At 74.1% G+C, this 57,135-nt stretch carries 46 protein-coding genes and 1 riboswitch (2 of these 47 running past the window's edge); of the genes, 27 read left to right on the top strand and 19 right to left on the bottom strand.

Annotated features, from left to right (window positions below; all coding sequences use genetic code 11):
• Window positions 1–1,465 carry the 3' portion of a DNA helicase PcrA gene (gene pcrA, locus AS188_RS06675; protein ID WP_058858198.1) on the top strand. 989 nt of this gene lie to the left of the window's left edge, so only the last 1,465 of its 2,454 coding nucleotides appear in the window; its start codon lies beyond the left edge, outside the window; it ends in the stop codon at window positions 1,463–1,465.
• 203 nt (window positions 1,466–1,668) lie between these two features.
• Here the strand turns inward: pcrA and AS188_RS06680 are convergent, their stop codons facing one another.
• The gene (locus AS188_RS06680) at window positions 1,669–3,117 is read right to left on the bottom strand and encodes a sugar porter family MFS transporter (RefSeq protein ID WP_058858199.1); all 1,449 of its coding nucleotides are present in this window, start codon (window positions 3,115–3,117) and stop codon (window positions 1,669–1,671) included.
• A gap of 369 nt (window positions 3,118–3,486) precedes the next feature.
• Window positions 3,487–4,239, bottom strand: coding sequence for a hypothetical protein (locus AS188_RS06685; RefSeq protein ID WP_058858200.1), 753 nt, complete (start codon window positions 4,237–4,239; stop codon window positions 3,487–3,489).
• 227 nt (window positions 4,240–4,466) lie between these two features.
• Between AS188_RS06685 and sucC the strand changes: the two genes are divergently transcribed.
• Both sucC and sucD read left to right on the top strand, forming a co-directional pair.
• Complete coding sequence (gene sucC, locus AS188_RS06690) at window positions 4,467–5,636, top strand: ADP-forming succinate--CoA ligase subunit beta (RefSeq protein WP_058858201.1); 1,170 nt, start codon at window positions 4,467–4,469, stop codon at window positions 5,634–5,636.
• Window positions 5,637–5,668: 32 nt separating this feature from the next.
• Window positions 5,669–6,586, top strand: coding sequence for a succinate--CoA ligase subunit alpha (gene sucD, locus AS188_RS06695; protein WP_058858202.1), 918 nt, complete (start codon window positions 5,669–5,671; stop codon window positions 6,584–6,586).
• A 95-nt stretch (window positions 6,587–6,681) separates the two neighbouring features.
• On the opposite strand, the gene AS188_RS06700 is transcribed toward sucD, so the two are convergent.
• Window positions 6,682–7,074 (bottom strand): tautomerase family protein, encoded by a 393-nt coding sequence (locus tag AS188_RS06700; RefSeq protein ID WP_058858203.1) that lies wholly within the window; start codon window positions 7,072–7,074, stop codon window positions 6,682–6,684.
• Between the two features lie 312 nt (window positions 7,075–7,386).
• Here AS188_RS06700 and AS188_RS06705 point away from each other — a divergent pair, with 312 nt between their 5' ends.
• The 7 genes from AS188_RS06705 to AS188_RS06735 all read left to right on the top strand — a co-directional run bounded on the left by AS188_RS06705 (window position 7,387) and on the right by AS188_RS06735 (window position 15,876).
• Window positions 7,387–8,346 (top strand): sugar phosphate isomerase/epimerase family protein, encoded by a 960-nt coding sequence (locus tag AS188_RS06705; protein WP_058858204.1) that lies wholly within the window; start codon window positions 7,387–7,389, stop codon window positions 8,344–8,346.
• A 28-nt stretch (window positions 8,347–8,374) separates the two neighbouring features.
• Window positions 8,375–9,292, top strand: coding sequence for a sugar phosphate isomerase/epimerase family protein (locus AS188_RS06710; protein WP_058858205.1), 918 nt, complete (start codon window positions 8,375–8,377; stop codon window positions 9,290–9,292).
• Window positions 9,289–10,275, top strand: a complete 987-nt coding sequence (gene iolC, locus AS188_RS06715) for a 5-dehydro-2-deoxygluconokinase (protein ID WP_058858206.1) — start codon at window positions 9,289–9,291, stop codon at window positions 10,273–10,275. The genes AS188_RS06710 and iolC overlap by 4 nt, the downstream gene beginning before the upstream one ends.
• Window positions 10,272–11,210 carry a Cgl0159 family (beta/alpha)8-fold protein gene (locus AS188_RS06720; protein ID WP_058858207.1) on the top strand — a complete coding sequence of 313 codons (939 nt, stop codon included), beginning with the start codon at window positions 10,272–10,274 and terminating at the stop codon, window positions 11,208–11,210. Before iolC ends, AS188_RS06720 begins: the two co-directional genes overlap by 4 nt.
• The gene (gene iolD / locus AS188_RS06725) at window positions 11,207–13,156 is read left to right on the top strand and encodes a 3D-(3,5/4)-trihydroxycyclohexane-1,2-dione acylhydrolase (decyclizing) (protein WP_058858208.1); all 1,950 of its coding nucleotides are present in this window, start codon (window positions 11,207–11,209) and stop codon (window positions 13,154–13,156) included. The genes AS188_RS06720 and iolD overlap by 4 nt, the downstream gene beginning before the upstream one ends.
• An 11-nt stretch (window positions 13,157–13,167) precedes the next feature.
• Window positions 13,168–14,688, top strand: a complete 1,521-nt coding sequence (locus AS188_RS06730; protein ID WP_058858209.1) for a CoA-acylating methylmalonate-semialdehyde dehydrogenase — start codon at window positions 13,168–13,170, stop codon at window positions 14,686–14,688.
• Between the two features lie 174 nt (window positions 14,689–14,862).
• A complete protein-coding gene (locus AS188_RS06735; RefSeq protein WP_058858210.1) occupies window positions 14,863–15,876 on the top strand; it encodes a Gfo/Idh/MocA family protein in 1,014 nt (337 codons plus the stop codon).
• 85 nt (window positions 15,877–15,961) lie between these two features.
• Here the strand turns inward: AS188_RS06735 and AS188_RS06740 are convergent, their stop codons facing one another.
• Window positions 15,962–17,023 carry a LacI family DNA-binding transcriptional regulator gene (locus AS188_RS06740; protein ID WP_335339146.1) on the bottom strand — a complete coding sequence of 354 codons (1,062 nt, stop codon included), beginning with the start codon at window positions 17,021–17,023 and terminating at the stop codon, window positions 15,962–15,964.
• A gap of 97 nt (window positions 17,024–17,120) precedes the next feature.
• On the opposite strand from AS188_RS06740, the gene AS188_RS06745 reads away from it, so the two are divergent.
• Window positions 17,121–18,299 (top strand): Gfo/Idh/MocA family protein, encoded by a 1,179-nt coding sequence (locus AS188_RS06745; RefSeq protein WP_058858212.1) that lies wholly within the window; start codon window positions 17,121–17,123, stop codon window positions 18,297–18,299.
• The gene (locus AS188_RS06750) at window positions 18,296–19,303 is read left to right on the top strand and encodes a sugar phosphate isomerase/epimerase family protein (RefSeq protein ID WP_058858213.1); all 1,008 of its coding nucleotides are present in this window, start codon (window positions 18,296–18,298) and stop codon (window positions 19,301–19,303) included. The genes AS188_RS06745 and AS188_RS06750 overlap by 4 nt, the downstream gene beginning before the upstream one ends.
• 67 nt (window positions 19,304–19,370) lie before the next feature.
• Here the strand turns inward: AS188_RS06750 and iolB are convergent, their stop codons facing one another.
• On the bottom strand, window positions 19,371–20,288 hold the full coding sequence (gene iolB / locus AS188_RS06755) for a 5-deoxy-glucuronate isomerase (RefSeq protein WP_058858214.1): 918 nt from the start codon (window positions 20,286–20,288) through the stop codon (window positions 19,371–19,373).
• A 59-nt stretch (window positions 20,289–20,347) separates the two neighbouring features.
• Window positions 20,348–21,088, bottom strand: a complete 741-nt coding sequence (locus tag AS188_RS06760; protein WP_058858215.1) for a GntR family transcriptional regulator — start codon at window positions 21,086–21,088, stop codon at window positions 20,348–20,350.
• Window positions 21,089–21,281: 193 nt separating this feature from the next.
• On the opposite strand from AS188_RS06760, the gene AS188_RS06765 reads away from it, so the two are divergent.
• The 3 genes from AS188_RS06765 to AS188_RS06775 are packed head-to-tail and all read left to right on the top strand — an operon-like array spanning window position 21,282 to window position 24,351.
• Window positions 21,282–22,289, top strand: coding sequence for a substrate-binding domain-containing protein (locus AS188_RS06765; protein ID WP_058858216.1), 1,008 nt, complete (start codon window positions 21,282–21,284; stop codon window positions 22,287–22,289).
• Window positions 22,290–22,342: 53 nt separating this feature from the next.
• Window positions 22,343–23,443, top strand: coding sequence for an ABC transporter permease (locus tag AS188_RS06770; RefSeq protein WP_083529298.1), 1,101 nt, complete (start codon window positions 22,343–22,345; stop codon window positions 23,441–23,443).
• Between the two features lie 5 nt (window positions 23,444–23,448).
• Window positions 23,449–24,351, top strand: a complete 903-nt coding sequence (locus AS188_RS06775) for an ATP-binding cassette domain-containing protein (protein ID WP_058859779.1) — start codon at window positions 23,449–23,451, stop codon at window positions 24,349–24,351.
• A 100-nt stretch (window positions 24,352–24,451) separates the two neighbouring features.
• Here the strand turns inward: AS188_RS06775 and AS188_RS06780 are convergent, their stop codons facing one another.
• Complete coding sequence (locus tag AS188_RS06780; protein ID WP_058858217.1) at window positions 24,452–25,474, bottom strand: LacI family DNA-binding transcriptional regulator; 1,023 nt, start codon at window positions 25,472–25,474, stop codon at window positions 24,452–24,454.
• 141 nt (window positions 25,475–25,615) lie between these two features.
• On the opposite strand from AS188_RS06780, the gene AS188_RS06785 reads away from it, so the two are divergent.
• The 4 genes from AS188_RS06785 (at window position 25,616) to AS188_RS06800 (ending at window position 29,678) form a co-directional block, all read left to right on the top strand.
• Complete coding sequence (locus tag AS188_RS06785; RefSeq protein WP_058858218.1) at window positions 25,616–26,680, top strand: Gfo/Idh/MocA family oxidoreductase; 1,065 nt, start codon at window positions 25,616–25,618, stop codon at window positions 26,678–26,680.
• A gap of 87 nt (window positions 26,681–26,767) precedes the next feature.
• Complete coding sequence (locus AS188_RS06790) at window positions 26,768–27,820, top strand: Gfo/Idh/MocA family oxidoreductase (RefSeq protein ID WP_058858219.1); 1,053 nt, start codon at window positions 26,768–26,770, stop codon at window positions 27,818–27,820.
• A complete protein-coding gene (locus tag AS188_RS06795; protein WP_058858220.1) occupies window positions 27,817–28,629 on the top strand; it encodes a TIM barrel protein in 813 nt (270 codons plus the stop codon). Before AS188_RS06790 ends, AS188_RS06795 begins: the two co-directional genes overlap by 4 nt.
• The gene (locus tag AS188_RS06800; RefSeq protein WP_211268319.1) at window positions 28,626–29,678 is read left to right on the top strand and encodes a LacI family DNA-binding transcriptional regulator; all 1,053 of its coding nucleotides are present in this window, start codon (window positions 28,626–28,628) and stop codon (window positions 29,676–29,678) included. The genes AS188_RS06795 and AS188_RS06800 overlap by 4 nt, the downstream gene beginning before the upstream one ends.
• A gap of 25 nt (window positions 29,679–29,703) precedes the next feature.
• On the opposite strand, the gene purU is transcribed toward AS188_RS06800, so the two are convergent.
• The 4 genes from purU to AS188_RS06820 form a co-directional block, all read right to left on the bottom strand.
• Complete coding sequence (gene purU, locus AS188_RS06805; RefSeq protein ID WP_058858221.1) at window positions 29,704–30,576, bottom strand: formyltetrahydrofolate deformylase; 873 nt, start codon at window positions 30,574–30,576, stop codon at window positions 29,704–29,706.
• 651 nt (window positions 30,577–31,227) lie between these two features.
• Window positions 31,228–32,349 (bottom strand): VIT1/CCC1 transporter family protein, encoded by a 1,122-nt coding sequence (locus AS188_RS06810; RefSeq protein ID WP_058858222.1) that lies wholly within the window; start codon window positions 32,347–32,349, stop codon window positions 31,228–31,230.
• Window positions 32,350–32,593: 244 nt separating this feature from the next.
• Window positions 32,594–33,991, bottom strand: coding sequence for a TY-Chap domain-containing protein (locus tag AS188_RS06815; RefSeq protein WP_058858223.1), 1,398 nt, complete (start codon window positions 33,989–33,991; stop codon window positions 32,594–32,596).
• Between the two features lie 177 nt (window positions 33,992–34,168).
• Window positions 34,169–37,486, bottom strand: a complete 3,318-nt coding sequence (locus AS188_RS06820) for a DEAD/DEAH box helicase (protein ID WP_058858224.1) — start codon at window positions 37,484–37,486, stop codon at window positions 34,169–34,171.
• A gap of 125 nt (window positions 37,487–37,611) precedes the next feature.
• On the opposite strand from AS188_RS06820, the gene AS188_RS06825 reads away from it, so the two are divergent.
• A complete protein-coding gene (locus tag AS188_RS06825; protein WP_058858225.1) occupies window positions 37,612–40,737 on the top strand; it encodes a hypothetical protein in 3,126 nt (1,041 codons plus the stop codon).
• A gap of 211 nt (window positions 40,738–40,948) precedes the next feature.
• Window positions 40,949–41,155, top strand: a complete 207-nt coding sequence (gene cspE, locus AS188_RS06830) for a transcription antiterminator/RNA stability regulator CspE (protein WP_047804984.1) — start codon at window positions 40,949–40,951, stop codon at window positions 41,153–41,155.
• A gap of 191 nt (window positions 41,156–41,346) precedes the next feature.
• Here the strand turns inward: cspE and AS188_RS06835 are convergent, their stop codons facing one another.
• On the bottom strand, window positions 41,347–41,643 hold the full coding sequence (locus AS188_RS06835) for a hypothetical protein (RefSeq protein WP_058858226.1): 297 nt from the start codon (window positions 41,641–41,643) through the stop codon (window positions 41,347–41,349).
• A gap of 388 nt (window positions 41,644–42,031) precedes the next feature.
• A riboswitch (SAM riboswitch) is annotated at window positions 42,032–42,158 on the top strand.
• A 15-nt stretch (window positions 42,159–42,173) separates the two neighbouring features.
• Here AS188_RS06835 and AS188_RS16850 point away from each other — a divergent pair.
• Both AS188_RS16850 and AS188_RS06840 read left to right on the top strand, forming a co-directional pair.
• The gene (locus AS188_RS16850; RefSeq protein WP_157570914.1) at window positions 42,174–42,317 is read left to right on the top strand and encodes a hypothetical protein; all 144 of its coding nucleotides are present in this window, start codon (window positions 42,174–42,176) and stop codon (window positions 42,315–42,317) included.
• A gap of 7 nt (window positions 42,318–42,324) precedes the next feature.
• Window positions 42,325–42,705, top strand: coding sequence for a PIN domain-containing protein (locus tag AS188_RS06840; RefSeq protein ID WP_058858227.1), 381 nt, complete (start codon window positions 42,325–42,327; stop codon window positions 42,703–42,705).
• Between the two features lie 123 nt (window positions 42,706–42,828).
• On the opposite strand, the gene AS188_RS06845 is transcribed toward AS188_RS06840, so the two are convergent.
• The gene (locus tag AS188_RS06845) at window positions 42,829–43,980 is read right to left on the bottom strand and encodes a glycosyltransferase family 4 protein (RefSeq protein WP_058858228.1); all 1,152 of its coding nucleotides are present in this window, start codon (window positions 43,978–43,980) and stop codon (window positions 42,829–42,831) included.
• A gap of 114 nt (window positions 43,981–44,094) precedes the next feature.
• On the opposite strand from AS188_RS06845, the gene AS188_RS06850 reads away from it, so the two are divergent.
• Window positions 44,095–45,495: a cell division protein PerM gene (locus AS188_RS06850; RefSeq protein ID WP_236945072.1), complete on the top strand. Its 1,401-nt coding sequence runs from the start codon at window positions 44,095–44,097 to the stop codon at window positions 45,493–45,495.
• Here the strand turns inward: AS188_RS06850 and AS188_RS06855 are convergent.
• Window positions 45,408–45,893 (bottom strand): hypothetical protein, encoded by a 486-nt coding sequence (locus AS188_RS06855; RefSeq protein ID WP_058858229.1) that lies wholly within the window; start codon window positions 45,891–45,893, stop codon window positions 45,408–45,410. The genes AS188_RS06850 and AS188_RS06855 overlap by 88 nt on opposite strands.
• A gap of 78 nt (window positions 45,894–45,971) precedes the next feature.
• Between AS188_RS06855 and purN the strand changes: the two genes are divergently transcribed.
• Both purN and purH read left to right on the top strand, forming a co-directional pair.
• Window positions 45,972–46,547, top strand: coding sequence for a phosphoribosylglycinamide formyltransferase (gene purN / locus AS188_RS06860; protein ID WP_186815342.1), 576 nt, complete (start codon window positions 45,972–45,974; stop codon window positions 46,545–46,547).
• Between the two features lie 93 nt (window positions 46,548–46,640).
• Window positions 46,641–48,251, top strand: coding sequence for a bifunctional phosphoribosylaminoimidazolecarboxamide formyltransferase/IMP cyclohydrolase (purH, locus tag AS188_RS06865; RefSeq protein WP_058858230.1), 1,611 nt, complete (start codon window positions 46,641–46,643; stop codon window positions 48,249–48,251).
• An 85-nt stretch (window positions 48,252–48,336) separates the two neighbouring features.
• Here purH and AS188_RS06870 read toward each other — a convergent pair whose 3' ends face one another.
• The 3 genes from AS188_RS06870 to AS188_RS06880 form a co-directional block, all read right to left on the bottom strand.
• On the bottom strand, window positions 48,337–50,559 hold the full coding sequence (locus tag AS188_RS06870; RefSeq protein ID WP_058858231.1) for an NADP-dependent isocitrate dehydrogenase: 2,223 nt from the start codon (window positions 50,557–50,559) through the stop codon (window positions 48,337–48,339).
• A gap of 143 nt (window positions 50,560–50,702) precedes the next feature.
• Complete coding sequence (locus tag AS188_RS06875) at window positions 50,703–51,206, bottom strand: Hsp20/alpha crystallin family protein (protein WP_058858232.1); 504 nt, start codon at window positions 51,204–51,206, stop codon at window positions 50,703–50,705.
• A gap of 173 nt (window positions 51,207–51,379) precedes the next feature.
• A complete protein-coding gene (locus tag AS188_RS06880) occupies window positions 51,380–52,606 on the bottom strand; it encodes a Gfo/Idh/MocA family protein (RefSeq protein WP_058858233.1) in 1,227 nt (408 codons plus the stop codon).
• Window positions 52,607–52,726: 120 nt separating this feature from the next.
• Here AS188_RS06880 and AS188_RS06885 point away from each other — a divergent pair, with 120 nt between their 5' ends.
• Window positions 52,727–53,329, top strand: coding sequence for a TetR/AcrR family transcriptional regulator (locus AS188_RS06885; protein WP_236945073.1), 603 nt, complete (start codon window positions 52,727–52,729; stop codon window positions 53,327–53,329).
• A gap of 24 nt (window positions 53,330–53,353) precedes the next feature.
• Here the strand turns inward: AS188_RS06885 and AS188_RS06890 are convergent, their stop codons facing one another.
• Together AS188_RS06890 and AS188_RS06895 are read right to left on the bottom strand one after the other, a co-directional pair.
• Complete coding sequence (locus tag AS188_RS06890) at window positions 53,354–53,884, bottom strand: gamma carbonic anhydrase family protein (RefSeq protein WP_058858235.1); 531 nt, start codon at window positions 53,882–53,884, stop codon at window positions 53,354–53,356.
• Window positions 53,885–53,893: 9 nt separating this feature from the next.
• A protein-coding gene (locus AS188_RS06895) for a beta-phosphoglucomutase family hydrolase (protein ID WP_058858236.1) crosses the window boundary here: on the bottom strand, window positions 53,894–57,135 show its 3' portion. 61 nt of this gene lie beyond the right edge of the window; the window shows 3,242 of its 3,303 coding nt (coding positions 62–3,303); the start codon falls outside the window, past its right edge; the stop codon is at window positions 53,894–53,896.

Consider the following 57,135-nt stretch of genomic DNA (forward strand, 5'->3'; position numbering starts at 1 on the left):
CACGGCAGCCAACGCCGTCATCGCCCAGAACAAGGGCCGCCGCGAGAAGCGGCTGTGGACCGCCTCCGGGGACGGGGAGAAGATCGTCGGCTACGCCGCCGAGAACGAGCACGAGGAGGCCCGCTTCATCGCCGAGGAGATCGACCGGCTCCAGGACGAGGACGGCTACCGGCCCGGCGACGTCGCCGTGTTCTACCGCACCAACGCCCAGTCGCGCTCGCTCGAGGAGATCCTCATGCGCGTGGGCCTGCCCTACAAGGTCGTGGGCGGCACCCGCTTCTACGAGCGCAAGGAGATCAAGGACGCCCTGTCCTACCTGCGCGCGGTCGTCAACCCCGACGACGACGTCAACGTCCGCCGCATCGTCAACGAGCCCAAGCGCGGGATCGGCGACCGCGCCGAGGGGGCGGTCGTGGCCCTCGCGGACCGGGAGCGGATCTCCTTCATGGCCGCCCTGCGCCGCGCCGACGAGGCCCCCGGACTGGCCACGCGCTCGCTGAACGCGGTGCGCTCCTTCGCCCAGCTCATGGACGACCTCGCGACCGTGGCCGAGAGCTCGGGCGCGGCGACCGTCCTCGAGGCCGTCCTCGAGCAGTCCGGCTACCTGGCCGCGCTGCGCGGGTCCTCCGACCCCCAGGACGAGTCCCGGGTGGAGAACCTCGCCGAGCTCGTCGCGGTGGTCCGGGAGTTCGAGCGGGACAACCCGGACGCCGGGCTCGCCGAGTTCCTCGAGCACGTCTCCCTCGTGGCCGACGCCGACCAGATCCCCAGCAGGCCGCCGGCGCCGGGGACCGAGGGCGGGCCCAGTGCCGAGCAGATCGCGGCCGAGGTCGCCGAGGCCCGCGCACAGGGGGTCGTGACCCTGATGACCCTGCACACGGCCAAGGGCCTCGAGTTCCCGGTGGTCTTCCTCACCGGCCTGGAGCACGGGCTGTTCCCGCACCAGCGCTCCCTCACCGACGAGAAGGAGATGGAGGAGGAGCGGCGGCTCGCCTACGTGGGCCTGACCCGCGCCCGCGAGCGGCTCTACCTCACCCGCTCCGAGTTCCGCTCGATGTGGGGCCAGTCGCAGTACAACCCGGCCAGCCCGTTCCTCGACGAGATCCCCGCCGGGCTCGTGGACTGGAAGCGCGAGGGCGCCGCGGCCGCGCCGTCGTGGGGCTCGGCGGTCCACGGCGGCCAGCGCCGCGACCCGATGCGCGGGTCCTACTGGGGGGCCGCCGCGTCCGCGAACGCGGCGTTCGAGCGGATGGCCCCGCCCCGGGGCAGCGCCGCCGGGCGGGTCCAGCCCAACAAGGAGATCCCCTCCCTGGCGGTGGGGGACACGGTCGAGCACACCACCTTCGGGAAGGGCACCGTGGTCTCCGTGGAGGGCGCCGGGGACAAGACCGTGGCGAAGGTGCGCTTCGGGGCCGAGGAGAAGCGGCTGCTGCTGCGCTACGCCCCGCTGACCAAGGTCGGCTGACCGAGGCCGGCCCGCGGATGCGGCCCGTCCGACCTGCTCCCGCGCCCCGTCGCGGGAGCACCGCAGCACGGGGGCGCCCCGGTGCGGGCGCGGCCCCGGTGCGGCGCGGCGCGGCCGCGGAGCATCCCGGTCACGGCGCGGCCCCGGCCGGGGTGCTCCGGGAGGAGCGCCCCGGCCGGGGCCGCGCCGGCCGCCGGCGAGGATCAGGAGCGGGCCTTGACCTGGTAGATCGCTCCGGTGGAGACGTCCTCCTCGAGGGCCTCGAGCGTGCGCCCGCGGGTCTCCGGGACCTGCGTGGCCACGAAGACCAGGGCCAGGACGCCGACGCCGGCGAAGAGGAAGAACGTGCCGGTGATGCCCACGGCGTCGACCAGGGACGGGAAGTACAGCGAGAGCACGCCGTTGGCGACCCACAGCGCGAAGATGGAGACCCCGATCCCGAACCCGCGCATGTGCAGCGGGAAGACCTCGGAGAGGTAGACCCACACGGCGACGTTGAGGAAGGTCTGCATCGACCCGACGAAAGCGACCACGAGGGCGAGGATCACGAACGGCCGCAGCGGGTTGCCCTCCTCGAGGACCACGGAGGCGATGCCGATCAGCAGGTGGCAGGTGGTCGTGAGGCTGAAGCCGATGACGAACGTCTTGCGCCGGTCGAGCCGGTCCATCATCGCCAGGGCGATGAAGCCGCCGACCACGGCGATCACGCCGGGGGCGATGTTGGCGATCAGCGCGGCGCTGGCGCTGAAGCCCGACTCGATGAGCACGATCTGCCCGTAGTACATGATGGAGTTGATGCCGGTGAGCTGCTGGGCGATGCCCAGGCCGATGCCGACGAGCATGATGCGGATCAGCCACTTGTTGCGCAGGACGGCGCCCAGGCCGATCCGGTTCTCGGCGCTCTCCTCCTCGGCGACGTGCTCGACCTCGCCGAGCTCGGCGACCGCCCGCTCCTCCGAGCGGACCGACCTGAGCACCTCGAGGGCCTCCTCGTGGCGGCCCTTCTCCACGAGCCAGCGCGGTGACTCGGGCATGCGCAGCATCCCGACGAAGAGCGCCACGGCGGGCAGCGCGGAGATCGCGAACATGTACCGCCAGACGCTCGGATGGTCGATGAAGACGTTGCCGATGACCGCGTTGATCACGAAGGCCGAGAGCTGGCCGATCACGATCGCCACCTCGTTGCGCCCGGCGATCGAGCCGCGGATCTCGTAGGGCGCCAGCTCGGCCAGGAAGACGGGGACCACCGCCGAGGCGCCGCCCACGGCCAGGCCCAGGCAGACACGGCCTGCCACGAGGACCTCGTAGTTGGGCGTGAAGACGACGATCATCGTCCCCACGAAGAACAGGACGGCGAGCAGGAGGATCGTCCGGCGCCGGCCCCACGCGTCGGAGATGCGCCCACCGCTCAGGGCGCCGACGGCCGCGGCGAAGACCAGCGAGCTGGTGACCACGCCCTCGGTGAAGGGGGTGAGGCCCAGCTCTTCCGTCATGGGCCGCAGCGCACCGTTGATGACGCCGGTGTCGTAGCCGAAGAGCAGGCCGCCGAAGCAGGCGACGATCGAGATGAGACCCAGGCGCTTGCGGTACGGGCCGGGCGTCAGGGGCGGAAGCGCGGCGGCTTCCCCGTGGGCTGATGACGTGGTGGCCATCGGGAGCTCCTTCGTTCGTGCGCGGCCGCCCGGGGCGGCTCGGCGCGCTTCACGCCGACGGGATGTCGGCTCGGGACGACGTCGTGGAGGTGACGTGCGTCTCAATAGGCATGTAGCTATGTTAGGACAAATATGTGAGGTGCAACACCCCCGCCGCGTCACGAACCGCGGACACGGCGTCTCCGCGGCGGGAACGGGGGCGGAGCCGGGGGCCGCCCCGGCGGGGCGCCGCGAGCCGGCGCGGGTGCGGGCCGGGACGGTGGTGCGGGGGAGGCGGTGACCCGGACGGGGCCCGGACCGGCCCCGAGCGGGGCCCGCACGGGAGGGTGCACCGCCGGGAGGCCGCGGCGCCCCACCGGGGCGGCCCGCTCAGACGAAGAGGAGCACGGCCACGGTCGCCGGCGCGGTCCAGCGCAGCGAGCGGCCCGTGAGGTTGTGGACGGCCCCCAGCAGGGTGCAGCACACCAGTGCCGTCGCCGCCGAGGCCACCCCGCCCAGCAGCAGGCCCGACAGGGCCAGCAGCACGCCCAGCACGAGCCCGCCGACCGGCGCGCGGCGGACGGTGCGGGAGGGCCACCGCAGCTCCGCGGCCCGCTGCACGCACGTGAGCACGAGCGCGAAGAGCAGGCAGCGGCCCACGTGGTAGGCGGCGAAGCCGACCATCGCCAGCCACGCCCCGGCCCCGTAGGCGGTGTAGAGGTCGAGGTAGAGCTGCACGGGCGGCACCCGCCACTGCCCGACCAGGAAGACCGGCAGGATCACGCCCAGCAGCACGGCCGCGACGAACAGCACCAGCGCCGTGGTCGCCGTGCTCGTCGCCCGCGGGTCGGGCAGGGCGAGCTCGGCGCCGTCCTCCGGCGTCGTGGGGTCCGCCGCCCGGTGGCGCAGCCACGCGACCAGCCCGCGGTGCACGAGCACCCACGCGGCGCCCAGTCCCAGCCACGCCAGGACCTGCCAGGCCAGGGGGTAGACCCACGGGATCTCGCCGGTCAGCGTGAGCACCGTGCCGTCGACCACCGCCTCGAGCGCCGTGGCGAGCAGGGCCAGGGTGGCGATCGAGACGAGGAAGCCGGCGTCGGCCGGCGCGAACGCCCGGTTCTCGGGCTGGTCGGCAGGACTCATGGGTCCAGTCAATCAAGAAACCGGCACCACCACGCGCGCGCCCCGGGTTGGGGGTGCGGAATCGGCATGCACTACAGTCTCGTACGGGAGTGCGGCGGCCCGGGACGCACGTGCCGGGCCCGCCCGGCGGGCCGCCCCGCGCTCTGTTCACCATCCGGTCGGTGCGCATCCGGGTCCCCACCCGGGCCGTGTCCGACGCACGACTTCGACGAAGAAGGACAACACCCGTGGACCTGTTCGAATACCAGGCACGCGACCTGTTCGAGAAGCACGGCGTGCCCGTGCTCCAGGGCATCGTCGCCACCACCCCGGAAGAGGCCAAGGCCGCCGCCGAGAAGATCGGCGGCGTCACGGTCGTCAAGGCGCAGGTCAAGGTCGGCGGCCGCGGCAAGGCCGGTGGCGTCAAGGTCGCCAAGACGGCCGACGAGGCCTACGAGCACGCCCAGCAGATCCTCGGCATGGACATCAAGGGCCACACCGTCCACCGCGTGATGATCGCCCAGGGCGCGGACATCGCCGAGGAGTACTACTTCTCCATCCTGCTCGACCGCGCAAACCGCTCCTACCTGGCCATGTGCTCGGTCGAGGGCGGCATGGAGATCGAGCAGCTCGCCGTCGAGCGCCCCGAGGCCCTCGCCCGGGTCGAGGTCGTCCCCACCGAGGGCATCACCGAGGCCAAGGCCCAGGAGATCGTGCGCGAGGCGAAGTTCGACGACGAGACCGCCGCCAAGGTCGTTCCCGTCCTCGTGAAGCTGTGGGACGTCTTCAAGAAGGAGGACGCGACCCTCGTCGAGGTCAACCCGCTGGTCAAGACCGGCGCCGGCGACATCGTCGCCCTCGACGGCAAGGTCTCCCTCGACGAGAACGCCGAGTTCCGCCAGCCCGACCACGCCGCGCTCGCCGACAAGTCCAGCGCCGACCCGCTGGAGGAGAAGGCCAAGGAGCACGACCTCAACTACGTCAAGCTCGACGGCGAGGTCGGCATCATCGGCAACGGCGCGGGCCTGGTCATGTCCACCCTCGACGTGGTCGCCTACGCCGGCGAGAAGCACGGCGACGTCAAGCCCGCCAACTTCCTCGACATCGGCGGCGGCGCCTCCGCCGAGGTCATGGCCGCGGGCCTGGACGTCATCCTCAACGACCCGCAGGTCAAGTCCGTCTTCGTCAACGTCTTCGGCGGCATCACCGCGTGCGACGCCGTGGCCAACGGCATCGTCAAGGCCCTGGAGATCCTCGGCGACGAGGCGAACAAGCCGCTCGTGGTGCGCCTGGACGGCAACAACGTCGAGGAGGGCCGCCGCATCCTCTCGGAGGCGGCCCACCCGCTGGTCACCCTCGCGGAGACCATGGACCAGGGCGCCGACAAGGCCGCCGAGCTGGCCCAGTCCGCCCAGTAATCCCGCCGACCACAACTGAGGAACGAACAGCAATGGCTATCTTTTTGAACAAGGACTCCAAGGTCATCGTTCAGGGCATCACCGGCGGCGAGGGCACCAAGCACACCGCGCGCATGCTCGCGGCGGGCACCCAGGTCATGGGCGGCGTCAACGCACGCAAGGCCGGGACCACCGTCTCCCACCAGGACAAGGACGGCAACGCCGTCGAGCTGCCCGTCTTCGGCACCGTCGCCGAGGCCGTCGAGAAGACCGGCGCGGACGTCTCCATCGTCTTCGTGCCGCCGGCCTTCACCAAGGACGCCGTCATCGAGGCCGTCGACGCCGGGGTCCCGCTCGTCGTCGTGATCACCGAGGGCATCCCCGTCCAGGACTCCGCCGAGTTCTGGGCCTACGCCAAGTCGCGCACCGACGAGAACGGCAAGCAGGTCACCCGCATCATCGGGCCGAACTGCCCCGGCATCATCACCCCGGGCGAGTCCCTCGTGGGCATCACCCCGGCGAACATCACGGGCAAGGGCAAGATCGGGCTGGTCTCCAAGTCCGGCACCCTGACCTACCAGATGATGTACGAGCTGCGCGACATCGGGTTCTCCACCGCCATCGGCATCGGCGGCGACCCGGTCATCGGCACCACCCACATCGACGCCCTCGAGGCGTTCGAGGCGGACCCCGAGACCGAGGCCATCGTGATGATCGGCGAGATCGGCGGCGACGCCGAGGAGCGCGCCGCGGACTTCATCAAGGCCAACGTCACCAAGCCGGTCGTCGGCTACGTCGCCGGCTTCACCGCCCCGGAGGGCAAGACCATGGGCCACGCCGGCGCCATCGTCTCCGGGTCCTCGGGCACGGCCCAGGCCAAGAAGGAGGCCCTCGAGGCCGTGGGCGTGAAGGTCGGCAAGACCCCGTCCGAGACCGCCCAGCTGATGCGGGAGATCTTCGAGGCCAAGTGACCCCGTGACGCTCCCGCCGGCCCCGTGCCGGCGGGAGCGGCAGCACGAAGGGCCCCGTCCGCGCCGCGGACGGGGCCCTTCCGCGTCCCCGGGCGTCAGAGGCGGCCCTCGAGGAACTGGGCCTGCCCCTCGCCGAAGGACCAGTCGGCGCGGGTGTTCGCGCTCACGGCCACGATCAGGTCCTGCGGGTCCAGCCCGGTGCGCTCGCGCAGCCGCTCGGCCAGGGCCCGGTAGACGGCCCGCTTCTGCGCCTCGTCGCGGCCCTGCTGGAGGATCTGGACGACGACGACGTCCTCGCTGCGGGTGTAGCCCAGCCCGGTGTCCTCGGCGATGATCCGGCCGGGCCGGTGCTCGGTGATGATCTGGTAGCGGTCGCGGGCGGGGGCGGCGAAGGTCTCGAGCATCACGTCCTGCACGGCGTCGGCCAGCTCGCGGAGCTGCTCGGAGGTGCGGCGGTGCTCGATGACGTCGATGCGCACGAGGGGCATGGCGGTCCTTCCGTGAAGGGGAGCGGGGTGCCACCACGGTGGCACCCCGGATACCGACATGTCAATACATCCTGACAATATGCGAAAGACCTTGCGCCCCTTCCCGCGCCGGATCCGCCCGCCGGTGGTCGTGCGCCCCGTCGGTCGGTCCGGCGGGGCGGCGGCCCGGACGCCCCGCTTGGACATAATGTCTTTACAAACTGACGTGGATGCGTATCCTGGTTGTGACGCGGACCACGGTTCCTTCCCGGGCGGTCCGCTCCGCACCCCTCGGGGCGCGGATCCCGCACGACGATCAGGAAGCAGGTCACCATGGCGCAGCAGCACGCGGCCACCGCCACCGCCCCGGCGGGGGAGCAGGCCGAGAACCCCGTCCTCATCGGCACCGCCCCGGACTCCTGGGGCGTCTGGTTCGCCGACGACCCGAAGCAGACCCCGTGGCAGCGCTTCCTCGACGAGGTCGTCGAGGCCGGCTACTCCTGGATCGAGCTGGGCCCCTACGGCTACCTGCCCACCGACCCCGCCCACCTGGCGGACGAGCTCGGTCAGCGCGGGCTGAAGGTCTCCGCCGGGACGGTGTTCACCGCCTTCCACCGCGGCGCCGACCAGTGGGAGGAGGCCTGGGAGCCCGCCCGGCGGGTGGCCGAGCTGACCGCGGCGATGGGCGGTGAGCACATCGTCGTCATCCCCGCCATGTGGCGCGACGACGTCACCGGGGAGGCCGTGGAGGACGAGCACCTGAGCGCCGAGCAGTGGCAGGCCCTGTGCGCGGGCCACGACCGGCTCGGCAAGGTGCTGCGCGAGGAGTACGGGCTGCAGCAGCAGTTCCACTCCCACGCCGACTCCCACGTGTGCGGCCAGCCCGACATCGAGACGTTCCTGCAGCGCACCGACCCCGAGCTGGTCACCCTGTGCCTGGACACCGGGCACGCCGAGTACGGCGGGGCCTCCTCCGTGGACCTGATCCGCACGTACCCCGAGCGCATCGGCTACCTGCACCTGAAGCAGATCGACCCCGTGGTCCTGGAGCGGGTCCGCCGCGAGAACCTCACCTGGGCCGCCGCGAACCTCGCCGGCGTCATGGTCGAGCCGCCCGCGGGCCTGCCCGACCTCGCCGCGGTCGTCGCCGAGGTCGAGAAGCTCGGCCGGCCGGTCTTCGGCATCGTGGAGCAGGACATGTACCCCGTCTCCTCCTTCGACGTCCCGCTGCCCATCGCCACGCGCACCCGCTCCTACCTCACCGGCTGCGGCTCCCGCACCCGCGTCCGCTGAGGCCCCGCCCCGATCCCGGAGGAACGAGATGAAGATCGCCCTCGACCCGACGCCCTTCCACCACACGCACTCCCTGCTGGAGTTCCCGGCGCTGGCCCGCGAGCTCGGCTACGACCACCTGCAGCTGACCCCCCACCCGGACTTCCTGCCCTTCTTCAACCACCCCAAGGCCGACGACCGCCTCGTCGCCGACCTGCGCCGGGCCTGCCGCGACGCCGGGGTGCAGATCGCCTCCGTGCTGCCCGTGCTGCGCTGGTCCGCCCCGGACCCGGACGCCCGCGAGGCCGCCGTGCGCTACTGGAAGCGGGCCATCCGGATGACCGTGGACCTCGGCGTGCAGCAGATGAACACCGAGTTCCAGGGCCGGCCCGAGCTGGCCGAGGAGTCCGAGCGCGCCTTCTACCGCTCGATGGAGGAGCTGCTGCCGATCATCGAGCGCGAGGGCGTCCACATCGCGATCGACCCCCACCCCGACGACTTCGTGGAGCAGGGCCTGGCCGCCTGGCGGGTGATCCGCGGCGTGAACTCCCCGTACCTGGGCTTCGCCTACGTCGCCCCCCACACCTTCCACATGGCCGACGAGCCCCTCGAGATCATGCGCACGGTCGGCGACCGGATCCGCGTGGTGCACGTGGCCGACAGCATGGACCACCGCCGCTCGCACGGGCTGCGCTACATCACCAACCCGCCCGGCAGCCCGGCCCGCGTCCACCAGCACCTGCGGATCGGCGACGGCGACGTCGACTGGGACGAGTTCTTCGGCGGTCTCGCCGAGACCGGCTTCCTCGACCGCGAGGAGACGGTGATGGTCTCCTCGGTCTTCGCCGAGAACGAGAACGCGGTGGCGGTCTCCCGCTACCAGCTCGAGCAGATGACGGAGCGCGCCGAGGCCGCCCGGAGCGCCGTCCGGTCCCGCGGCACGCAGAAGGAGGAGGTGCGGGCATGAGCCACGACGTCGTGACCATGGGGCGCATCAGCGTCGACATCTACCCCAACGAGATCGGGATGGGCCTCGAGGACGTCACCAGCTTCGGGAAGTACCTCGGCGGCTCGCCGGCCAACGTCGCCGTCGCCGCGGCGCGCCACGGCGAGTCGGCGGCGCTGATCAGCCGCACCGGCGAGGACCCCTTCGGCACCTACCTGCACCGGGAGCTCGTGCGCTACGGGGTGGACGACACGTTCGTCACCCCCGTGCCCGGGCTGCAGACCCCGGCGACCTTCTGCGCGATCATGCCGCCGGAGGACTTCCCGCTGTACTTCTACGGCCGCTTCCCCACGGCCCCGGACCTGCAGATCCGGCCCGAGGAGATCGACACCGCGACCGTGCGCGACGCCCGGATCCTGTGGTCGACCGTCACGGGCCTGTGCCAGGAGCCCTCCCGCTCGGCGCAGCTGGCCGCCCACACCGCCCGCCCGCGCGAGCAGCTGCGCCCCGACCAGCACACGGTCCTCGACCTCGACTACCGCCCGATGTTCTGGGCCTCCGAGGAGGAGGCCCGGGAGCAGGTCCACGAGCTGCTCCGGCACGTGAGCATCGCCATCGGCAACGACAAGGAGTGCGCCGTGGCCGTGGGGGAGGGCACCCCCGACGAGCAGGCCGACCGGCTGCTCGAGGCCGGGGTGCGCATCGCCGTGGTCAAGCTCGGCCCCGAGGGCGTCATGGCCAAGACCCGCGAGGAGCGCGTGGTCTCCGCCCCCGTGCCCGTCGAGACCGTCAACGGCCTCGGCGCCGGCGACTCCTTCGGCGGGGCGTTCTGCCACGGCCTCAACCAGGGCTGGCCCCTCGAGCAGGTCCTGGACTACGCCAACGCCGCCGGTGCCATCGTCGCCTCCCGGATCTCCTGCTCGGACGCGATGCCCACCCCCGACGAGGTCTTCCAGCTGCTGCGCGAGCGCGGCCGCGCCGTTCCCGAAGGAGCCACCCGATGAGCACCACCGAGATCGAGGTCGGCACGACCGCCGACCCCCGCCGCTACGAGCACCTCAGCCGCATCCGGCTCGAGGACCCCCGGGCGGTGCAGCGGGCGGCCGACTCCCGGCGCCGCCACCCCGGGCTCGTCTACGGCCGGCAGAACTTCATCGTCGCCGCCGACCACCCCGCCCGCGGGGCCCTCACCGTCCGCGGGGACGAGCGCGCGATGGCCGACCGCCGGGACCTGCTCGACCGGCTGCTCGTCGCGCTGGCCAACCCCCGCGTGGACGGCGTGCTCGCGTCCCCGGACGTGCTGGACGACCTGCTGCTGCTCGGGGCCCTGGACGGCAAGCTCGTCTTCGGGTCCATGAACCGCGGCGGGCTGCCCGGGCTGGTCAACGAGATCGACGACCGCTTCACCGGTCACACCGCCGACGCGCTGGACCGCATCGGCGCCGACGGCGGCAAGATGCTCACCCGCATCTGCTTCGAGGACCCGCACACGACCTCCGTCCTGGAGGCCACCGCCCAGGCCGTGGACGCCCTCTCCCGGCTCGGCCTCGTGGCCATGGTCGAGCCCTTCATCTCCCGGACCACCGACCGCGGGATCGTCAACGACCTCTCCACCGACGCCGTGATCCGCTCCGTGGCCATCGCCCAGGGCCTCGGCGGGTCCTCCGCCCACACGTGGATGAAGCTGCCCGTGGTCGGGGAGATGGAGCGGGTCATGGCCGCCACCACCCTGCCCACGGTGCTGCTGGGCGGCGACCCGTCCGGTGAGCCCGAGGAGGTCTTCGCGACCTGGGCCGCCGCGCTCGCCCTGCCCGGCGTGCAGGGCCTGACGGTCGGGCGGACCCTGCTCTACCCGGAGGACGGCGACGTCGCCGGGGCCGTGGCCACCGCCGCGTCGCTGCTGAAGGGCCACCCGGCCCAGGAAGGAGTCGCTCGATGAGCACCCGCACCCTCTCCGTCTCCCAGGCGCTCGTGGAGTTCCTGGCCAACCAGTGGACGGTCGACCGCGTGGGCGGCACCGAGCACCGGGAACGGACGATCCCCGGGATGTTCGGCATCTTCGGCCACGGCAACGTGGCCGGCGTCGGGCAGGCGCTCAAGCAGTACCAGGCGAGCGACCCCCGGCTGATGCCCTACTACCAGGGCCGCAACGAGCAGGCGCAGGTCCACCAGGCCGTCGGCTGGGCCCGGCACACCCGGCGCCGCTCCACCTTCGCGGTGAGCACCTCGATCGGCCCCGGCGCGACCAACATGGTCACCGGCGCCGCCCTGGCGACCACCAACCGGCTGCCGGCGCTGCTGCTGCCCTCCGACCAGTTCGCGTCCCGCGCCCCCGACCCCGTGCTCCAGCAGCTCGAGCGCCCCGACGCCGGGGACCTGACGGTCAACGACGTCTTCCGCCCGGTCTCCCGGTTCTTCGACCGGGTCTGGCGGCCCGAGCAGCTGTTCTCCGCGCTGCTCAACGGGATGCGCGTGCTCACCGACCCGGCCGAGACCGGTGCGGTGACCATCGCCCTGCCCCAGGACGTGCAGGCCGAGACGCTCGAGGTGCCCGAGGAGTTCCTCGCCCCGCGGGAGTGGCGGATCCGCCGCCCCGCCCCGGAGGAGGAGGACGTCCGCGCGGCCGTCGCCGCGATCCGGGCCGCCGAGCGGCCCGTCGTGATCGCCGGCGGCGGGGTGCACTACGCCTTCGCGACCGAGGCGCTGCGGGAGTTCGCCGAGACCACCGGCATCCCCGTGGCCTACACCCAGGCCGGGGTCGGCGTGCTCGACTGGGACCACCCCCGGTGCCTGGGCGCGGTGGGCTCCACCGGGTCCACCGCCGCGAACGCCGTGGTGGCGGAAGCGGACCTCGTGATCGGCATCGGCACCCGCTACGAGGACTTCACCACCGCCTCCCGCACCGCCTTCCAGCACCCCGGGGTGCGCTTCCTCAACATCAACGTGGCCGCGTTCGACGCCCACAAGCTCGGCACCTCCCTGCCGGTCGTCGCCGACGCCCGCAAGACCCTCGTCGAGCTGACGAAGGCACTCGGCGGGTACCGGGTCGGCGCGGACCTCGCCGAGACCGTCGCGACCGAGAAGCGGCGCTGGGACGGGATCGTCGACGACGCCTTCGGCGACCGGCACGAGCCCCTGCCCAGCCAGAACGAGATCATCGGCGCCGTCAACGGGGCCATGGCCGAGCGCGACGTCGTCATCTGCGCCGCCGGCTCCCTGCCCGGGGACCTGCACAAGATGTGGCGGGTCAAGGACCCGTACGGCTACCACGTCGAGTACGCCTACTCCTGCATGGGCTACGAGATCGCCGGCGGCCTGGGCGTCAAGCGCGCAGCACTGGCCGAGGCCGCCCGCGACGGCCAGGACCCGCGCGACGTCGTCGTCATGGTCGGGGACGGGTCGTACCTGATGATGCACACCGAGCTCGTCACGGCCGTGGCCGAGGGCCTCAAGCTCGTGGTCGTGCTCATCCAGAACCACGGCTACGCCTCGATCGGCGCGCTGTCCGAGCAGCTGGGCTCCCAGCGCTTCGGCACGAAGTACCGCTACCTCGACGAGGACCGGCACAGCTTCGACGACGGCTCGACGCTGCCGATCGACCTGGCCACCAACGCCGAGTCCCTGGGGGTGCGCGTCCTGCGCGTCGAGCCCGGGGAGGGCGTGATCGACCGGCTCGCCGAGGCCGTCGCGCAGGCCAAGGCCGCCCCCGAAGGCTCCGGGCCGGTGCTCGTGCACGTCGAGTCCGACCCGCTGATCGACGCCCCCAGCTCCGAGTCCTGGTGGGACGTGCCCGTCACGGCCACCGCCGAGCTGGACTCCACGAACGAGGCCTACGCGCTCTACCAGCAGCACAAGTCCCGGCAGCGCCCGCTGCTCGGGAACTGAAGGAGGATCCCATGACCCAGCAGATCGAGACGACCCAGCAGATCGAGCACTTCATCGCCGGGGCCCGCACCGCCGGCTCCGGGCAGCGCACCCAGGAGGTGTACAACCCCGCGACCGGGGAGGCCACCGGTGTGCTGCACCTGGCCGACCGCGAGGACCTCGAGCGCGCCGTCTCGGCCGCCCGAGCGGCGGCCGGGACGTGGGGCGAGATGTCCCTGGCCCGGCGCACGGCGGTGCTGTTCCGGTTCCGCGAGCTGGTGGCCGCCCACACGGACGAGCTGGCCGCCCTGATCACCGCCGAGCACGGCAAGGTCCTCTCCGACGCCAAGGGCGAGGTGGGCCGCGGCCTGGAGGTCGTCGAGTTCGCCTGCGGGATCGCCGAGCAGCTCAAGGGCGAGTTCTCCGACCAGTTCTCCACCGGCATCGACGTCTACTCCTTCCGCCAGCCCCTGGGCGTGGTCGCCGGGATCACCCCGTTCAACTTCCCCGTGATGGTGCCGCTGTGGATGGCCCCGGTCGCGATCGCCACCGGCAACGCGTTCATCCTCAAGCCCTCCGAGCGCGACCCCTCCCCGTCGCTGCTGCTCGCCGAGCTGTGGCAGCGGGCCGGACTGCCCGACGGCGTCTTCCAGGTGCTGCACGGGGACAAGGAGACGGTCGACGGGCTGCTCACCCACCCCGAGGTCGACGGCATTTCCTTCGTGGGCTCCACCCCGATCGCCAAGTACGTCCACGAGACCGCCACGAAGCACGGCAAGCGCGTCCAGGCCCTGGGCGGGGCGAAGAACCACGCCGTGGTCCTGCCCGACGCCGACATGGACATCGCCGCCGACAACATCAACGCCGCGGCCTTCGGCTCCGCCGGCGAGCGCTGCATGGCGATCTCCGTGGCCGTGGCCGTGGGCGAGGCGGCCGACCTGCTCGTGGACAAGCTCGCCGAGCGCGCCCGGGGCATCCGCGTCGGCAACGGCATGGAGGCCTCCTCGGAGATGGGCCCGGTGATCACCCCGGCCTCCAAGGAGCGGATCCGCCGGATCGTCACCGCCGCGGAGGAGGACGGCGCGGCCGTGGTCGTCGACGGCCGCGACCTGATCGTCGAGGACCACGAGAACGGCTTCTTCGTGGGCCCGACCGTGATCGACCGGGTGCGCCAGGACATGACGGCCTACGAGGAGGAGATCTTCGGCCCCGTGCTCGCGGTGCTGCGGGTCGACAGCCTCGAGGAGGCCGTCGAGGTCATCAACGCCAACCCCTACGGCAACGGCACGGCGATCTTCACCTCCTCGGGGGCCTACGCCCGCCAGTTCAAGCGGCAGGTCACCGTGGGCATGATCGGGGTCAACGTCCCGATCCCCGTGCCCGTCGCCTGGCACTCCTTCGGCGGCTGGAAGGACTCGCTGTTCGGCGACCACCACATCTACGGCCCGGACGGGGTGCGCTTCTACACCCGCGGCAAGGCCGTGACCGAGCGCTGGCCCGAGCCCCACCACGCCTCCGGCGCCTCGTTCGCCTTCCCCTCGTCCTCCGACTGAGACCCGCGGAGCCCAGGACGTCCCCGTCGCCGTGCGGCGGGGACGTCCTCGTCCCGCAATTGTCTTTACATGAGGACAAGAAACGCTAGGCTGGGGCGCAGCGCCTGTGACGGGCACCACGACCGATCGACCACCCCTCCCCGCCGCACCGGCGGGACGGAAGGAGCACCTCCCATGAACGCACCGCTGCGCATCGCCGTCGTCGGCGCCGGCCGCATGGGCGCCGACCACATCGAGCGCCTCCACCGGCGCATCGCCGGCGCCGAGGTGGCCGCCGTCGTCGACATCGACCGCCCCCGCGCGGAGGCCGCCGTGGCCCACATCCCCGGCGCGGTCGCCCACACCGACTTCCAGGAGGTCCTGGACCGGGACGACATCGACGCCGCGCTGCTCGCGACCCCCGGCTTCCTGCACGAGCAGGTGCTGCTGCCGGCCCTCGGGAAGGGGCTGCCGGTGCTGTGCGAGAAGCCCCTGACCCCCGACGCCGAGTCCTCGTGGCGCGTCGTGCAGGCCGAGGTCGCCGCCGGGCGCCAGCTCGTCCAGGTCGGCTTCATGCGCCGCTTCGACACCGGCTACCTCGCCCTGCGCCGGATGATCGAGGAGAGGACCTACGGCGAGCTGCTCACCCTGCACCACCAGCACCGCAACCCCACGACCCCGCCGGGGTTCACCAACGAGATGATCATCAACGACTCGGTGGTGCACGAGTTCGACGCCGTGCGCTTCTTCACCGGCGAGGAGATCGTCAGCGTCCAGGTCCGGATCGGGCGCTCGACCCGCAACGCCCCCGAGGGCCAGCGCGACCCGCAGCTGGTGCTCATGGAGACCGAGTCCGGCGTCCTCGCCCAGGTCGAGGCCTACGTCAACGCCCGCTTCGGCTACCAGGTCTCCACCCAGGCCTCCTTCGAGACCGGTGTGGTCGGCATCGGCGGCGACCAGGAGCCCTACGTGCGCACCGAGGGCCGCTGGGGCGGATCGGTCACCCCCGGCTTCGAGGAGCGCTTCGCCGAGGCCTACGACCGCGAGATCCAGGCGTGGGTGGAGGCGACCGCCCGCGGCGAGATCGGCGGGCCCTCCGCGTGGGACGGCTACGCCACCGCGGCGTGCTGCGAGGCCGGTGTGCGGGCCCAGTCCTCCGGGGAGACGGTGCCCGTCCACCTCGAGGCCAAGCCCTCCCTCTACGCCTGAGCGCGTCCGGGGGTGCGGGGCCCCGCACCCCCGGCCCCTCCTCGTCCCCGCCCTCGGTGGGCCGGCGCCTCCCCGCCCCCGGCCCTCAGCGGGCCGGGGGCGGGGCCGTGGTGCGCCGCAGCACCAGCCGGGGCTCGAGCAGCAGGCTCCGCCCGGCGGGCGGCTCCCCGCCGATGCGGGCCAGCAGGCGCTGCGCGGCCGCCGCCCCGATCGCGGCGTTGCGGCTGTCGACCGTGGTCAGCTCCAGCAGGTGGGTCGCGGCGACCGGGGAGTCGTCGTAGCCGATCACCGACAGGTCCGCGGGCACGCGCCGGCCGCGCTCGCGGGCCGCGGCCAGCGCGCCCATCGCCATGGTGTCGTTGGCCGCGAACAGGGCGGTCAGTCCCGGGTGCGCGTCGAGCAGCCGGCCCGCGGCGACCCATCCGTCCTCCTCCGTGGTCGTGCCCGCGCCGGCCGCCGTCCGTGCGGCCACCTCCGCCTCCGCGGCGGCGGCCGCGAAGCCCTCCGCCCGCAGCCGTGCGGCGCCGCCGCCGCCGGTCAGGTGGCCGATCTCCCGGTGCCCGAGCTCCAGCAGGTGCCCGGTGGCCAGGCGGGCCCCGTGCCGGTCGTCGTTGGCCACGACGTCCGCGCCCGGCACCTCCCGGTCGCGGTGGCCGGCCACGACGACCGGCAGGTCCTCCGGCACGCGCATGGCCGCGCTCGGCTCGGTCGCGAGCACCAGGCCGTCGGCGCGCATCGACAGGAAGCCCTCCAGCGGGCTCGCCCCGACGTGGGCGTTGAGGGTGTGGTCGGCGACCGCGATCCGCAGCCCGTGCGGGGCCAGTCCCTGCTGCAGCCCGCGCAGCAGCTCGACGAACCACTGGTTGCGGTAGTCGTCGATGAGCACGCCGACCGTGCGGGCGGTGGCCCCGGCCAGGGTCGCGGCCGCCTGGCTGGGGCGGTAGTCCAGCCGCGCCATGGCCTCGAGCACCGCGGTGCGCCGCGCGTCCGAGACGTTCGGGGACCCCCGCAGGACCAGGGAGACCAGCGACTTCGAGACGCCGGCGGCGCGGGCGACGTCGTAGATGGTGGGGGCCCGCCCCGGGCGACAGCTCATCCGGTCCTCCTCGTCGAAATTGTCCTGACAAACCTCTTGACGAGGTTCCACGGTCGATCCTACCGTTGTTTGGAGCGCTCCAAAGTGAGCTGCCGCACAGGCGCCCGATCCCGTGGCGGCCTCCGTCCCCGTCTCCCCAGGAGAAACCATGACTGACAGCATCGGCATCGCCGTCATCGGCGCCGGCATGGCCGGGCAGGCCCACGCGGCCGCCTACCGCGTGGCCCCCACGCTCTACGATCCCGTCCTGCCGCCGCTGCGCTACGTCGCCGTCGGCGACGTCAACGAGACCCTGGGTGGGCACGTGGCCCGGCGCTACGGCTACGCGAAGGCCGTCGGCTCCTGGGAGGCGATCGCGGAGGACCCGGAGGTCGACGTGGTCAGCGTGGTGATCGCCAACCGCTTCCACCGCCAGGTGGTCGAGGGCCTGCTCGAGGCCGGCAAGCACGTGCTGTGCGAGAAGCCGCTGAGCGACACCCTTGACGACGCCCGGGCCATGGCCACCGCGGCCGCCCGGGCCGAGTCCCTCGCTCGCATCGGCTTCACGTTCCGCCGCACCCCCGGCATCGCCGCAATCCGGGACCTGATCCAGGACGGCACCCTGGGGAAGGTCCTGCACTTCAGCGGCCGGTACTGGACCGACTACGGGTGCAGCCCGAAGGCCCCGATGAGCTGGCGCTACAAGGGCGGTCCCGGTTCGGGGGCCCTGGCCGACGTGGGCAGCCACCTGTCCTACGTCGCAGAGTTCCTCTGCGGGGACATCGCCTCGGTGTCCGGGGGCCGGCTGGCCACCACCATTGCCGAACGCCCCCTGCCCGTGGGTGCGGTCACCGGCCACCACCTGGTGGAGGTCAGCGACACCTGCGAGCCGGTGGAGAACGACGACTACGCCGCCTTCTCCGCCGAGTTCGCCCAGGGCGCGGGCAGTCTGGAGGTCTCCCGGGTGGCGGCCGGGCACCCCAACACGCTGACGTTCGAGGTGTTCTGCGAGAAGGGCGCGGCCCGGTTCGACCAGCTGCGTCCCGCCGAGATCGAGCTGTACCTGCACGAGGGGCCGGACGCCGTCAACGGCTACCGCACCGTCACCCTCGGCCCTCAGCACCCCTATCTCGGCGGCGGGCTGGCAATGGACGCCCCGGGGGTGGGCTTCGGCCAGAACGACGCCTTCGGCTACCAGGCCCGCGCATTCCTGGAAGAGGTCGCCGGCCTGGGCGAGGACGTCTCGCTGCCGCGCAACGCGTCCTTCGCCGAGGGCGTGCACAACATGGAAATCCTCGAGGCCGCCGTGGAGTCGGCCACCAACCACGGAAAGAAGGTCCTCCTGTGAAGCTCGGCGTCTACAGCGCGATCCTGCACGACCGGCCCCTGCCCGAGGCCCTGGAGGTCGTCGCGGACCTCGGCCTGGCCGGCATCGAGATCAACACCGGCGGGTTCCTGCCGGCCGTCCACGTCCCGAACATGGATCAGATCCTGGACAGTGACGCGGCCCGCGACGACTACCTGGGCCTCTTCGAGGGCACCGGGGTCTCGATCGCCGGCCTGAACTGCAACGGCAACCCGCTGCACCCGAAGCGGGCCATCAGCGAGAAGCACGCCGAGGACGTCCGCCGCTCCATCCGGCTGGCCGCCCGCCTGGGCCAGGACCGGGTGGTGACCATGTCCGGGCTGCCCGGCGGGGAGGCCGGGGCCACCGTGCCCAACTGGATCGTCAACGCCTGGAACTCCGCGGCCCTCGACGTGCTGGACCACCAGTGGGGGATCGTCGCCGACTTCTGGCGGGAGACCGACCGGCTGGCCGCCGACCACGGCGTCAAGGTGGCCCTGGAGCTGCACCCGCAGAACGTCGTGTTCAACACCGCCGACGTCCGCAAGCTCATCGAGCTCACCGGGGCCACCCATGTGGGGGTGGAGCTCGACGCGTCCCACCTGTTCTGGCAGCAGATGGACCCGGTCGCCGTCGTCCGTGAGCTCGGCCCGCTGGTCCTCCACGCCGCCGCCAAGGACGTGCGGATCAACCGGGAGAACGCCGCGCTCTACGGGGTGCTGGACAACAGCTTCCGCCGCCTCCCGCCCGAGGAGGAGCGCACCAACCTGGGCGGCGACGAGTGGGCCAACGAGTGGCCGAAGAACTCCGCGTGGGACTTCGTGGCCCTGGGCCGCGGCCACGACACCGCGTACTGGACGGAGTTCCTCGCCGCCCTGCAGGAGGTCGACCCCGACATGGCGGTGAACATCGAGCACGAGGACACCTCCCTCGGCCGGATCGAGGGCCTCGAGATCGCCGCTAGCGTGCTCAAGGACGCCGCCGCGGCCCTCGAGGCCCGCGGCTGAACGTCCCCGGAACCGGCTGCGGCCCCGCCCACGTGGGCGGGGCCGCAGCCGGTTCCGGGACGTGCGCTCAGCGGCCGAAGGGCAGCCGCGGGTCGATCTCCGCCGCGTCCCAGGACCGGCGGACCCAGCCGTGGTGCGGGTCGTCGCTGATCAGCCACTCCCGCACCCGGCCCGGACCGGCCATGACGTTGAGGTAGTACAGGTCGTAGCCCGGGGCCGCCATCGCGGGGCCGTGCCAGCCGTAGGGCACGAGGACGACGTCGCCCGAGCGCACCTCCGCGCTGACGTCGATCGGCCGCTCGTCCGAGGCGTAGACCCGCTGGTAGCCCATGGGGTCCGCCCCCTCCGGGCCCGGGCCCGGGACGTCCTCGGCCACGCGGGTCTCGAAGTAGTAGATCTCCTCGAGGGCGGTCTCGCCCTCCTTCTCCTCGTCGTGCTTGTGCGGCGGGTAGGACGACCAGTTCCCCGCGGGGGTGAGCACCTCGCACACGATGAACCGGTCCGCCTCCAGGGCCGCGGGCGTGCCGAAGTTGTGCACCTGCCGCGAACAGTTGCCGGCCCCGCGCAGCTCCACGGGGATCTCCTCGCGCCGCAGGTGCCGGGCGGGGTGCTCCGCCTTCGCGGGGGCCGAGGCCACGGCCACGCGACCGCCCTCCTCGGCGATCACCGTCAGATCGGTGCGCACCCCGGTGTAGAGCACGTCCGTGGGCCCGGCGAAGACCGAGGCCCGGCCCTGCAGGGCGTAGGTGGTCCCGCCCGCGTCCGCGCGGAAGGACCCCGACAGCGGCACGACGATGCGCTCCTCCGCCACGGCGTCCAGGGCCAGGCCCTCGCCCGGGCCCAGGTCGGCCACCCGCAGCCCGGTGTGCGCCCACCCGGGCACCTCGGTGGGGGAGTCGTGCCCGCCCAGGGAGACGAACCAGCCGCCGTGGGCGGCGGAGCCCTTCGGGTAGACCCACTCGGGGCGTGCGGACGTGTCGGTCATGGGATCCTCCTGCGTCTCGGGTGCTCGTGCGTTTCCGGTGGGCCCGGCCGGGCCCGGCCTCAGTGCTGGACCAGGGTCAGCTCGAAGCTGTACTTGTCCCCGCGGTAGACGTGGTGGCCCGTCTCCACGGGCCGGCCGACGTCGTCGAGCGCGGTGCGGGTCATGGACACCAGCGCCGCGCCGGGCTCCACGCCCAGCAGCGCGGCCTGCTCCTCGTCGGCGGCGACGGCCCCGACCCGCTGGTGGGCCAGCTGGAAGGTCACGCCCTGTGCGCGCATCAGCGCGTACAGCCCGTCCTGCTCCAGGCGCTCGCGGTCGAGCTCGCACCGGGAGCACGGCACCCAGTTCTCCATCAGGGCCAGCGGCTCCCCGTCCGTGCTGCGCACCCGGCGCAGGTGGTAGACCTCGTCGCCGGGGCTCAGCCCGAGCAGCTGCGCGGTCTCCTCGTCGGCCGGCACCCGGGCGAGGCCCAGGACGGCCGTGGTGGGCGAGCCCCCGCTGCTGCGCAGGTCGTCGTGGAGGCTGGACAGCTCCAGCGAGCGGCGGACCTGGCTGCCGACCACCTGGGTGCCTACGCCGCGCTTGCGCACCAGCAGCCCGGCCCGCACCAGCTGGTCCATGGCCTTGCGCATCGTGGGGCGGGAGAGGTTGAGCCGGTTGGCCAGGTCGATCTCGTTGTCCAGCTTCGTCCCCGGCGGCAGCTCGCCGGTGCGGATGGCGTCCTCCAGGGCCTGTGCCACCTGGTGGTACAGGGGCACGGGGGAGTTCTTGTCGACGGCGAGTCGGAGCGGTGCGGCCACGGGGTCCTCCAGCGGGGTTCGGGCGTCGTGCCGGCGGGCGGCGCTGGGTCCAGCGTACCGCGCGGAACGATCTTGTCGTTATGTCCATACATTCTATTGACAACTGTGAGCTGTGTCACCCACCATGATCCGCAGGCGGTACGGCCGAGGAGCGCACAGCGGCGCGGGGCCCCGCCACGAGAGGAGAATCCCCATGAACCAGCGACGCACCACCCGCGCCCGGCGGCGGCTCGCCGCGGCGGCCCTGCTCGTCCCGGCCCTGGCCCTGACGGCCTGCTCGAGCGAGGGTGGCCGCACGGAGGCGCAGGGCGGCGGCGAGGGCGGCGGGGAGGTCGCCTCGACCGAGCGGATGAAGGTCGCCATGGTCACGCACGCCCCTCCCGGGGACACCTTCTGGGACACCATCCGTGCCGGGGCCGAGGAGGCCGCGGCCAAGGACAACGTCGAGTTCCTCTACGCCTCCGATCCCGAGGGCGGGCGCCAGGCGCAGCTCGTCCAGCAGTACATCGACCAGGACGTCGACGGGATCGCAGTGACCCTGGCCAAGCCCGACGCCCTGCGCGACGTCCTGCAGCGGGCCGAGGACGCCGGCATCCCGGTCGTCTCGCTCAACGCGGGCGAGCAGGAGTTCGCCGAGGTCGGGGCGTTCGCGCACTTCGGCTCCGACGAGCAGCTGGCCGGGCGCACCGCGGGCGAGCGGCTCGCGGAGGAGGGCGTGCAGCACCCCGTCTGCGTGATCCAGGACCAGGGCCACGTGGGCCTCGAGGCCCGGTGCGCGGGCGTGAAGGAGGCGCTGCCTGAGACGGAGATCCTCTACGTGCAGGGCACCGACATGACCCAGGTCGCCTCGACGGCCACCGCCAAGCTGCAGTCCGCCCAGGAGGCCGACGCGATCATCGGCCTCGGCGCCCCCATCACCATGACGCTGCTCGACGCCAAGGCGGACGCCGGCAGCGACGTGACGGTCGCCTCCTTCGACCTCAACGGCGACCTGGCCCAGGCGATCGTGGACGGCGACGTGCTGTTCACCGTCGACCAGCAGCCGTGGCTGCAGGGCTACCTCTCCGTCGACGCCCTGTGGCAGGACCACCGCGGCGCCTTCCGGATCGGCGGCGGGCAGCCGACCCTGACCGGCCCGGCGATCGTCGACCGGGACAACGCCGAGCAGGTCCTCCAGTACGCGGAGGAGGGCATCCGCTGAGCGGGGCCCTTTCCCAGGACCGCACCCAGGCTCTCGACCAGGAGAAGAATCCCATGTCCTCCACCCGCACCCCGGCCGCCCCGGCGCCGGACCGCGAGCCGGCGCCCGGCGCCGCTCCCACGCCCACAGCCGCCGCCCCGGCCGACGAGCGGGTCCAGACCCGCGGCCTGCTCGGGGCGCTGCTGGCCCGGCCCGAGATCGGCGCGCTCGTCGGCGCCGTCGTCGTCGGGCTGTTCTTCGCGATCGCCGCCCCGTCGATCACCCAGGCGCAGTCGATCTCCACCGTGCTCTACGGGGCCTCGACCATCGGGATCATGGTGGTCGGGGTGTCGCTGCTGATGATCGGCGGGGAGTTCGACCTCTCCACCGGCGTGGCCGTGATCTCCTCGGCCCTGACGGCCTCGCTGTTCAGCTGGTACTTCGGGCTCAACGTCTGGGTCGGGGTCGCCGTGGCCCTGCTGACCTCCCTGGCGATCGGGCTGGTCAACGGCGTGCTGCTGATGCGCACGAAGCTGCCCTCGTTCATCGTCACCCTGGCGACCTTCCTGATGCTCACCGGCCTCAACCTCGCCCTGACCCGCCTGATCGGCGGCTCCGTCTCCTCCCCGTCGATCAGCGGCATGGACGGCTTCGCCGCCGCCAAGGCGGTCTTCGCCTCCTCGGTCGAGGTGGGCGGGGTGAGCATCCGGATCACGGTGTTCTACTGGATCGCCCTCGTGGCGATCGCCTCGTTCGTCCTGCTGAAGACCCGGATCGGCAACTGGATCTTCGCCGTGGGCGGGGACCCCGACGCCGCCCGTGCGGTGGGCGTGCCCGTGGCGCGCACCAAGATCGGGCTGTTCATGGGCGTGGGCCTGTGCGCCTGGCTCGTGGGCATGCACAACCTCTTCGCCTTCGACTCCGTGCAGTCCGGGGAGGGCGTGGGCAACGAGTTCCTCTACATCATCGGCGCGGTGATCGGCGGGTGCCTGCTCACCGGCGGCTTCGGCTCCGCGATCGGCGGGGCGATCGGCGCCCTGATCTTCGGCATCGCCTCCCGCGGCATCGTCTACGCCGAGTGGAACCCGGACTGGTTCAAGTTCTTCCTGGGCCTGATGCTGCTGCTCGCCACGATCGTGAACATGTACGTGCGCAAGCGCGTCGAGAGGAAGTGACCACCGTGTCGACCCACCCCACCACCGCACCCGCCGGCGGCACCACGGCCGAGCGCGGTCCGGCCCACCTGGTCTCCCTCGAGAACGTGGGCAAGCGCTACGGCAACGTCATCGCCCTGCGCGAGGTGACCATGGCCGTGGACGCCGGCAAGGTCACCTGCGTGCTCGGCGACAACGGCGCCGGCAAGTCCACCCTGATCAAGATCATCGCCGGGCTGCACCAGCACACCGACGGCACCCTGTACGTCAACGGGGAGGAGACCACCTTCGGCTCCCCGCGCCAGGCCCTCGACGCCGGGATCGCCACCGTCTACCAGGACCTGGCCGTGGTGCCCCTGATGCCGGTGTGGCGCAACTTCTTCCTCGGCTCCGAGCTCACCACCGGGTTCGGACCCTTCCGGCGGCTGGACACCGCCCGGATGAAGGCGATCACCAAGCAGGAGCTGGCCGACATGGGCATCGACCTGCGCGACGTCGACCAGCCCATCGGCACCCTCTCCGGCGGCGAGCGCCAGTGCGTGGCCATCGCCCGCGCGGTCCACTTCGGGGCGAAGGTGCTCATCCTCGACGAGCCCACCGCGGCCCTGGGCGTGAAGCAGTCCGGGGTCGTGCTGCGCTACATCCTCCAGGCCAAGGAGCGGGGGCTGGGGGTCGTGTTCATCACCCACAACCCGCACCACGCCTACCCGGTGGGCGACCGGTTCCTGCTGCTCAAGCGCGGGCGGTCGATCGGCTACTACGAGAAGTCCGGGATCGCCCTGGGCGACCTCACCGCCCAGATGGCCGGCGGGGCCGAGCTCGAGGAGCTCACCCACGAGCTCGCCCAGCTCGGCGGGCACACCACCCAGATGCAGCAGGTCCGGGCCGACATGGCCGAGTCCCTCGCCCGGCCCCGCCGCCAGGGCTGAGCGCCCGCTCCGGGACCCCGGCCCCCGCCCCCGTGGACCGCGCCCGGGTGCGGGGGCCGGCCCACGCCCGGGCGCGGCGCGGAGCGGGCGCCCCGGCGGCTCAGTGCGGGGGAGGGGCGGTGCTGTGCCGGACCTGGAGCACGGGGGGCAGCAGCTCGTCCGGGGGCCGCGGGGCCCCCGGTGCGAGCCGGCCGAGGAGCAGCTCGCCGGCCCGGACCCCGGCCGCGCGGCCGGCCGTGTCCACGGAGGTGAGCCCGATCCGGCGCAGCTGCGCCAAGGGGGTGTTGTCGTAGCCCGCCACCGAGAGGTCCCCGGGGACCGCCAGGCCCAGCTCCTCGGCGGCGGAGAGCACCCCGAGGGCGACGACGTCGTTGACGGCGAAGACCGCCGTGGGGCGCTCCGGCCCGGCCAGCAGTGCCCGGGCGGCGCGGTGGCCGGCCTCCTCGGTGAGGTCCGCCGGGACGACGCGGACCTCGCGCGCGAGGCCGGCCGCGCGCATGGCGTCCTCGTAGCCGCGCCTGCGCGCCGCCCCCACCGCCGTGTCCCCGCCGTCCACGTGGGCGATCCGGCGGTGGCCCAGCGCCACGAGGTGGCCGACCACGAGCCCCGCCCCGGCGACGTCGTCGTTGGTCACGACCGTCACCTCCGGTGCCGGGCCCGCCGGGGCCCCGAGGGCGACGGTGGGCACCTGCGCCGCCGCCCGGGCCAGCACGGGGCTCTGCGGCAGGGTGCCCACGAGCACGAGGCCCTCGACGTTGAGCTCCAGCAGCTTGGGGACCAGCGAGCCGCCGCTGCGCGAGTCGAGCCGGAAGTCGCCCATGAGCACCTGCAGGCCCGCGGCGTCCAGCCGGGTGCCGAGTCCCTCGACCGCGCCGGTGAACCAGGGGTTGCGCAGGTCGTTGAGCACCACACCCACGATGCGGCTGCGCGACTCGACGAGCGCACGGGCGGCCGCGTTGGGCCGGTAGCCCAGCTCCTCGGCCGCCCGGCGCACGGCCTCGCGCTTCGGCTCGCTCACGTAGCCGGTGCCGCGCAGGGCCAGCGAGGCCGCCGACTTGGAGACGCCGGCCCGCCGGGCGACGTCGACGATGGTCGCGGCGCGGCGGCGCGGCGGCGTGGTCATGGTGCTCCTTCCGGTCCCCGGCCGGCTCCGGGGCCGGCGCGCGTTGACGCGCTCCGCGTCCGTCCCTAGCCTAGACCCCGACATGGGAACGTTCCAATACTGTTCCCGCCCGGGCCCCGGCCCCCACCGCGAAGGAGCACCATGCAGCAGATCACCCTCGGACTGGCCGGCGTCGGGCGCATCGGCGTGTTGCACGCGGAGCACCTCGCCGCCCTGCGCGCCCCCCTGCGCGAGCGCGGCGTCGAGCTGCGGCTGCGGCTCACCGACGTGGCCGCCGAGCACGCCCGGACGGTCGCGGCGGCCACGGGCGCCGAGTTCCTGCCCTCCGCGGCCGAGCTGCTGGCGGCGGGGGTCGACGGCCTCGTCGTTGCCACGGGCACCGCCACCCACCCCGAGCTCATCCGGGCCGGGGTCGACGCCGGGGTGCCCGTCTTCTGCGAGAAGCCCGTCGCCCTGGACGTCGCGAGCTCCCTGCCCGTGCTCGAGCACGTCCGGCGGGCCGGCGGGACCGTGCAGATCGGCCACCAGCGCCGCTTCGACGCCGGCTACCTGCGCGCCCGCGAGGCCCTCCGCTCGGGCGAGCTGGGCAGGCTCTCGTCGCTGCGCGCGGTCACCTGCGACATGACCCCGCCGCCCGTGGAGTTCCTCGCGAGCTCCGGCGGGCTCTTCCGCGACTGCTCCGTCCACGACTTCGACGTCGTGCGCTGGCTCACCGGCCGGGAGATCGTCGAGGTCTACGCGCTCGGCTCCAACAACGGCGACCCCGCGATCGGGGCGGTGGGCGACGTCGACACGGCCCTGGCCGTGGTGACCCTCGACGACGGCACGGTCGGCACGGTCTCCGCGAGCCGCTACAACGGGGCGGGCCACGACGTGCGCCTGGAGCTGCAGGGCTCCGAGGGCACCGTCGTCGTCGGCCTCGACGACCGCGCCGCCCTGCGCTCGGCCGAGCCCGGCACCGCCTTCCCCGCGGGGCCGTCGCACCGCACCTTCGCCGAGCGCTTCGAGGACGCCTACCGCGCCGAGATGCTCGCCTTCGTCGAGCTCGTCCTGGGGGAGCGGGTCAACCCCTGTCCGCCGGAGGACGCCGTGGCCGCCGCGCGCGTGGCCGACGCCGCCCAGGAGTCCCTGCGCACCGGCGCACCGGTGCGCGTGGCCCCGGCAGGCGCCGGGGCGCACGGAACGACGGCGTCTAGTACGTACTAGACGCCGGAGCTGGTACGTACTAGCGTGGCTCGTGCTCCACCGCACGAGCCGTTCCGGCCGTGCGGCCCTCCCCGGGAAGAGGTCCCCGTGCCCCAGCACCGCGAGCTCACCGTCGGCCTGATCGGCGCCGGGCGCATCGGCTCGAACCACGCCGAGCTGCTCGCCCGCGCCGTCCCCGAGACCCTGCTCGCCGTGGTCGCCGACCCCGTGGAGGGTGCCGCCGCCCGGCTCGCCACGGCACTGGGGGTCGAGCGGGCCGCCACCGACCTCGGCGGCGTCCTCGCGGACCCGGCCCTGGACGCCGTGGTGATCACCGCCCCGGCCCGCTTCCACGCCGGGCTCGTCGAGCAGGCCGCGGCCGCCGGCAAGGCGGTCTTCTGCGAGAAGCCCGCCGGGATGGACCTCGAGGAGATCGAGCGCGTGGCCCGCGCCGTCGAGGAGCACGGCACGGTCTTCCGCGTCGGCTTCAACCGCCGCTTCGCCGACGGCTTCCCGCAGGCCCGTCGCGCCGTCGACGAGGGCCGGCTCGGGATCCCGCAGCTGCTGCGCTCCACGACCCGCGACCCCGGTCTGGCCGACCCGGCCGCGGTGGCGCCGTGGACGATCTTCCGCGAGACCCTCATCCACGACTTCGACGCCCTGAACTTCCTGAACCCGGGCGCCCGTGCGGTGGAGGTCCACGCGGTCGCCGACGCGCTCGTGGCCCCCGAGCACAAGGACGCCGGCCTGCTCGACACCGCCGTGGTGACCGTGCGCTACGACAACGGCGCGATCGCCACCGCCGAGGCCAGCTTCTCCGCCGCCTACGGCTACGACACCCGCGCCGAGGTCTTCGGCTCCGGCGGGATGGCCACCGTGGGCGAGCTCGCCGCCTCGAGCCTGCGCCTCTACGGACCGGAGGGGCTCAGCGCCGACACGCTCCGGTGCGACACCCAGTCGATGGGCCGGGCCTACGCCGCCGAGCTGCGCTCGTTCGCGCTCGCGGCCCTCGGCCGCCCCGCCGGGACGGGGCCCGAGGACCCCGCGGAGGCCCCGGGGGTGGACGCCGCCCGCGAGGCGCTGCGGATCGCCCTGGCCTGCATCGAGTCCTGCCGCACCGGCGCCCCCGTGCGCCTGCCGGCCTCGGGGGCCGGCCGGTGAGCCCGTTCGTGCTCGCCGCCAGCGCGGAGATGCTCTTCACGGACCTGCCGCTGACCGAGCGGGTCCGCCGCCTCGACGCGGCGGGCCTCGAGGTCGAGATCTGGGACTGGACCACCAAGGACCTCCCGGCGCTGGCGGCCACCGGCGCCCGCTTCGGCTCGATGACCGGCTACGTCCGCGGCGGCCTCGTGGACCCCGGCGCCGCCGACGAGCTGCTGCGCACGGCCGAGCGGTCCCTGGCCGCCGCCGAGGTGCTCGGCTGCCCGCGGCTCAACGTCCACGGCACGGGCCTCGACGCCCGCGGGCTGCCGGTGGTCCCGCACGAGGTCGTGACCGCCGCCGACCTGCTCGCCGCCGCCCGCACGCTCGAGCGCCTCGCCGCCCTCGGGGAGCGGCACGGGCGGGTCTTCACCCTCGAGAACCTCAACCGGGCCGTGGACCACCCCGGCGTCCCGTTCGCCCGCGCCGAGGAGACCCTCGCCCTCGTGGCCGCCGTGGACAGCCCCCACCTGCGCCTGAACCTGGACCTCTACCACGCCCAGATCGGGGAGGGGAACCTCGTGGAGCTGTGCCTGGCGGCCCTGCCCCACGTGGGGGAGATCCAGGTCGCCGACGTCCCGGGACGCTGCGAGCCCGGCACGGGCGAGATCCACTACCCGCGCGTCGCGGCCGCGCTCGCCGGGGCCGGGTACTCCGGCGTCGTCGCCCTCGAGGGCTGGGCCGCGGGGGACCCGGCGACCGCGCTCGAGCGCTTCCGGGAGGCCTTCACCCCGGCGGTCCCGGTCGGCGCCCCGGGCGCCGCGCCGTGAGCCCGTCGCCGCGGGACCCGGCCCGGGCCACCAGCCGCCGGGTGACCATGCGGGACGTCGCCCACGCGGCGGGGGTCTCCCAGGCCCTGGTCTCCATCGTGTTCCGGGGCGCGCCCGGCGCCGGTGAGCAGACCCGGGAGCACGTGCTGAAGGTCGCCGCCGAGCTCGGCTACCGCCGGGACGAGCGGGCCCGGCTGCTGCGCCAGGGCGCCTCCCGGCTGCTGGGCGTGGCCTTCGAGGCCGGCCAGCCCTTCCACGGTGAGCTGGTGGACGGCCTGCACGTCGCGGCCCGGGCCCTGGGGCGCGACGTCGTGCTCGCGGCCGTGACCGCCCACCGGGACGAGGCGGACGCGGTGGAGGGGCTGCTGCGCGACCGCTGTGAGGCTCTCGTCCTGCTCGGCGGGGCGCTGCCCGAGCAGCGGCTGGAGCACATCGCCCAGGAGCTGCCCGTGGTCTCGGTGACCCGGCGCCTGGAGTCCCCGGCGGTGGCCAGCGTGGCCACCGACGACCACCGGGGCGCGGTGCTCGCGGTGGAGCACCTCGCCGGGCTCGGCCACCGGCGGATCGCCTATCTCGAGGCGGGCCGCGCCGCCGGCGGCGACCGGCGCCGGGCCGGCTGGGCGGAGGCGGTCGCGGCCGCGGGACTCGGCGCGGAGGCCATCGTGGAGCCGGCCGATGCCTCGGAAGCGGGCGGCGCCGCGGCCCTGGACCGCCTGCTCGCCCGGGACCCCGCCCCCACCGCCGTCGTGGCCTTCAACGACCGCTGCGCCGCGGGGGTCGTGGGACAGGCCCTGGCGACCGGGCTCGCCGTGCCGCGGGACCTGTCGGTGGTGGGCTTCGACGACTCCGCGCAGGCGCGCCTGCCCTACCTCGACCTCACGACCCTCGCCCAGGACCCGGCCCTGCTGGCCCGCACGGCCGTGGAGCTGGCCGTCGCCCCCCGGGACGCGGCGCCGGCCGCTCACGTGGAGCTGGGCACCCGGCTCGTGGTGCGCGACAGCACGGGCCCGCCCCGGACCCGGGACCCCGACCGTCCCGACGCGCGCTGAGCCCACCCCGCCCGGCGGGACGGGCTCAGACCAGGACGATCGTGCGGTTGCCGGAGAGCACCACGCGGCCCTCGGCGTGCCACTTCACGGCGCTGGAGAGCGCCTGCATCTCGGCGTCGCGGCCCACGGCCACGAGGTCCTCCGGGGTGTGGGCGTGGTCGACCGGGATCACGCGCTGGGCGATGATCGGGCCCTCGTCGAGGTCGGCGGTGACGTAGTGGGCCGTGGCCCCGACCATCTTCACCCCCCGGGCGTAGGCCTGGTGGTAGGGCCGGGCGCCCTTGAAGCTGGGCAGGAACGAGTGGTGGATGTTGATGCACCGGCCGGAGAGCTCGCGGGTGAGCTCGTCCGAGAGGATCTGCATGTACCGGGCCAGCACCACGAGCTCGGCGTCGTAGCGGTCGACGAGCTCGAGCAGCCGCGCCTCGGCCGCCGGCTTGGTCGCGGCCGTCACGGGCACGTGGTGGAAGGGCACCTCGTGCCACTCGACGAGGGACCGGTGGTCCAGGTGGTTGGAGACCACCGCGACGATCTCGATCGGCAGCTCGCCGATGCGGGTGCGGTGCAGCAGGTCGGTGAGGCAGTGGGAGAAGCGGGAGACCATGATCAGCACCCGGGTGCGCCGCTGGACCGGCTCGAGCCGGAAGCGCATCCCGTGCCGCTCGGCGACCGGGGCGAAGCCCGCGGTGAGGGAGGCGGTGTCGGCGGTGCCCGCCTCGCTGACGGTGTGGCAGCGGATGAAGAACTCGTCCGTGAACCGGTCGGAGAAGTGCTTGACGTCGAAGATGTCGCAGCCCTGCTGGGTCAGGTTCGTCGTGATCGCGCTGACCAGACCGTGGGCCTCGGGGCAGTGGACGGTCAGGACGTGCTCGACGGTCCCTGGGTCGTTCTCGGGCATGGGCGGGCTCCTCGGCGGTGGGCTGCGGGCGGGTCCGCGCGGGGGCCGGTCGGCGGCCCGTGCGGCCCTCCGATCCTAGCGGCTGCCGCGGAGGGCCGTGCCGGGGCGGGAGCCGTGCGGGGCGGTGCGCCTGCGGGGACGCCGGGGAGCGCGGCAGGGGCGGCGGGCCCGGGAGCGGGGGTGGTGAAGACCGATGGCCGCGGGAACGGGCGGCGGAATCGCGCCCGGCGCGGGGAGAGGTGCGCCTCCGGTGGAGGACCCGCGGCCATCGGCAGGCGTTGCACGCCTCAACGAAGGAGAGCCGTGGGCTGAGCGGCTTTCAGAGCGCGGGCGCCGCAGACGGTGCACCCCCCAGTGCCTCCGAATCGGTCCTGCCCGCGCAATTTCCCCCGTTGCTGTGGTTTCCACCACGAGGCCGAGTTTATCCGACGCCCCGGTGCATTCGCACCCGCGGGCGGGCAGAAGATCGGGGCACCCGTCCCGGTCGGGCTGCGATGCCCCCCGTTCGGGGGTGCTGCGGAGGCGGCCCCGCCGCCTGGGGCGCCGTTTTCCGGGGCTGCGAACCGGTGACGGCCACCCGCGCCGGCCCGGAGGGAACGGCCCCGTCCCCACAAGTGGGGACGGGGCCGGTGCGGTGTCCGCCCGGCGTTCTCAGGCGACGCCCGTGTTGAACAGCAGCCCCAGGGCGTAGGTCGCCAGGGCGGCGCCGAAGCCGATGCCGAGCTGGCGCAGACCCCGCTTCCACGGGGAGGCGCCGGAGAGCAGGCCCACCAGGCCGCCGGTCACGAGCAGCGCCACGCCCACGAGGACGAGGGAGACGACCACGGCCGCCGCCCCGCTCAGTCCGACGAGGTAGGGCAGGATCGGCACGAGGGCGCCCGAGGCGAAGAATGCGAAGCTCGAGGCCGCCGCGCCCAGGTCGGTGCCCAGGGCCACGTGCTCCGGGCCGGGCTCCTGCTCGGCAGCGGGGTCGCGGAAGGACAGCGAGGGGTCGCAGTCGCAGTCGTGGAAGCCCAGCCGCTCGGCGGCGCGGTGCTCGGCGGCCTCCTCGCTCATCCCGCGGGCCCGGTAGATCTGCACGAGCTCGTTGGCGTCCAGGTCGAGGTTCGGGGCGGCGTGCAGGGTGACCTGGGTCGGCTGGGAGGCGTCGAGCAGCTCGCGCTGCGAGCGCACCGAGACGAACTCGCCGGCGCCCATCGACAGGGCTCCCGCCAGCAGCCCGGCCAGGCCGGTGAACAGGACCATGGCCGCCGAGGTGCCGGTCGCGCCCACGCCCATCACGAGGGCCAGGTTGGAGACCAGCCCGTCGTTGGCGCCGAAGACGGCGGCGCGGAAGTTGCCGGAGAGCTTGTGCCGGCCCTCGGTCGCCAGGGCGCGCACGATCTCCTCGTGGACGGCCTCGTCGGCGGCCATGGCGTCGGAGGCGTCCTCCTCGTCGTGGTACGGGGAGCGGCCCTCGGCGCGCTGGAGCATGGCCAGCACGAAGACCGTCCCGAGGTGCCCGGCCAGGAGCAGCAGCAGCCGGGAGTACAGGGAGGGCCGGGCGGGCCGGTCGGCCTGGGGGCCCAGCAGGCGGACCCAGTGCTCGGCGTGGCGCTGCTCGCCCTCGGCGACCTGGCGCAGGATGTCCTGCTCGCGCCCGGAGCTGCGCTCGGCGAGGCGGCGGTAGATCTCCGCCTCCGTGCGCTCCTCGGCGAGGTAGCGCCGCCAGCGGCGCACCTGGGACGGGTGCGGCTCCGGGCGGGCGGCGCCGGGGGAGTGGGCGGTGCTCATGGGGCCTTCCTCGCTCCCGGCGGGCGGGCGTGCGGGGCCTGCCGCCGAGGCGTGCGGTGGGTGCGGGTGCGGGACGGCGGGTGCGCGGAGCCGCCGCCGTCCCGGGGCAGTCTAGTGCCCGCGGCGCCCGACCGGACCCGGCCGTGGCGCAGGCCTCACCGGCCGGTGCGCGGCGGGGCCCCGTGCTCATGGGGCCTTCCTCGCTCCCGGCGTGCGGGCGGGCGCGCGGGCGGGCGCGCGGGCCTCAGGCCTCGGGGGTCGAGGGCACCCGCGTGCGGGCGGCCACGACGTCGGCGAGGCCCTCGCCGGCGGGCTCGGCGGGGAAGGACCCCACGCCCCAGTGGAAGCGGTAGGGATCGGCGCAGCCCCAGCCGAAGCGCAGGCCGTCGACGAGCTTCTGGGCCGCCTCCCGGAACCCCGTGGGACCGGTGGTCCACGGCTGGTCCCACCCGGCGGGCTCCTCCCACTCGTCCTCGTGGAAGAAGGTGGCGTCCACCGGCCACTCGGCGTGGACGAACTGCCCGCCCGAGAGCACCGCGCACCGCACGCCCTGCGGCCCGGACTCGGCCCAGGCGGCCGGGGACTCGGCCCCCGGATGCACGGGCTCGTACTCGACGACGAGGAAGTCGTTCCAGGGCAGGCGGGCCAGGACCGTGGTGATCAGCCGCTGCAGGTCCTCCCACACCTCCTCACCGGCCGGCTGCGGGTCCGCCCCGTGGGTGACCACGCCGATGCCGGCCCGGCCCAGCATCTCCTGGGCCTCCGGGGTGGCCAGGTCCGACCAGGTGCGGGTGTCCGCGTAGCCCTCGGCCCCGTCCGGGCCCGCGGGCTGGTGGCCGGCGGCGAAGCGCATGGCCTCCTCCCAGGAGCCGAAGAACCGCCGGACCCCGTCGAAGTACGGCCGCGGCATGCGGGCCCCGGCCTGCTCCACGGCCCAGCGGCCGTAGAGCGTCGTGGTGGGGCGCCGGCCCCGGCGGCGGCAGTCGGCGAGGAAGGCGGTGACGGCGGCGGCGTACTCCTCCTCCGTGAAGATCCGCTCCTGCTCGGCGTCGGGGCCCGTGGCGAAGCCCATGGCCTGCAGGGCGGCGCTCCAGCTGCCCCCGCCCAGGCGCTGGGCGACCGCGCGCTCGGGCGCCGGCCAGTAGTGGGCCAGGCTGCACAGGAACTGGGCGTCGGTGCACAGCCCCAGCCGGGCGTGCTCGTACTCCCGGGCCGAGAGGGCCGGGGGTGCCTGCTCGGCCGCGTGCCGCTGGGCGGCGCCGATGAGCCCGAGGGCCCGGCGGGTCACGTCGCCGTCCGGGTCGCTCTCCGAGAGCAGGGAGGTGACGTCGCGGACCGTGTCGTGGGGCAGGTGCACGGCCGCGTGCTGGGGGTCGGGGGCCAGGCCCAGGTGCTGGGCCAGGGCCAGCCAGATCCCGGCGCGCACGGCCTCGTCGCCCACCTCGGGGGCGGCGGCCCCGGGGCGGAAGCGCTCGCCCAGCTGGGCCAGCGCGGCGTCGAACAGGGCCGGGGACTCCTCCGGGAACAGCAGGAGGAAGCGCAGCCGCGCCTGGCCGCGGGTCAGTCCGCGCCGGGCCATGGCCCGCAGGAGCGGGCCGTGGCGCTGCACGAAGGCGGCGACACCGTCCACGGCGTACGGCATGGGTGGACTCCTCCGGTCAGGGGGTCGGGCGGGACCGCTCGGGCGCGGGGCGTGCCGCGTCCGAGCCCCGGCACGGTCGCGGCGGTCGTCCGGTGCGGTGCTGTCGATGCTAGCGGCTGGGCTCCGCCGCCCGCGTCCCGGGGACGATTGTGACCACCGGATGACGGGTCGGCGGGCTCAGGGCTCCAGCAGCCCGCGGATGTCCTCGGCGCTCAGCACCCCGGAGAACATGCGGTCGTCGTCCAGCACGGCGTCGAAGAGCTTCGCCTTGCGCTCCTTGAGGGCCATGACCTTCTCCTCGATGGTGTCCCGGGCCACGAGCCGGTAGACCATCACCTTCTTCTGCTGGCCGATCCGGTGGGTGCGGTCCACCGCCTGGGCCTCGGTCGCGGGGTTCCACCACGGGTCCAACAGGAAGCAGTAGTCGGCCTGGGTGAGGTTGAGCCCGAACCCGCCGGCCTTGAGGCTGACGAGGAACACGTGCGCCTCGCCGGAGGTGAAGCGCTCGAGCACGCGGGCGCGGTCGGTCGTCGACCCGTCGAGGTAGGCGTAGGGGATCCGCAGCTCGTCCAGCCGGGCGGCGGCCTTCTTCAGGAAGCTCGTGAACTGGCTGAACACGAGGGGCCGGTGGCCCTCCGCGACGATCTCCGGCAGGTGCTCGAAGAGCAGGTCGAGCTTGCTGGAGGAGACCTCGGCGTCGGGGTCCACGAGGCCGGCGTCGAGGGCGAGCAGCCGCAGCGTGGTCAGCGACCGGAAGATCGTGAAGCGGTTGCGGTCGAGGTCGCGCAGCAGCCCCAGCACCTTCTGCCGCTCCCGCTGCAGCCGGGTGTCGTAGAGGCGCCGGTGGGCGGGGGAGAGCTCGACCTCGATGGTCTGCTCGAGCTTGGGCGGCAGCTCGAGGTCCACGGACTCCTTGGTGCGGCGCAGCATCAGGGGCCGCACCCGCCGGTGCAGCCGCTCGAGGGCCGCCGGGTCCTCGCCGCGCTCGATCGGGCGCTGGTAGGCCTCGGTGAACCGGCGCCGGGACGGGAACAGCCCCGGGGCGGTGAGCGAGAGCAGCGCCCACAGCTCGGTGAGGCTGTTCTCCAGCGGCGTGCCGGTGATCGCGAGGGTGAACGGGGCGCCCAGCTCCCGGACCGCCCGGTGGGCCTTCGTGCGGGGGTTCTTCACGAACTGCGCCTCGTCCAGCAGCACCCCGGCCCAGGGCAGCTCGCGGTGGGCCGTCTCGTCCAGGCGCAGGAGGGTGTAGGAGGTCACCACCACGTGCGCGCCGGCGACCGTGTCCGCGAGCGGGGTGCCCGCGCGCGCCTGGGTGTCGGCCACGCCCACGGCGCGCAGCCCCGGGGCGAAGCGGCGGATCTCGGCGACCCAGTTCGGCACCACGGAGGTGGGGGCGACCACGAGGAACGGCGGCAGCCCCGGGTCGCGCTCCACGGCGCGGCAGATCAGGGCGATGGCCTGGACGGTCTTGCCCAGCCCCATGTCGTCGGCGAGGATCCCGCCCAGCCCGTGGTCCCACAGCACGCTCAGCCACGCGAAGCCCTCGCGCTGGTAGGGGCGCAGCTCGGCGTGCAGCCCGGCCGGCACGGGCGGGGGCCCGTCCGCGCCGTGCTCGAGCAGGTCCCGCACCCCGCGCCGCCAGGACTCGGCCTGCTCGGTGTCGTCGGCGAGCTCCTCGAGCTCCTCCCACAGCCCGGCCTGCTGCCGGTGGATCCGCAGCGGCCCCTCCGAGCTCTCCTGCAGGGAGCGGGCCTCCCGGATCAGCTCGCGCAGCCGGTCGAACTCCGGGCGGTCCAGCGCGAACCACGACCCGTCGGGGGTGAGCATCACGTCCTGGCCCTGGTCGAGGGCGCGGAAGACGTCGGCGAAGGGGATGTAGAACTGCCCGACCCGCACGGTGACGCCGAGGTCGAACCAGTCCCGGCGCTCGGTGGCCGCGGTGCTGACGGTGATGGTCGGCGGCTCGGCGGCCTCCCGGTAGGCGGGCGGGCCCCCGGTGTGCTCGATGCGCAGGTCCTGGACCTTCTCGAGGGCCGGCAGCCACTCGCGCATCAGCACGAGCGCGTCCCCGCCCGCCCAGCCCGAGCGGCGGAAGTCCACCCCCGGGGCGCGGTGGCGCACGGCCGCGGTCACGGCCGTCTCCCAGGAGGTCTCCCGGTCCACGGGCTCGTCGCCCAGCGGGTCCACGGGCCGGAACGGCAGGCGGATGCGCTCGCGGCCGCGCTGGTACTCCCACTCCCACAGCGTGCGCACCGTCAGGTCGTCGTGCTCGAGGGTGAGCACCAGCTCGGGGTCGGCCACCTGGGGCAGCTCGATCGACCCGTCCCCGGCGGCCACGTCCATGCTGCGGTGCAGCCGCGGGAAGTAGCGGTCGAAGAACTCCCCGACCTCGTCCTCGGGGATCCGCAGCCCGCCGGCGGTGTCGAGGAAGCGCCGCTGCTCGCGGGTCAGGCGGGTGGCCAGCGGCACGAGGTGCAGCGGGAAGACGTTGAGGTCCTCGGCGGCCGCGACCTCCTGCGGGTCCCCGTCCGGGTGGAACAGCCCGTGCCCGGGGTCGCCGATGATGCGGGCGGTGTCCAGCGGGATCGCCCGCTGCCCGCTGTGCACGGTCGGGCGCAGCTCGAGGTCCGCGCCCGGGCCGCGCTCGACGTCCACGCAGAACCGGCCGGGGGCCTCGAGGACCACGGGCAGCCCGTGCTCCCGGCCGACCAGGGCGATGCCCGCGTCCTGGGCCCGGGCCAGGATCCCCCACAGCAGCGGGGAGGCGTAGGAGTCCAGGCGGATCCAGTGCCGGTCGTGGACGGGGTAGGGGGTCCGGGCCGCGCTGAGCGCGCGCAGCTCGTCGAACCAGTCCGCCTGGGCGGGGGCGAGCAGCCCCGGCTCGGCGGCCACCCGCTCCCAGTCCAGGCCGCCCTTGATCCACTGCCCGCGCCGGCCGCGGCGCACCGGGCGCACGGCCAGCTGCCAGGGCGCCGGCCCCTGCGGCCCCCGCCGGGGCGCGTGCCGCACCGCCTCGCGGCGCAGGTCGAACTCCAGGCCCACCGCGCCCTCGTCCTCCGCCGCGCCGGCCCCCGGGGCGGGACCGCCCCCGAGGATCCGGGACAGCTCGTCCTTCCAGTCGGGGGCCTCCTGCGCCCCGGGCTCCTCCGGCGACGACGGCGCGGCCGTTCCGCCCGCGCGGTGGGCCCGGACCGCCGCCTCGAAGTTGTGCCGCAGCACCACGGCCACGGCGTGCTTGCAGAACCCGCCCGCGGGGCAGGTGCACCAGGCGGACCCGGGGGCGCCCCCGGCGCCGACGCGCACGGTCGTGGCGTAGGTCCGGCCCGAGCCCTCGACCTCGGCCTCGAGCGTGCCGGACCCGTCCGCGGCCGGTGCCCACTCCACCGACCGGACCCGGCCGGAGCGGAAGTAGTCCTGCCCGCGGCGGAAGACCGCGGGCCCGGCGGCCGCGACGAGACGCCGGGAGTCCACGAGGGGATCGGGAGGGGAGTGCATCCCTCCACCGTATCGGCCCCCGCGGACCTCCGCCGCCGTGCCCGGGTCCTCCGGGGCCTCGCTATGATCGTGGCGACCCCTCGAACGACGACAGCGGCCTGCCTGCGGCCGCGGACGGAGGACTCGTGCCCGACGCAGCTGGGCTCCGGCTCGGAGACCACGCCATTGCCGACAGTGCCGAGGAGGCCGCCTACCTCCGCTGGAACGATGCCGTGTGCGCCGCCTTCTTCGGGCCCCACCGCGCCGGTGAGCCCGTCTACCTCGACCTCGACGAGCGGGCCCTGGCCGCCATCGGGGAGGAGCAGGGCCTGGACGGCCCGTCCACCCTGCGGGCGCTCGCGGACTCGGTGACCCCGCTGCTCGTGACCGGCGAGGACCGCCGGCCCGTGTTCGAGGCCTTCACCCGGCTCAACGACCGGTGGTACCGGGCCTCGCGGCGCAGCCTCGACTCGCTGGCCGAGATCCCGCCGCCGCCGGTGGTGGGCCTGCTGGCCCTGTTCGCGCTCGCCGGCCGGCACATGTCCACGCTCGCCGCGCGCACGGGCAACAAGTCCGTCTCCACCTTCTTCCTTCCCCTGGCCGTGCTCCTGCAGGCCGGGGCGGATAACGCCAAGGCCCTCGAGGCGTCCTTCAAGAAGGACACCGAGGCGTACTGGGACGCCCTGCGCTACTGGCTCGAGCTGCGCGACGGCGAGATCGGGCTGCCCACCGCCTACGCCGTCAACCAGCGGCCCGTGGGCCTGGCGCTGTCCCAGACGATGCTCGGGGAGGCCGAGCGGCGCCAGCTGCACCGGATGTTCGAGGACCTCGGGGTGACCACCGCCCAGGGCCTCTCCGCGGCCGAGCTCGGGATCTACGTCGACTTCTGGCTCGACCTGGCCGAGACGAAGGCGTCGAAGGCCATGAAGCAGATCTGGGCGAACCCGCTGACCCGCGAGCCCGGCCTCGAGATCGCCCTCGCGGAGCTCGCGGTGTGGGAGAAGTCCCGGGAGCAGGCCCGCGCCGAGGTGCGCGCCGGAGCCCGCGGTCCCGGCCGCAGCGCGGTCAAGGGCTGCTCGCTGTCGCTGACCGACAGCACCGACTACGTGGGCAACCCGGTCTACGAGCTCGGCTTCGTGGTGCCCAAGCGCTTCCTCACCGGCCGGGAGGTCGAGCTGGGCACGACGGCGGGGCCCCGCACCGTCTTCCTGTCCTACATCGGCGACGCCTTCCTGGGCACCTCCGCCTACACCGCCCGCCTGGACACCGAGAGCCTGCTCGGCGGCACCCTGCGCCTGGGCGCCGGGCCCGTGCGCTTCGAGCGCAACCCGCGCCCCGTCGTCGTCCTGGCCAAGGACGGGTTCTCCGACACCTTCATCTCCGTGGACCACATCCCCGCCGCGTGGCCGTGCCGGGTCATGGTCCGCGACGAGCCCGAGTGGATCGCCCGGATCAAGCGGATCCTCGACGACTCCGCCTCCCCGGACTACCGCTTCGTCGAGGCCGGCACCCACGGCCTGCCCGAGGGCTGGGTGATGTTCGACGACGTGCAGGTGCTGCGCGCCGGCAACCCCGAGCTGACCGCCGACGACAACTTCTCCGGCCTCGTCCCGCGCCTGGTGCCCGCCGTGACGCTCTCCGGCGGGCTGCGCATCCCCGGCGACGTCGTGCGCTGGTCGGCGCTGCGCCCGCCCCAGGTCACCGTCACCTCGGACACCGACGCCCCGCTGAGCGTCGAGGTCGAGTGGCGCAACCCCCACTCCTTCCGGCTCGAGAAGGCCCGGCTCGCCGAGAACCGGGTGCCGCCGTTCCAGATCTCCCTCGAAGGCACCCCGCTGGCCCGCCCCGACGGCACGCTGCGGCCCAACGACTACACGCTCGTGCTCAAGGCCGGGCGCACCGTGAAGCAGCGCCGGGAGTTCAAGCTGCGCGACTCGTCCTTCTACGTCACCCAGCGCTCCCTGGGCTACGAGGGGGAGATGGTGCACGTGGCCGCCGAGCCGCTGTGGGCGGTCAGCGCCGCCACGGCCGCCGAGCTGCCGGAGGAGTACGTCCAGGGCTCCTTCGACAACCTCCCCGCCCGGGAGGTCGCGACCGGCCACGAGGTGCCCGCCGCCCCGGGGTGGCACTCCTCCGAGGGCCAGCTGCTGCTCGAGCGCACCAACGTGCTGCCCGAGCCCGAGGGCCGCTCCTGCCTGGCCACGGGGCGGCACCGGATCGTGCTGCCGGCGATGGAGCCCAAGGCGAAGGCGCCCTGGATCTTCGGCGAGTGCGCCCAGTGCGGGCTGCAGAAGCGCTACCCGGGCCGGCTCACCAAGCCCTCGGCGATCACCTCGGCCGGCTCGGTCGAGTCGCTGCGGTTCATCGGCCCCGACGAGGGGGACTACCCCACCTCCTGGCTGCCCTTCCGCGACGCCCTGACCTTCCTGGGCGGCGGCAAGCGCTCGAGCCTGTCCATCGTGGCCCGCCAGCTCGAGGACTCCGAGCGCTTCGAGGAGTGGTTCGTGGGCCACCTCCAGGCCCTGGGCTTCCTCGAGGTGGTCCGCGACGAGCACTGGAGCGTGCGCCGCTGGCAGGTGTGCGGCCCGTCCCTGACCCAGCTCGTCGACGGCTCCGTGCTGCTGACCGGCGGGTGGACCCCCGAGAAGGAGCAGGTGGTCGCCGAGGCCGCCGCCGCCCAGGAGGCCTCCGTCGTCGTGCTCTCCCCGGAGGACCACGCGACCACGCTGCTGCAGGACGTGGACCTCGAACGGCTGCAGGAGGCCCTGCCCCACGGGCTGTGCGACGTGGTCTTCGAGGCGGGCCCCGTCATGCTCGACACCCTGCCCCCGCTCTCCGAGGTCGAGCAGGACCTGCCTCGCGCGGAGATGCAGTACAACGGGGTCGCCGAGCGGTTCGTGCCCGAGGACGCCACGTGGGAGGCCACCGAGGACCGGGACCTCCCGGGCCTGTACCGGATCAACCACCACCACCGCACCCGCTACGCGTTCCGCACCCCCGAGGACGTCGCCTCCGGCCACGCCCGCTTCGTGGCCTCCGGCATCGGCAAGCACTTCGCGGCCCGCCGCGCGGGGGTGCCGCTGGTCTCCTACGACCCCGGGCTGCAGCTGCTGTCCGTGCCGATCGGGGCGGAGCTGTCCGGGCTCTACGCCCGCGCCGCGGTGCTGTGCTCCGGGCTGCTGCCGGCGAAGGTGGACGAGGACTTCTCCCTCAACTACGGCGACGTCTCCCCGGAGTTCGCCCAGGTGCTGGTCGACAAGCTCATGGGCTGAGCTGTGACGCACGCCGCAGGCCGCGGGGGTGGGCACCGCCCCCGCGGCCGTGTAGAGTAGGCGGAGTTGTTGAGGTTGTCGTTTTGGATTTCAAGCAGTTCGGCCCGCCACGGGTGCAGCAGTTTTTCTGAGAAGACGTTTTCTGGCATCACAACTGACCGGTTTCCCGATCCCCGGGGAACGTCCATCTCATGAAAGACCAGGTATCACCATGACTACCGGCATCGTCAAGTGGTTCAACGCCGACAAGGGCTTCGGCTTCATCACCCCCGAGGACGGCTCCAAGGACGTCTTCGCCCACTTCTCCGCGATCAACTCCGGCGGCTTCCGCTCGCTGAACGAGAACGACCGCGTCGAGTTCGAGACCCAGGACGGCCCGAAGGGCCCCCAGGCCGCGAACATCACCGTCATCTCCTGATCACCTCCTGATCGGACGCTGACGACGGGCCACGGGCCCGCTCGCTCCAACGGAACCGCCGCCGGGCCCCGCCCGGCGGCGGTTCCGTCGTTCCCGGACGCCCCGCCCGCGCCCGGCCCCGGGCACGCGCAGGGCCGCGACCCTCGGGGTCGCGGCCCTGGACGAGCTGCGGGTGCGCCCGCGCCGCCGGTCTACGCCGACAGCGGCAGCGAGGCGGGGTGCAGCTTGAAGAACGGGTGACGGCCGGTCGCCGCGGTGGCGCCGGGGACGAGGAGCTGACGGTACTTGGCGCACCATTGCGCGGATCCCGCCGTGTGCTCCGCCGCGGCGGCGAGGTCGTCGGCCTCCGCGGTGGTGTACTCCTCGACGTCCCCGTCGGTGGACGTGAGACGGACGAGGTGCAGATCGGGCAGGGCGGCGACGGTCACGTCGATCCACTCCTCCCGCTGGTCGCTGGTCGTGGCTGGTCGTTCCTGGGACATGGTCATGTTTTCTCTCTCCTGACGTTCTTGCGGGCGTCCGTTCTCGTCGCCCACCGCTTCGTCATCCGAACCACCCGTGAACCGCGGGTTGGCGTGCAGCCGGTCGGAGCCTTCCGCGCACCGGGCAGGGACCACCGGTCCCGTGGGGGTGCGCAGGAACTGCATCTCGAGAAGCAGGATCAGGGTAGCCCGCCGCACCGACACCACGACAAGTTCTGCATGAGATGTGTCACGCGATCGTCATGGAGCGCGGTGCGCCGGCCCGCTCCCGGGCCTGCTCCTCGTCCACCGGACACCACTCAACACCGTCCGTGTGTCGTGGGGATGACGGGACGGTGACGGGTGCGGAACGCTCCTGCCGCCGCCCCGTCCGGTGTGGTTGAATGGGGGACAGCTTCAAGAGACCCGGTCGCCAAGCTCCGACTTGACCGGGCACCAACCCCATGTTCACGGGTGGTTCGGATGAGGAAGCGGCTCGCAACCGCCGCCGCGGCGGCACCCGGTGCGAGCAAGAGCACAGCGAAGGACCCCTCGCCATGACCGACGCCCCCGCGGCCGCCGCTCCCGCCGCCGTCTCCGCCCTGAGCCTCGACGACTACGCCCGTCACGTCGAGGAGCGCACCCGCTTCGTGGACTTCCTGCTGGCCCCCGTGCGCGACGAGCGCGCCGCGGCGGCCTGATCCGCCCGTGGACCTGCTGCTGGACCGCTCCGTGCTGCTGGGCGTGCGCACCCCGCAGCGCAGCCCCGGCCTCGCCGGGGCCCTGCGCCGCAACGGCCACCGGCGGATGTACCTGCCCGCCCCCGCGCTCGGGGAGCTGCTCGCCGGGCGGCCGGAGGAGGCGCTGTGGGCCCAGCAGCTCGAGCTGCGCTTCGCGGAGCGGGTGCTGCCCGTCGACGCCGCGGTCGCCCGGGCGTGGGGGCAGCTGGGCGCCGGCGGGTGCGCGGACCCGGTCGCCGCCCTGACGGCGGCGACGGCGCTCGTGCACGGGCTGACCGTGCTCACCGCCGAGCCCGACCGCTACGCCGGCACGGGCGCGCCCGTGCTCGCCGCCGACCCGCGGCGCTGACCCGGGCCGCCCGCGGGCCCGTGCCCGCCGGGGCGGCCGGCGCCGTCCCGGCGCGTCCAGGAGGGTGCGGCCCGGCACGCCGGGACGGCGCGCGGCGTGCCGGCACGCCGCGGAGGGGTGCGCTCAGGCGGTGCGGGGCGGGGCGGGGCGGGGCCCGGTCGCGCGCAGCGCCGCGGCGTCGCGGTAGTGGCCCAGCAGCTCGTCGCCGAGGGCCTCCCACGTGCGCCCGCGCACGGCCGCGCGGGCCGCCGCACCGAAGGCCGCCCGCTTGGCCTCGTCCCCGGTGAGGTCGGCCACCCGGTCGCGCAGCGCGCCCAGGTCCCCGGGCGGGTAGAGCCAGCCCGTGCGGGAGGAGTCCACGAGGTCCACGGGCCCGCCGCGGCCGGTGGCGACCACCGGCACCCCGGAGGCCATGGCCTCCTGGACGGTCTGGCAGAACGTCTCGAACTCGCCCGGGTGGACGAACACGTCGAGGGAGGCCATCACCCGGGCCAGCTGGGCGCCGCCCAGGAAGCCGGTGAAGTGCGCCCCCGGCAGGCGGCGGCGCAGGGCCTCCTCCTCCGGGCCGGAGCCGACGACGACGAGGCGGGTGCCCGGCAGGTCGGCGACCGCCGCGAGGTCCTCGACCTGCTTCTCCGGGGCGATCCGCCCCACGTAGCCCACCAGTCGCCGGCCGCCGCCGACCTCCCGGCGCCACCGCTCGTCCCGGTGGGCGGGGGCGAAGCGGACCGCGTCCACGCCCCGGCGCCACAGGCGCACGTCCGGGACCCCGTGCTCGGCCAGCTGCCGCACGGAGGCCGTGGACGGCGCCAGCGTCAGGGTCGCGAGCTCGTGCATCGACCGGACCCGCGACCACAGCAGCTGCTCGAGGAACGGGGCACCGTACTTGGCGGCGTAGCCGGGCACGTCGGTCTGGTAGACGGCCACGCAGGGCAGGCCCAGCTGGTCGGCCGCGACGACCGCCCGCCGGCCCAGCACGAACGGGGAGGCCGCGTGCACCACGTCGGGCCCGATCCGCTCCAGCAGCCGCCGCACCCGCGCGACCGTGCCCCCGGCCACCCGCACGTCGGGGTAGCCGGTCAGGGGCAGGGCCGGCAGCCGGTGCACCGGCACGCCGTCGAGGTCCGCCGGCGCGGAGCCGGCCGGTCCGTAGGAGGGGGCGATCACCTCCGCGTCGTGACCGCGGGCGCGCAGGTGCTCCAGCACGCGCAGCACGGAGTGGGTGACCCCGTTCATGTGGGGGAGGAACTGCTCGGCGACGAGGGCGACTCTCACGTCCCCGACCCTGCCGCGCCGCGGCGACGCCCCGGCCGCCGCCGCGTGACCGGCCGGTGACGCGGTCGTGAACTCCCGCCCGGCGGGACGGGGTGCGTGGGAGAATGTGCGGTGATGACTTCCCACAGCCCTTCCTCCCCCGTCCGCCGCGGCGTGCCGATGCCCCTGTGGCTGCAGGGCCTGTTCGAGCTCGGCTCCGTGGCGGTGCTCTCCTGGCTGCTGGTGCTGCTGACCGTGCTCATGGTCTGGCTCGCCGACGGCTTCGACGACCTCGGCCTGCCCGGCGGGTTCGCGCTGTCCGGGCAGGTGTGGCTGCTGGCCCACCTCGTGCCGCTGCAGGTGAGCCTCGAGCCCGGGGCCGGGCTGCCGGCCACCACCGGGGCGCTGACCCTCGTGCCGCTGGGGCTGACCCTCGTGCCGTTCGCGCTCGCGTGGGCGGCCGGACGGCGGCTGGCGCGCGCGTGCTGGGAGGGGCAGTTCTGGCAGCCCTACCTCACCGGCCTCGCCGGCTACGCCGGCCTGGGGGCGGGGGCCGCGCTGCTCTTCCGCACGGAGGAGGTCTCGGCCGCACCGTGGGCCGGGGCCCTCTTCCCGCTGGTGCCCGTGGCCCTCGGGGCGTTCGTGGGCGCCTTCCGGGCCTCCCGCTCACTGCCCGGGCTCATCGGGGTCAACGCCGCGGCGTGGGTGGAGCGCACGAGCCAGTACTCCCGATGGGCCGGGTCCTACGTCTGGGCCGTGCTGCGGGCCGGGTTCCTCGCCGCCGTCGCAGGGGTCGGCATCGGCGGGGCCGTGCTGGCGGCGGCGCTGCTGTGGAACTGGAACGACGTCGTGACGGTCTACCAGCGCCTGGGCACCGGCGCGCCGGGGGACACCGCCCTCACCGCCCTGCAGCTGGGCTACCTGCCCAACCTCGTGGTGTGGGCCTTCGCGTGGGCCACCGGCGCGGGCTTCGACCTCGGCGCCGGCACGCACGTCTCGCCGCTGGGCACCGAGCCGGGGCCGGTGCCGCTGCTGCCGGTGCTGGCGGCCCTGCCTCCGGAGCAGCTGCCGGCGTGGGCGCTGACCGTCGTCGTCCTGCCGCTGCTGGCCGGGGTCCTCGCCGGGTGGTGGTTCGTGCGCGAGGGCGAGAACCACCTCGACGACTGGATGGCCATCCGCCTGCCCGCCCGCTGGCTCACCTACCCGCTCTCGGCCCTGCTGACCGGGGCGTTCACGGGGCTGGTGGCCGGGGTCCTGACGATGGCGCTGAGCTGGATCGCCCAGGGCTCCCTGGGGCTGGGGCGGCTCGTGCAGGTCGGGCCCGACGGGCTGCAGGTGCTGCTGCTCTTCGGCGCCGAGGTCGCCCTGGGCGCCGCCGTGGGGTGCGCGCTGGGCCCCTGGCTCGAGCGCGAGCCCCCGGCCGCGCCCCTGCGCCCCGGCGCACCGGCTCAGGCGGGGCGGTCCGCCGCCGGCGCGGAGCCGGCCGGGCCCGTGGCCCCGGAGGACTCCGCGGCGGTCCCCTCCCCGGAGAGGTAGGACCAGACGTCCTCCTCCAGCTGCTGCTGGCACCGGGCACCGCCGGAGATCGTCAGGGTGGAGGAGACGCAGCGATCGTAGGCCTCGGCCACCGGCCACAGCGCCAGCCGGGCCGCCCCGGTGAGCAGGCTCGTGCCGCCGAGCACCAGCACGGCCACCGCCCCCACCACGAGCAGGGTGCGCCGGCCCGTGCCCGCGGAGCGCACGAGCGCGGCGACGCCCAGCCCCACGGCCAGGGCCGCGGCGGCCGTGCCGGCCACGGTCGGCCAGAACGCGGCGCCCACCAGCGCCGTGGCCACCGCCGTGCACACCAGCCCCGCGACCGTCGTGCGCCGGGCCGCGGCGCGGCGGGCGTCCTGGCGGGCGGGCGGGGCGCTGGGCGCGGGGGGAGGAGCCATGCCCCTCACTCTAGACGGTGGGCCGCACCCGCCCGGGCGCGCGGACCGGGGCCCGCCCGCCGCGGCTAGACTCGAGGCATGCGCATCGTGGTCATGGTCTCGGGGTCCGGCACCAACCTCCAGGCGGTGCTCGACGCCGTGCGGGACGGCCGCATCGACGTCGAGATCGCCGCGGTGGGCGCCGACAAGCCCTGCCGCGGGCTCGAGCGCGCCCAGGCCGCGGGGATCCCCACGTTCCTCGTCCGCCCCGGCGAGCACCCCGACCGGGAGAGCTGGAACCGGGCGCTGCAGGAGGCCGTGGCCGCCCACGCGCCCGACCGGGTGCTGTTCGCCGGGTTCATGCGCATCGTCGACGCCGGGTTCGTCGCCGCCTTCGAGGGCCGCATCGTCAACACCCATCCCTCCCTGCTGCCCTCCTTCCCGGGCGCCCACGCCGTGCGCGACGCCCTGGCCCACGGGGTGCGGATCACGGGCGTGACCGTGCACGAGGTCGTGGCCGACGTCGACGCCGGCCCGATCCTCGCCCAGGCCGCGGTGCCGGTCGAGGACGGCGACGACGAGCGGACCCTGCACGAGCGGATCAAGACCGCCGAGCGGGAGCTGCTCGTGGCGACCCTCGGCGCCCTGGCCCGCGCCCCGCACCCCGCCCGCTGACCGGGCCGGCCCGGCGGCGGGTCCTGCGGGGTCCGTAGACTGGTGGGCGGCGCGCCGCGCCGACACCCGCCGACCCCGACGCTTGGAGTTCCCGTGAGCCTTCCCCAGCCCGACCGCGTGCCCATCCGACGAGCCCTGGTGTCCGTCTACGACAAGACGGGCCTGGAGGACCTCGCCCGCGGGCTGCACGAGGCCGGCGTGGCTCTCGTCTCCACCGGCTCCACGGCCGAGCGGATCGCCGCCGCGGGAATTCCCGTCACCCAGGTCGCCGAGGTGACCGGGTTCCAGGAGTGCCTCGAGGGCCGGGTGAAGACCCTGCACCCGCGCGTGCACGCCGGCATCCTGGCCGACCGGCGCAAGCCCGAGCACATGGAGCAGCTCGCGCAGCTGGAGATCGAGCCCTTCGACCTCGTCGTCGTCAACCTCTACCCGTTCACGCGGACCGTGCGCTCCGGGGCCGGTCAGGACGACGTGGTGGAGCAGATCGACATCGGCGGGCCCTCCATGGTCCGCGCCGCGGCCAAGAACCACGCGGCCGTCTCCGTGGTCGTCGACCCGGCCGGCTACGACCGGGTCGTCGAGGCCGCCCGCGCCGGCGGGTTCGACCTCGCCGCCCGCCGCCGGCTGGCCGCCGCCGCCTTCGCCCACACCGCCGCCTACGACACCGCCGTGGCCACCTGGACCATGCAGCAGTTCGCCGGCGACGAGGAGGCGAACGCCTTCCCGCCCTACGCCGGGCTCGCCCTCCAGCGCGCGGCGACCCTGCGCTACGGCGAGAACCCCCACCAGCGGGCGGCCCTGTACGTCGACGAGGCCGCCGCCCCGGGCATCGCCCAGGCCGACCAGCTGCACGGCAAGGAGATGTCCTACAACAACTACGTGGACGCCGACGCCGCGCTGCGCGCCGCCTACGACTTCGACGAGCCCGCCGTGGCGGTCGTCAAGCACAACAACCCCTGCGGCGTCGCGGTCGCCGGGCCGGGGGCTGCGGACCCGGTCGCCGAGGCCCACCGCAAGGCCCACGCCTGCGACCCGCTCTCGGCCTACGGCGGGGTGATCGCGGCCAACCGGCCCGTGACCCGGGCCATGGCCGAGACCGTCAAGGACATCTTCACCGAGGTCGTCGTGGCCCCCGGCTTCGAGCCCGAGGCCCTCGAGCTGCTGCAGGAGAAGAAGAACATCCGCCTGCTGCAGCTGCCGGAGGACTTCGGCCGCGACGCGCTGGAGTACCGCCAGGTCTCCGGCGGGGCCCTGCTGCAGCTGCCGGACCGGCTCGACGCCGAGGGCGACGACCCCGCCCACTGGACCCTCGCCGCGGGCGAGGCCGCCGACGAGCGCACCCTCGCCGACCTCGCCTTCGCGTGGCGGGCCCTGCGGGCCGTGAAGTCCAACGCGATCCTGCTCGCCGACGACGGCGCCTCCGTGGGCATCGGCATGGGCCAGGTCAACCGGGTCGACTCCTGCCGGCTGTCCGTCGAGCGCGCCAACACCCTCGGCGCGGACGGCGCGGAGCGGGCCCGCGGCGCGGTGGCCGCCTCGGACGCGTTCTTCCCCTTCGCCGACGGCCTGCAGGTGCTGCTCGACGCCGGGGTGCGCGCCGTGGTCCAGCCCGGCGGGTCGGTGCGCGACGAGGAGGTCGTCGAGGCCGCCCGCGCCGCCGGGGTGACGATGTACTTCACCGGTGCCCGGCACTTCTTCCACTGACCGGGCCCGGGCGGCGCCCCGCCCGGAGACGGCCGAGGGCCCCTCCCGCACACGGCGGGAGGGGCCCTCGGCCCGTGTCCGGGGATCAGGCGCTGAGCGAGGCCAGCACCCGGTTGAAGGTCTCCGACGGGCGCATCACCGCGGTGGTCTTCGCGTCGTCGGGACGGTAGTACCCGCCGATGTCGGCCGGGCGGCCCTGCACGGCGAGCAGCTCCTCGTTAATCGCCTGCTCGTTCTCGGCCAGCTCCTGCGCGACGGCCGCGAACGCCCGGGCCAGCTCGGCGTCGGCGTCCTGCCGGGCGAGCTCCTGGGCCCAGTACAGGGCCAGGTAGAAGTGGCTGCCCCGGTTGTCGATCTCCCCGGCCTTGCGGCTGGGGGACTTGTTCTCCTCGAGGAAGGTCCCGGTCGCGCGGTCCAGGGTGTCGGCCAGGACCTGGGCGCGGGCGTTGTCGTAGCGGGTGGCCAGGTGGTCGAAGCTCGCCGCCAGGGCGAGGAACTCGCCGAGGCTGTCCCAGCGCAGGTGGTTCTCCTCCACCAGCTGCTGGACGTGCTTCGGGGCCGACCCGCCGGCGCCCGTCTCGAACAGGCCGCCGCCGTTGATCAGCGGCACCACGGAGAGCATCTTCGCGGAGGTGCCCAGCTCGAGGATCGGGAACAGGTCGGTGAGGTAGTCGCGCAGCACGTTGCCGGTGACGGAGATGGTGTCCTCGCCGCGGCGGATCCGCTCGAGCGAGAAGGCGGTGGCCTCCTCGGGGGACATGATCTCCAGCTGCAGGCCCTCGGTGTCGTGCTCGCCCAGGTACTGCTCGACCTTGGCGATCAGGTTGGCGTCGTGGGCGCGGCCGCGGTCCAGCCAGAACACCGCGGGGGAGCCGGTGGCGCGGGCGCGGGTGACGGCCAGCTTGACCCAGTCGCGCACGGCGACGTCCTTGGTCTGGCAGGCCCGCCAGATGTCGCCGGCGGCGACCTCGTGCTCCATGAGCACGGTCCCGGAGCCGTCCACGACCTGCACGCGGCCGGCGGCGGGGATCTCGAAGGTCTTGTCGTGGGAGCCGTACTCCTCGGCCTTCATGGCCATGAGCCCGACGTTGGGCACGGAGCCCATGGTGCGCGGGTCGAAGGCGCCGTTCCTGCGGCAGTCGTCGATGACGACCTGGTAGACCCCGGCGTAGGAGCTGTCCGGGAGCACCGCGAGGGTGTCGGCCTCCTCGCCGTCCGGGCCCCACATGTGCCCGGAGGTGCGGATCATCGCGGGCATCGAGGCGTCGACGATGACGTCGGAGGGCACGTGCAGGTTCGTGATGCCCTTGTCCGAGTTGACCATCGCGAGCTTCGGGCCCTCGGCGAGCCCCTTGTCGACGGCGGCCCGCACCTCGTCCCGCACGCCGGCGGGGAGGTCGTCGAGGCCGTTGAGGATCGCGGCGAGGCCGTTGTCCGGGCTCAGCCCGGCCTCGCGCAGCGCCTCGCCGTGCGCGGCGAAGAGCTCGGGGAAGAACGCCTCGATCACGTGGCCGAAGATGATCGGGTCGGAGACCTTCATCATGGTGGCCTTCAGGTGCACCGAGAACAGCACGTCCTCGCGCTTGGCGCGCTCGACCTGCTCGGCCAGGAACGCGTCCAGGGCGGCGGCGCGCATCACGGTGGAGTCCACGACCTCGCCGGCGAGCACCGGCACGGACTCCTTGAGGACGGTGGTCGAGCCGTCCTCGGCGACCAGGCGGATGCTCAGGGCGCCGTCCTCGGCGACGACGACGGACTGCTCGTTGGCGCGGAAGTCGTCGGCGCCCATGGTCGCGACGTTGGTGCGCGAGTCGGCGGACCACTCGCCCATGCGGTGCGGGTTCTTCCGGGCGTAGTTCTTCACCGAGGCGGGGGCGCGGCGGTCGGAGTTGCCCTCGCGCAGCACCGGGTTGACGGCCGAGCCCTTGATCTTGTCGTACCGGGCCCGGACCTCCTTCTCCTCGTCGGTCCCCGGCTCGTCCGGGTAGTCCGGCAGGTCGAAGCCCTGGCCCTGGAGCTCCTTGACGGCGGCCTTGAGCTGCGGCACGGAGGCCGAGATGTTCGGCAGCTTGATGATGTTGGCCTCGGGGGTCTTGGCCAGCTCGCCCAGCTCGGCGAGGGCGTCGGCCATCCGCTGGTCCTCCGGCAGGCGGTCGGAGAAGGCCGCGACGATGCGGCCGGCCAGCGAGATGTCGCGGGTCTCCACCTCGACGCCGGCGGTGGAGGCGAAGGCCTCGACGACCGGCTTGAAGGAGTAGGTGGCGAGCAGCGGCGCCTCGTCGGTGCGGGTGTAGATGATCTTTGCCATGTGCGGGCTTCTCTCCCATGAACGTGGTCGGATCGGGACGGTGGTTCCTGGGCTCAATCTACCCGAGGCGCCGCGGGCCCCCGGAACGGGAACGGGGAGAGGGCCGGTCCGGACCGGCCGTGCGCGGGTGCGGTCGCCGGTGCTCAGCCCTCGGTGGACTGGGTCGAGGTCTCGCCGTTGACGAGCTCGCCCTCGCCGATCACGCGGTCCCCGCCCGAGCCGGTCCCGCCGCCCAGGGACTGCCGGTCGTCGCCGCCGGAGACGACCTGGATCTTGCGCGGCTTGGCCTGGGCCGAGACGGGGATGGTCACCGTGAGCACGCCGTTGTCGTAGCTCGCGGCGATGCCGTCGATGTCGATGCCCTGGCCCAGGTTGAGCTGGCGCACGAACGAGGAGCTCTGCCGCTCGCGGGTGATCCACTGCACGTCCTTGACCTCGGGCAGCTTGCGCTCGGCCCGGATCGTGAGCAGCTGGCCGTCGACGTCCACGTCGACGCTCTCCGGGTCGATGCCCGGCAGGTCCGCCCGCAGGATGTACTCGTCGCCGTCCCGGTACAGGTCCATCGGCATCTCCCGCAGGCCCGGGCGGGCGAAGAAGGAGTTCGCCAGACGGTCGAAGTCGTTGAACGGGGAGAACATGGTGGCCATGTCAATCATCTCCTCAACCAAATGAGCAATGGTCCAGACACTTAGTTGAGTCCGATCAACTCAACTGTGATCAGGATAGCCCTCGCCGGCCGGGCGGGCAACGGGTCCCGGGCCGGATCGCCCACGGCGAACCGTCCACCGCCCGGGAGCGCCCCCGTGCCGCTGCGGGCCCCTCAGCGGCCGGCGGGCAGGGCGTCGTCGTGCGGGTAGACGAGCCCGATCCGCTCCCGCACGCGGTCGAAGAACTCCGCGGTCGCCAGGGAGTCGACCCACGGCAGCACCGGGGACTCGGTCAGTCCGGCCTGCACGCAGCGGGTCGCCTCGCGCATCTCGTAGACGTAGCCGGCGCCGGCGACGGCCACGCGCTCGACGACGGGGGGCGCGCCCCGGCGCAGCCCCTCCGCCGGCTGCACCACGAGGGCCGTGGGGCAGTTGATCCGCCCGTCCACGCGCAGCCACCCCTCGGTGCCCGAGACCACCACCTGGTGGGGGACCGCCGCCGAGAGCGTGCCGCTGACGTGCCCGCGGGCGCCGCCGAACTCGAGGGCCAGGGCGGTGTCCACGTCCACGGCGGTCGGGCCGAGCTCGGCCCGGGCGGTCCACGAGCGCGGTGCGCCCAGCAGGGCGGCGGTCCAGGTCAGCGGGTAGACGAGCATGTCCAGCAGCACGCCGCCCCCGTCGGCCCGGCAGAACAGCCGGTGGTCCGGGTCGACCGGGCGGGACATGCCGATCGTGCCGTCCACGGCCCGCACCCGGCCCAGGTCCCCGTCGCGCACCCGGCGCAGCGCGGCCCGGAAGCCCGGGGTCGTCCGCGTCCAGACCGCCTCCATGAGCAGCACCCCGTGGGCGCGCGCGAGGCGGATCAGGTCGCGGACCTCCGCGGCGGTGATCGCCAGGGCCTTCTCGCACACGACGTGCTTGCCGGCGCGCAGCAGGACCGAGACGTCGCGGTGGTGGTGGCCGTGCGGGGTGGCCACGTAGACGACCTCGACGTCGGGGTCGCCCGCCAGCCGCTCCAGTCCCGTGGCCGCGGCGGTGTCCCCGTAGGCGCGCTCGATCCCGTGCCGGCGGGCGAAGTCCTCGGCCCGGGCCTGCACCCGCGAGCTCACGGCCACGACCCGGGCGTCGGGCAGGGCCGCGATGTCCGGGACGACCTTCTCGGCGATCGACGCGGTGCTCACCACGCCCCACCGGAGGGAGCGGCCCGTGGGGACCAGCGGCTCGTCCAGGTGCGCGGCCTCCAGGGCCGCGGCGGCGAACGGGGCGAGGGCCGGGGCGGCGGCGCAGGCAGGGGCGGCGGCCGAGGGGTCCGTGGCCGAGGGGTCGGGGGCGTGCCTGCCGGGGTCACTGCTCCCGGGGGCGGGGGTCGCTGGGGTGTGCGGGGCGGGGGAGTGCGGCATCGTCGCATTCTGCCACCCGGCGCCGTCCCCGCACCGCTGCCCGTCCCCGCCCGGGGCAGGAGGCGGGCCGAGCGGACGACCGTTCTGCCGCCCCGGCGGGCCTCGCCTAGACTGGCGGGCGTGGCGAGGGTGAGCGAGCAGTACCGGCAGCGGCGGCGCGCGCAGATCGTCGAGGCCGCGAGCGGGTGCTTCCTCGAGCACGGCTACGAGGGCGCCTCGATGCACCGGATCATCGCCGCGACGGGGCTGTCCGCCGGGGCCCTGTACAACCACTTCCCGTCCAAGCAGGAGCTCGTGCTCGCCGCCGCGGGCGCGGCCCTGGACCGCGTGCTCGCCGGGGACGGCGCGGACCCGGCCGGGGACGGCGCGGTCCCGGCCTTCGAGCCGGCGGAGTGGCTCGTGGCCCTGCTCGAGCGCCTGGCCGCGGATCCTGCCACGACCCGGCTGCTGCTGGTCACCTGGGGCGCGGCCGCGACCGACCCGGCCCTCGGCGCGCTCGCCGGGGAGCACCTGGGGCGGCTGCGGGCGCTCGTGGCCCGGCGCTACGGGCGGTGGGCCGTCGAGGAGCTGGGCCTGGACGAGGCCGCGGCGCAGGAGTGGACGGGGATGTTCGCCCAGGCGATCCTGTCGGTGCTCCAGGGCTGGGTGGTCCAGTCGTGCCTGCTGCCCGGCTTCGACCCCGAGGCCTACCGCGACTACGCCCGCACGCTCGCGGCCCCCTGATCCCGGCCGCGCCGGGTGCGCTCCTCAGGCCGGGCGGTGCTCGGCGGAGAGCCGCACGTAGGTGCGCGCGTTGGTGCGCACGCGCTCCTGCTCCTCCGCGGTCAGTTCCCGGCGCACCTTCGCGGGGACGCCGGCGACCAGGGAGCGGGGCGGGACCACGGTGCCCTCCAGCACCACCGCGCCGGCGGCCACGAGGGAGCCCTCGCCGACCACCGCGCCGTTGAGGACGGTCGCGTTCATCCCCACGAGCACGCCGTCGGCCACGGTGCACCCGTGGACCACGGCCCCGTGGCCGACGCTGACGCCGGCCCCGATCGTGCAGGGGTGGCCGGGGTCCGAGTGGACCACGACGTTGTCCTGCAGGTTCGAGCCCGCGCCCAGGCGCACGGGGGAGCGGTCCCCGCGCACGACGGCGCCGTAGAAGACCCCGGAGTCCGGGCCGAGCTCGACGTCCCCGACCACGGTCGCCCCCGGGGCGACGAAGGCGGTGGGGTCGATCCGGGGCGTGTGCCCGCCGTGGGGCAGCACCCGTGCGGTGGTGGCCTGTGCGTCCATGGGCCCAGCCTAGTGGGCGCCCCGCCGGGGGTGGCGCTGCTGGATGGCGACGCGGATCCGCTGCCCGCCCTTGAGCACGTACTCGGCCCCGTGCACGTGCACGGTGACGCTGCCGGCCCGGCGCGAGGTGCCCTCCAGCTCGAGGACCTGGTGGTCGATGCACACCCGGATCATCTGACCGCGGTAGAGGACGGTGAAGGAGACCTTCTCGAGCTGGCTGGGCAGGGCCGGGTCGAACTCCAGCCACTCCCCGCGCACCCGCAGCCCGGCGTAGGCGCGGGTGACGACGTCGACCGAGCCGGCCATCGCACCGAGGTGGATCCCCTCGCCGGTCGTCCCGCCCTGCGTGTCGTCGAGGTCGATCAGCAGCGCGTCCTGGAACGCCGACCACGACCGGTCCGGGTGCAGCCACGCGAGCACCGAGGCGTTGACCACCCGCGAGAGCGAGGAGCCGTGGGAGGACCGGGCGATGTAGTGGTCGACCGTGCGCTCGATCGTCGCGTGGTCCACCGCGTAGCCCATCCGCCCCAGCTCCTCGACCAGGCCCTCGGGGCCGAAGAGGTAGACCAGCATGATCGCGTCGGCCTGCTTGGCGAGCTTGTAGTTGTTGGTCATGTCCCCCTCGTTCTCCAGCAGGAGGTCGAGGCGGCCGATGTTGCGGTACTTGGCCCGGTAGTACTCCCAGTCCAGCTCGTCGAGGTCGTCCCAGCCGTCGAACTGGCTGACCGTGCCGTCGCGGTTGAACGGGACGAACATCCGCTCCGCCATCCGCTGCCAGGTGCCGACCTCCTCGGCGGTGAGGTCGTAGCGGGCCGAGAGCTCCTCGCGCTGGTGCTCCACCATGTCGTTGAAGATGTGGGCGCTGTGCCGGAACAGCCAGGCCGCGAGCACGTTGGTGTAGGCGTTGTCCTTCAGCCCGCCCCCGTGCTGGCCGCGCGGGCCGTCGTGGTACTCGTCCGGGCCCATCACCCCGGCGATGTGGTAGCGCTCGTCGGCCGGGTCGTAGTCGGTCAGGGAGGCGAACAGGCGGGTGATGCCGATGATCAGCTCCGCGCCCTGCCCGGCCAGCCAGTCGAGGTCACCGGTGGTCTCGTAGTAGATCCAGGCGTTGTAGGCGATCGCCAGGCCCACGTGGAACTGCCGCCACGAGTTGTCCGGCAGCCACCGGTTCGAGTGGTGGTTGAACAGCTCCGGCGGGGTCTCCTCGCGCCCGTCCGAGCCGGACTGCCACGGGAAGGCGGTGCCCTCGAGGCCGAACTCGGTGGCCCGGTGCCGGGCCATGGCCAGGCGCCGCCACCGGTAGGACAGCAGCGAGCGGGTCACCGCCGGCTGGCGCAGGTTCACGACCGGCAGGATGTAGAGCTCGTCCCAGAAGATGTGGCCCCGGTAGCCCTCCCCGTGCAGGCCGCGGGCCGGGACCCCGGCGTCGCGCAGGGACATGTGCGGGGCGAGGGTCTGGGCGACGTGGAACAGGTGCACCCGCAGCGCCAGCTGCGTCATGCACAGCTCGCCCGTGCGCTCGGCCGGGTCGGGGCACACGTCCACGTCGTAGCGGTCCCACAGCAGCTGCCACTCGGTCTCGTGGGAGGGCAGCAGCCCCCGCACCCCGGAGGGGTTGCGGTCCAGCTCGGCGAGCGCGCCCTCGCGCGGGGAGCCGATCGCGGCGTCGCGGCTGGTGACCACGGCCGTGGTCGAGTCGATGACCACCGGCTTGCCCTCGGCCACGTTGACCTGGTGGCGGCGGAACTCGGTGCCGCCGGGGCGGATCTCGCGCCGCTCCCGCACGTTCTGCCCGCCCTCGATCCGGGTCCGCTGGGCGGTGGTGATCTCGATCTTCGACTGGGTGGTGCGCACGTGCGAGAGCAGCGTCTCGTGGTCGTCGGGCAGGGAGGTGGACTCGAGGTCCACCAGGTGGTGGGCGTTGAGCTCCTTGTACTCCGCCACGCCGTTGTTGCGCACGGTCGGGTCGATGCCGGTGCGCACGTGCAGCCGCCCGGACCACCCGCGGGCGGTCACCGTGGTCTCCTGGGCCCCGAGGTGGCGGTAGCGCAGCGAGACGAGCCGGCGCTGGACGATCTCCAGGCGGGCGCGGGAGCCGTCGTCGCCCAGGTCGCCGTTGAGGTCGGTGAGCACGAGCGAGCGCACGAGCAGGCCCCGGCGCAGGTCCAGCTCGACCCGCTCCTCGGAGGGCACGAGACCGCCCTCGGACCACCACTCCCCGCCCGAGACGCGCAGGTCCAGGTGGGTCCAGTTGGGGGCGTTGACCATCGACTCGTGCTCGACGTCGCGGCCGCTGAGGTGGCTGACCACGCGGTTGAACACCCCGGCCAGGTAGTTGCCGGGGTAGTGCACGCCGTTGTCGGCGAACTCGCAGGCCGATCCGCGCACGCCCATGTAGCCGTTGGCCAGCGTCAGCAGGGCCTCGCGGCGCGGCTCGGTGGCGGGGTCGAAGCCCTCGAAGACCAGCTTCCACGGGTCCTCGCGGCGGGAGCCCAGGTCCAGCTCGGCGACGTCGTTGAGCACGAGGGTCGCGCCGGCGCGGTAGAGGTCCCGGCGCTCGCCGTGGCGGCGCACGCCCACGACCGTGCCGAAGCCGCCGGCGGCCGCGGCGCGCACGCCGGCCACGGCGTCCTCCACGACCACGGAGCGGGCCGGGTCGACCCCGAGCATCCGGGCGCAGGTGAGGAAGGTGTCGGGCTCGGGCTTGCCGGGCAGCCCGTGCTCGGCGGCGAAGTGGCCGTCCACGATGATGTCGAAGGCGTCCTGCAGGCCGGCGGCGGCCAGCACGGGGACGCTGTTGCGGCTGGCCGTCACGAGCCCGACCGGCACCCCGGCGGCGCGCAGCCGCTCGATCAGCGCCACCGTCCCGGCGAAGACCCGCACGCCGGTCTGCTCGAGCACCTCCTGGAAGTAGGTGTTCTTCAGCGCGGCCTGGCCCTGGACGGTCCACGCCCCGGGGGTCTCCTCGCCCTCGGGCAGCCGGGCGCCGCGGGCGGCCAGCAGGGAGCGGATCCCGTCCTCGCGGCGGCGCCCGTCCACGTAGTGGCGGTAGTCGGCGTCGGCGTCGAACGGGCGGCGGTCGACCTGCCCGCCCTCCTCGGCGGGCTCGAGCCGCGCGTCGGCGAGGATCGCGTCGAACAGCGTCCGCCACGCGGCGGCGTGCACCGCCGCGGTGTCCGTCACGACCCCGTCCATGTCGAAGATCACGGCCTCGTGCGGGATGCGCAGCCCGTCGACGGCGAACGGGGGGT

The organism is Kocuria flava (assembly GCF_001482365.1).
Taxonomy (GTDB): Bacteria; Actinomycetota; Actinomycetes; order Actinomycetales; family Micrococcaceae; genus Kocuria; species Kocuria flava.

Bases quoted from the DNA above. Each gene is read 5' to 3' on its own strand.
- AS188_RS06710 (WP_058858205.1), top strand. From the start codon at position 8,375: ATGAAGATCGCCCTCGACCCGACGCCCTTCCACCACACGCACTCCCTG.
- cspE (WP_047804984.1), top strand. From the start codon at position 40,949: ATGACTACCGGCATCGTCAAGTGGTTCAACGCCGACAAGGGCTTCGGC.
- AS188_RS16850 (WP_157570914.1), top strand. From the start codon at position 42,174: ATGACCGACGCCCCCGCGGCCGCCGCTCCCGCCGCCGTCTCCGCCCTG.
- AS188_RS06720 (WP_058858207.1), top strand. From the start codon at position 10,272: ATGAGCACCACCGAGATCGAGGTCGGCACGACCGCCGACCCCCGCCGC.
- AS188_RS06880 (WP_058858233.1), bottom strand. From the start codon at position 52,606: ATGCCGCACTCCCCCGCCCCGCACACCCCAGCGACCCCCGCCCCCGGG.
- AS188_RS06765 (WP_058858216.1), top strand. From the start codon at position 21,282: ATGAACCAGCGACGCACCACCCGCGCCCGGCGGCGGCTCGCCGCGGCG.
- AS188_RS06770 (WP_083529298.1), top strand. From the start codon at position 22,343: ATGTCCTCCACCCGCACCCCGGCCGCCCCGGCGCCGGACCGCGAGCCG.
- AS188_RS06700 (WP_058858203.1), bottom strand. From the start codon at position 7,074: ATGCCCCTCGTGCGCATCGACGTCATCGAGCACCGCCGCACCTCCGAG.
- iolC (WP_058858206.1), top strand. From the start codon at position 9,289: ATGAGCCACGACGTCGTGACCATGGGGCGCATCAGCGTCGACATCTAC.
- AS188_RS06730 (WP_058858209.1), top strand. From the start codon at position 13,168: ATGACCCAGCAGATCGAGACGACCCAGCAGATCGAGCACTTCATCGCC.
- iolD (WP_058858208.1), top strand. From the start codon at position 11,207: ATGAGCACCCGCACCCTCTCCGTCTCCCAGGCGCTCGTGGAGTTCCTG.
- AS188_RS06780 (WP_058858217.1), bottom strand. From the start codon at position 25,474: ATGACCACGCCGCCGCGCCGCCGCGCCGCGACCATCGTCGACGTCGCC.
- purN (WP_186815342.1), top strand. From the start codon at position 45,972: ATGCGCATCGTGGTCATGGTCTCGGGGTCCGGCACCAACCTCCAGGCG.
- AS188_RS06745 (WP_058858212.1), top strand. From the start codon at position 17,121: ATGACTGACAGCATCGGCATCGCCGTCATCGGCGCCGGCATGGCCGGG.
- AS188_RS06685 (WP_058858200.1), bottom strand. From the start codon at position 4,239: ATGAGTCCTGCCGACCAGCCCGAGAACCGGGCGTTCGCGCCGGCCGAC.
- AS188_RS06850 (WP_236945072.1), top strand. From the start codon at position 44,095: ATGACTTCCCACAGCCCTTCCTCCCCCGTCCGCCGCGGCGTGCCGATG.
- AS188_RS06835 (WP_058858226.1), bottom strand. From the start codon at position 41,643: ATGACCATGTCCCAGGAACGACCAGCCACGACCAGCGACCAGCGGGAG.
- AS188_RS06680 (WP_058858199.1), bottom strand. From the start codon at position 3,117: ATGGCCACCACGTCATCAGCCCACGGGGAAGCCGCCGCGCTTCCGCCC.
- AS188_RS06815 (WP_058858223.1), bottom strand. From the start codon at position 33,991: ATGCCGTACGCCGTGGACGGTGTCGCCGCCTTCGTGCAGCGCCACGGC.
- sucD (WP_058858202.1), top strand. From the start codon at position 5,669: ATGGCTATCTTTTTGAACAAGGACTCCAAGGTCATCGTTCAGGGCATC.
- AS188_RS06875 (WP_058858232.1), bottom strand. From the start codon at position 51,206: ATGGCCACCATGTTCTCCCCGTTCAACGACTTCGACCGTCTGGCGAAC.
- AS188_RS06855 (WP_058858229.1), bottom strand. From the start codon at position 45,893: ATGGCTCCTCCCCCCGCGCCCAGCGCCCCGCCCGCCCGCCAGGACGCC.
- iolB (WP_058858214.1), bottom strand. From the start codon at position 20,288: ATGACCGACACGTCCGCACGCCCCGAGTGGGTCTACCCGAAGGGCTCC.
- AS188_RS06820 (WP_058858224.1), bottom strand. From the start codon at position 37,486: ATGCACTCCCCTCCCGATCCCCTCGTGGACTCCCGGCGTCTCGTCGCG.
- purU (WP_058858221.1), bottom strand. From the start codon at position 30,576: ATGCCCGAGAACGACCCAGGGACCGTCGAGCACGTCCTGACCGTCCAC.
- AS188_RS06735 (WP_058858210.1), top strand. From the start codon at position 14,863: ATGAACGCACCGCTGCGCATCGCCGTCGTCGGCGCCGGCCGCATGGGC.
- AS188_RS06810 (WP_058858222.1), bottom strand. From the start codon at position 32,349: ATGAGCACCGCCCACTCCCCCGGCGCCGCCCGCCCGGAGCCGCACCCG.
- AS188_RS06705 (WP_058858204.1), top strand. From the start codon at position 7,387: ATGGCGCAGCAGCACGCGGCCACCGCCACCGCCCCGGCGGGGGAGCAG.
- AS188_RS06870 (WP_058858231.1), bottom strand. From the start codon at position 50,559: ATGGCAAAGATCATCTACACCCGCACCGACGAGGCGCCGCTGCTCGCC.
- AS188_RS06890 (WP_058858235.1), bottom strand. From the start codon at position 53,884: ATGGACGCACAGGCCACCACCGCACGGGTGCTGCCCCACGGCGGGCAC.
- AS188_RS06785 (WP_058858218.1), top strand. From the start codon at position 25,616: ATGCAGCAGATCACCCTCGGACTGGCCGGCGTCGGGCGCATCGGCGTG.